General features: G+C 68.2%; 51 protein-coding genes (1 of these 51 running past the window's edge). 31 read left to right on the top strand and 20 right to left on the bottom strand.

The window, feature by feature from the left end; all coding sequences use genetic code 11:
- From VMT65_RS21645 to VMT65_RS21635, 3 genes are all read left to right on the top strand, one after another.
- Window positions 1–386: the final stretch of a 3-hydroxyacyl-CoA dehydrogenase NAD-binding domain-containing protein gene (locus VMT65_RS21645; protein ID WP_326310121.1), read on the top strand. It extends 1,777 nt beyond the left edge of the window; the window shows 386 of its 2,163 coding nt (coding positions 1,778–2,163); the start codon falls outside the window, past its left edge; the stop codon is at window positions 384–386.
- A 328-nt stretch (window positions 387–714) separates the two neighbouring features.
- Window positions 715–4,254 (top strand): protein kinase domain-containing protein, encoded by a 3,540-nt coding sequence (locus VMT65_RS21640; RefSeq protein ID WP_326310120.1) that lies wholly within the window; start codon window positions 715–717, stop codon window positions 4,252–4,254.
- A gap of 93 nt (window positions 4,255–4,347) precedes the next feature.
- Entirely contained in the window at window positions 4,348–5,823 is a 1,476-nt protein-coding gene (locus VMT65_RS21635; RefSeq protein ID WP_326310119.1) for an alpha/beta hydrolase, read from the top strand.
- A gap of 54 nt (window positions 5,824–5,877) precedes the next feature.
- Here the strand turns inward: VMT65_RS21635 and VMT65_RS21630 are convergent, their stop codons facing one another.
- Window positions 5,878–7,194, bottom strand: a complete 1,317-nt coding sequence (locus tag VMT65_RS21630; protein WP_326310118.1) for a class I SAM-dependent methyltransferase — start codon at window positions 7,192–7,194, stop codon at window positions 5,878–5,880.
- Window positions 7,191–8,621, bottom strand: coding sequence for an FAD-binding oxidoreductase (locus VMT65_RS21625; protein WP_326310332.1), 1,431 nt, complete (start codon window positions 8,619–8,621; stop codon window positions 7,191–7,193). Before VMT65_RS21625 ends, VMT65_RS21630 begins: the two co-directional genes overlap by 4 nt.
- Before the next feature lie 203 nt (window positions 8,622–8,824).
- Here VMT65_RS21625 and VMT65_RS21620 point away from each other — a divergent pair, with 203 nt between their 5' ends.
- Entirely contained in the window at window positions 8,825–10,045 is a 1,221-nt protein-coding gene (locus VMT65_RS21620) for an SLC13 family permease (RefSeq protein ID WP_326310117.1), read from the top strand.
- 149 nt (window positions 10,046–10,194) lie between these two features.
- Window positions 10,195–10,632: an SRPBCC family protein gene (locus tag VMT65_RS21615; RefSeq protein ID WP_326310116.1), complete on the top strand. Its 438-nt coding sequence runs from the start codon at window positions 10,195–10,197 to the stop codon at window positions 10,630–10,632.
- Here VMT65_RS21615 and VMT65_RS21610 read toward each other — a convergent pair.
- Together VMT65_RS21610 and VMT65_RS21605 are read right to left on the bottom strand one after the other, a co-directional pair.
- Complete coding sequence (locus VMT65_RS21610; RefSeq protein WP_326310115.1) at window positions 10,629–10,979, bottom strand: VOC family protein; 351 nt, start codon at window positions 10,977–10,979, stop codon at window positions 10,629–10,631. The genes VMT65_RS21615 and VMT65_RS21610 overlap by 4 nt on opposite strands.
- A 30-nt stretch (window positions 10,980–11,009) precedes the next feature.
- On the bottom strand, window positions 11,010–11,819 hold the full coding sequence (locus VMT65_RS21605) for a MerR family transcriptional regulator (protein ID WP_326310114.1): 810 nt from the start codon (window positions 11,817–11,819) through the stop codon (window positions 11,010–11,012).
- A 101-nt stretch (window positions 11,820–11,920) separates the two neighbouring features.
- Here VMT65_RS21605 and VMT65_RS21600 point away from each other — a divergent pair, with 101 nt between their 5' ends.
- Together VMT65_RS21600 and recR are read left to right on the top strand one after the other, a co-directional pair.
- A complete protein-coding gene (locus tag VMT65_RS21600) occupies window positions 11,921–12,253 on the top strand; it encodes a YbaB/EbfC family nucleoid-associated protein (RefSeq protein ID WP_326310113.1) in 333 nt (110 codons plus the stop codon).
- 18 nt (window positions 12,254–12,271) lie between these two features.
- Window positions 12,272–12,880, top strand: a complete 609-nt coding sequence (recR, locus tag VMT65_RS21595; protein WP_326310112.1) for a recombination mediator RecR — start codon at window positions 12,272–12,274, stop codon at window positions 12,878–12,880.
- 50 nt (window positions 12,881–12,930) lie between these two features.
- On the opposite strand, the gene VMT65_RS21590 is transcribed toward recR, so the two are convergent.
- The 3 genes from VMT65_RS21590 to VMT65_RS21580 all read right to left on the bottom strand — a co-directional run bounded on the left by VMT65_RS21590 (window position 12,931) and on the right by VMT65_RS21580 (window position 14,172).
- Window positions 12,931–13,134, bottom strand: coding sequence for a hypothetical protein (locus tag VMT65_RS21590; RefSeq protein WP_143161508.1), 204 nt, complete (start codon window positions 13,132–13,134; stop codon window positions 12,931–12,933).
- Between the two features lie 146 nt (window positions 13,135–13,280).
- Window positions 13,281–13,922 (bottom strand): hypothetical protein, encoded by a 642-nt coding sequence (locus tag VMT65_RS21585; protein WP_326310111.1) that lies wholly within the window; start codon window positions 13,920–13,922, stop codon window positions 13,281–13,283.
- Window positions 13,923–13,938: 16 nt separating this feature from the next.
- On the bottom strand, window positions 13,939–14,172 hold the full coding sequence (locus VMT65_RS21580; protein ID WP_326310110.1) for a hypothetical protein: 234 nt from the start codon (window positions 14,170–14,172) through the stop codon (window positions 13,939–13,941).
- A gap of 114 nt (window positions 14,173–14,286) precedes the next feature.
- Here VMT65_RS21580 and VMT65_RS21575 point away from each other — a divergent pair, with 114 nt between their 5' ends.
- The 6 genes from VMT65_RS21575 to VMT65_RS21550 all read left to right on the top strand — a co-directional run bounded on the left by VMT65_RS21575 (window position 14,287) and on the right by VMT65_RS21550 (window position 26,456).
- A complete protein-coding gene (locus VMT65_RS21575; protein ID WP_326310109.1) occupies window positions 14,287–17,916 on the top strand; it encodes a transglutaminase family protein in 3,630 nt (1,209 codons plus the stop codon).
- Window positions 17,917–17,937: 21 nt separating this feature from the next.
- Window positions 17,938–20,661 (top strand): circularly permuted type 2 ATP-grasp protein, encoded by a 2,724-nt coding sequence (locus VMT65_RS21570; RefSeq protein ID WP_326310108.1) that lies wholly within the window; start codon window positions 17,938–17,940, stop codon window positions 20,659–20,661.
- A gap of 3 nt (window positions 20,662–20,664) precedes the next feature.
- Entirely contained in the window at window positions 20,665–21,558 is an 894-nt protein-coding gene (locus VMT65_RS21565; protein ID WP_326310107.1) for a transglutaminase family protein, read from the top strand.
- 3 nt (window positions 21,559–21,561) lie between these two features.
- Entirely contained in the window at window positions 21,562–22,560 is a 999-nt protein-coding gene (locus VMT65_RS21560; RefSeq protein WP_326310106.1) for a zinc-binding metallopeptidase family protein, read from the top strand.
- A 223-nt stretch (window positions 22,561–22,783) separates the two neighbouring features.
- A complete protein-coding gene (gene leuA, locus VMT65_RS21555; protein WP_326310105.1) occupies window positions 22,784–24,586 on the top strand; it encodes a 2-isopropylmalate synthase in 1,803 nt (600 codons plus the stop codon).
- A 136-nt stretch (window positions 24,587–24,722) separates the two neighbouring features.
- On the top strand, window positions 24,723–26,456 hold the full coding sequence (locus VMT65_RS21550; protein ID WP_442790273.1) for a MinD/ParA family ATP-binding protein: 1,734 nt from the start codon (window positions 24,723–24,725) through the stop codon (window positions 26,454–26,456).
- Between the two features lie 53 nt (window positions 26,457–26,509).
- Here VMT65_RS21550 and VMT65_RS21545 read toward each other — a convergent pair whose 3' ends face one another.
- Both VMT65_RS21545 and VMT65_RS21540 read right to left on the bottom strand, forming a co-directional pair.
- The gene (locus VMT65_RS21545) at window positions 26,510–27,499 is read right to left on the bottom strand and encodes an LLM class F420-dependent oxidoreductase (protein WP_326310104.1); all 990 of its coding nucleotides are present in this window, start codon (window positions 27,497–27,499) and stop codon (window positions 26,510–26,512) included.
- A gap of 47 nt (window positions 27,500–27,546) precedes the next feature.
- Window positions 27,547–28,443 (bottom strand): LysR family transcriptional regulator, encoded by an 897-nt coding sequence (locus VMT65_RS21540; protein ID WP_326310330.1) that lies wholly within the window; start codon window positions 28,441–28,443, stop codon window positions 27,547–27,549.
- A gap of 231 nt (window positions 28,444–28,674) precedes the next feature.
- Here VMT65_RS21540 and VMT65_RS21535 point away from each other — a divergent pair, with 231 nt between their 5' ends.
- The 7 genes from VMT65_RS21535 (at window position 28,675) to VMT65_RS21505 (ending at window position 36,903) form a co-directional block, all read left to right on the top strand.
- On the top strand, window positions 28,675–29,634 hold the full coding sequence (locus VMT65_RS21535) for an EamA family transporter (protein ID WP_326310103.1): 960 nt from the start codon (window positions 28,675–28,677) through the stop codon (window positions 29,632–29,634).
- Window positions 29,635–29,760: 126 nt separating this feature from the next.
- Window positions 29,761–31,527: a hydroxysqualene dehydroxylase gene (locus VMT65_RS21530; protein WP_326310102.1), complete on the top strand. Its 1,767-nt coding sequence runs from the start codon at window positions 29,761–29,763 to the stop codon at window positions 31,525–31,527.
- A gap of 64 nt (window positions 31,528–31,591) precedes the next feature.
- Complete coding sequence (locus tag VMT65_RS21525) at window positions 31,592–32,215, top strand: pyridoxamine 5'-phosphate oxidase family protein (RefSeq protein ID WP_326310101.1); 624 nt, start codon at window positions 31,592–31,594, stop codon at window positions 32,213–32,215.
- 88 nt (window positions 32,216–32,303) lie between these two features.
- A complete protein-coding gene (locus tag VMT65_RS21520) occupies window positions 32,304–33,536 on the top strand; it encodes a Mur ligase family protein (protein WP_326310329.1) in 1,233 nt (410 codons plus the stop codon).
- Window positions 33,533–34,243, top strand: a complete 711-nt coding sequence (locus VMT65_RS21515) for a type 1 glutamine amidotransferase (protein WP_326310100.1) — start codon at window positions 33,533–33,535, stop codon at window positions 34,241–34,243. The genes VMT65_RS21520 and VMT65_RS21515 overlap by 4 nt, the downstream gene beginning before the upstream one ends.
- Window positions 34,244–34,342: 99 nt before the next feature.
- On the top strand, window positions 34,343–35,995 hold the full coding sequence (locus VMT65_RS21510; protein ID WP_326310099.1) for a GMC oxidoreductase: 1,653 nt from the start codon (window positions 34,343–34,345) through the stop codon (window positions 35,993–35,995).
- 53 nt (window positions 35,996–36,048) lie between these two features.
- The gene (locus tag VMT65_RS21505) at window positions 36,049–36,903 is read left to right on the top strand and encodes an ion transporter (protein WP_326310098.1); all 855 of its coding nucleotides are present in this window, start codon (window positions 36,049–36,051) and stop codon (window positions 36,901–36,903) included.
- Here the strand turns inward: VMT65_RS21505 and VMT65_RS21500 are convergent.
- The 4 genes from VMT65_RS21500 to VMT65_RS21485 form a co-directional block, all read right to left on the bottom strand.
- The gene (locus tag VMT65_RS21500; RefSeq protein ID WP_326310097.1) at window positions 36,842–38,053 is read right to left on the bottom strand and encodes a low temperature requirement protein A; all 1,212 of its coding nucleotides are present in this window, start codon (window positions 38,051–38,053) and stop codon (window positions 36,842–36,844) included. The two genes, VMT65_RS21505 and VMT65_RS21500, sit on opposite strands and share 62 nt — an antisense overlap.
- 65 nt (window positions 38,054–38,118) lie before the next feature.
- A complete protein-coding gene (locus VMT65_RS21495) occupies window positions 38,119–38,718 on the bottom strand; it encodes an SRPBCC family protein (protein WP_326310096.1) in 600 nt (199 codons plus the stop codon).
- 193 nt (window positions 38,719–38,911) lie between these two features.
- Window positions 38,912–39,094, bottom strand: coding sequence for a DUF1918 domain-containing protein (locus VMT65_RS21490; protein WP_326310095.1), 183 nt, complete (start codon window positions 39,092–39,094; stop codon window positions 38,912–38,914).
- Window positions 39,095–39,124: 30 nt separating this feature from the next.
- Window positions 39,125–39,703 carry a TetR/AcrR family transcriptional regulator gene (locus tag VMT65_RS21485; RefSeq protein ID WP_326310094.1) on the bottom strand — a complete coding sequence of 193 codons (579 nt, stop codon included), beginning with the start codon at window positions 39,701–39,703 and terminating at the stop codon, window positions 39,125–39,127.
- Window positions 39,704–39,774: 71 nt separating this feature from the next.
- On the opposite strand from VMT65_RS21485, the gene VMT65_RS21480 reads away from it, so the two are divergent.
- Window positions 39,775–40,350, top strand: coding sequence for a dihydrofolate reductase family protein (locus VMT65_RS21480; protein WP_326310093.1), 576 nt, complete (start codon window positions 39,775–39,777; stop codon window positions 40,348–40,350).
- Between the two features lie 12 nt (window positions 40,351–40,362).
- Here VMT65_RS21480 and VMT65_RS21475 read toward each other — a convergent pair whose 3' ends face one another.
- A complete protein-coding gene (locus VMT65_RS21475) occupies window positions 40,363–40,827 on the bottom strand; it encodes a MarR family winged helix-turn-helix transcriptional regulator (RefSeq protein WP_326310092.1) in 465 nt (154 codons plus the stop codon).
- 98 nt (window positions 40,828–40,925) lie between these two features.
- Here VMT65_RS21475 and VMT65_RS21470 point away from each other — a divergent pair, with 98 nt between their 5' ends.
- The 3 genes from VMT65_RS21470 to VMT65_RS21460 all read left to right on the top strand — a co-directional run bounded on the left by VMT65_RS21470 (window position 40,926) and on the right by VMT65_RS21460 (window position 43,761).
- Complete coding sequence (locus VMT65_RS21470; RefSeq protein WP_326310091.1) at window positions 40,926–41,354, top strand: SgcJ/EcaC family oxidoreductase; 429 nt, start codon at window positions 40,926–40,928, stop codon at window positions 41,352–41,354.
- Between the two features lie 105 nt (window positions 41,355–41,459).
- Entirely contained in the window at window positions 41,460–42,725 is a 1,266-nt protein-coding gene (locus VMT65_RS21465; protein WP_326310090.1) for an aspartate kinase, read from the top strand.
- Window positions 42,726–42,729: 4 nt separating this feature from the next.
- Complete coding sequence (locus VMT65_RS21460; RefSeq protein ID WP_326310089.1) at window positions 42,730–43,761, top strand: aspartate-semialdehyde dehydrogenase; 1,032 nt, start codon at window positions 42,730–42,732, stop codon at window positions 43,759–43,761.
- 49 nt (window positions 43,762–43,810) lie between these two features.
- Here VMT65_RS21460 and VMT65_RS21455 read toward each other — a convergent pair whose 3' ends face one another.
- Window positions 43,811–44,011, bottom strand: coding sequence for a hypothetical protein (locus VMT65_RS21455; RefSeq protein ID WP_326310088.1), 201 nt, complete (start codon window positions 44,009–44,011; stop codon window positions 43,811–43,813).
- Between the two features lie 454 nt (window positions 44,012–44,465).
- On the opposite strand from VMT65_RS21455, the gene VMT65_RS21450 reads away from it, so the two are divergent.
- Window positions 44,466–45,698 carry a helix-turn-helix domain-containing protein gene (locus tag VMT65_RS21450; protein ID WP_326310087.1) on the top strand — a complete coding sequence of 411 codons (1,233 nt, stop codon included), beginning with the start codon at window positions 44,466–44,468 and terminating at the stop codon, window positions 45,696–45,698.
- A 16-nt stretch (window positions 45,699–45,714) separates the two neighbouring features.
- Here the strand turns inward: VMT65_RS21450 and VMT65_RS21445 are convergent, their stop codons facing one another.
- Entirely contained in the window at window positions 45,715–47,067 is a 1,353-nt protein-coding gene (locus tag VMT65_RS21445; protein WP_326310086.1) for a serine hydrolase domain-containing protein, read from the bottom strand.
- A 260-nt stretch (window positions 47,068–47,327) separates the two neighbouring features.
- Here VMT65_RS21445 and VMT65_RS21440 point away from each other — a divergent pair, with 260 nt between their 5' ends.
- Window positions 47,328–48,788 carry a catalase gene (locus VMT65_RS21440; RefSeq protein ID WP_326310085.1) on the top strand — a complete coding sequence of 487 codons (1,461 nt, stop codon included), beginning with the start codon at window positions 47,328–47,330 and terminating at the stop codon, window positions 48,786–48,788.
- A 108-nt stretch (window positions 48,789–48,896) separates the two neighbouring features.
- Entirely contained in the window at window positions 48,897–49,559 is a 663-nt protein-coding gene (locus tag VMT65_RS21435) for a MerR family transcriptional regulator (protein ID WP_326310084.1), read from the top strand.
- Here the strand turns inward: VMT65_RS21435 and VMT65_RS21430 are convergent.
- Window positions 49,531–50,109 (bottom strand): TetR/AcrR family transcriptional regulator, encoded by a 579-nt coding sequence (locus tag VMT65_RS21430; protein WP_326310083.1) that lies wholly within the window; start codon window positions 50,107–50,109, stop codon window positions 49,531–49,533. The genes VMT65_RS21435 and VMT65_RS21430 overlap by 29 nt on opposite strands.
- Before the next feature lie 97 nt (window positions 50,110–50,206).
- Here VMT65_RS21430 and VMT65_RS21425 point away from each other — a divergent pair, with 97 nt between their 5' ends.
- Window positions 50,207–50,932, top strand: coding sequence for an SDR family oxidoreductase (locus VMT65_RS21425; RefSeq protein ID WP_326310082.1), 726 nt, complete (start codon window positions 50,207–50,209; stop codon window positions 50,930–50,932).
- 21 nt (window positions 50,933–50,953) lie between these two features.
- Complete coding sequence (locus VMT65_RS21420) at window positions 50,954–52,114, top strand: low temperature requirement protein A (RefSeq protein ID WP_326310081.1); 1,161 nt, start codon at window positions 50,954–50,956, stop codon at window positions 52,112–52,114.
- Between the two features lie 18 nt (window positions 52,115–52,132).
- Here VMT65_RS21420 and VMT65_RS21415 read toward each other — a convergent pair whose 3' ends face one another.
- Window positions 52,133–52,876 carry a TetR/AcrR family transcriptional regulator gene (locus VMT65_RS21415; protein ID WP_326310080.1) on the bottom strand — a complete coding sequence of 248 codons (744 nt, stop codon included), beginning with the start codon at window positions 52,874–52,876 and terminating at the stop codon, window positions 52,133–52,135.
- Between the two features lie 156 nt (window positions 52,877–53,032).
- On the opposite strand from VMT65_RS21415, the gene VMT65_RS21410 reads away from it, so the two are divergent.
- Entirely contained in the window at window positions 53,033–54,565 is a 1,533-nt protein-coding gene (locus VMT65_RS21410; protein ID WP_326310079.1) for an MFS transporter, read from the top strand.
- Window positions 54,566–54,569: 4 nt separating this feature from the next.
- On the opposite strand, the gene VMT65_RS21405 is transcribed toward VMT65_RS21410, so the two are convergent.
- Entirely contained in the window at window positions 54,570–55,595 is a 1,026-nt protein-coding gene (locus tag VMT65_RS21405) for a phosphotransferase family protein (protein ID WP_326310078.1), read from the bottom strand.
- A gap of 2 nt (window positions 55,596–55,597) precedes the next feature.
- Window positions 55,598–56,713 (bottom strand): hypothetical protein, encoded by a 1,116-nt coding sequence (locus VMT65_RS21400; RefSeq protein ID WP_326310077.1) that lies wholly within the window; start codon window positions 56,711–56,713, stop codon window positions 55,598–55,600.
- 106 nt (window positions 56,714–56,819) lie between these two features.
- Here VMT65_RS21400 and VMT65_RS21395 point away from each other — a divergent pair, with 106 nt between their 5' ends.
- Window positions 56,820–57,422 carry a TetR/AcrR family transcriptional regulator gene (locus VMT65_RS21395; RefSeq protein WP_326310076.1) on the top strand — a complete coding sequence of 201 codons (603 nt, stop codon included), beginning with the start codon at window positions 56,820–56,822 and terminating at the stop codon, window positions 57,420–57,422.
- Window positions 57,423–57,671 lie beyond the last annotated feature (249 nt).

The following is a 57,671-nucleotide window of genomic DNA, read 5'->3' as shown; positions in this document are numbered from 1 at the left end:
AGTTCGACCGTAAGGGCAAGGCCGGCGGCGCGGGCTTCTACGACTACGACAACGGCAAGGCCACCAGCCTGTGGCCGGAGCTGCGGTCGCTGTTCAAGACCTCGACCGAGCTGCCCGAGGGCGTCACCTTCCAGGATCTCGAGGACCGCATGCTGTTCGCGGAGGCCATCGAGACCCAGAAGTGCTTCGACGAGAACGTGCTGACCTCGACCGCCGACGCCAATATCGGCTCGATCTTCGGCATCGGCTTCCCGGCCTGGACCGGTGGCACCCACCAGTTCATCGTGGGCTACCCGGGCGGCCAGGAGGCCTTCGTGGCCCGCGCCGACGAGCTGGCCGCCAAGTTCGGCAGCCGCTTCGAGGTTCCGGCCTCGCTGCGCAAGTAAGCCGACGGCGGTCGCACCGCTGACGCTGTAGAAACCGAGACCCGGGTCGCGAAATACGCGGCCCGGGTCTCGGCGATTAATGAGGTATGAAGGGGACGGGCCGGTGTACCGGCACGGGGGCCGATTCGCGGACAGGGTGCCCGGGTCCGCGCTACGTTGGACTATGCGCGGGTAGAACACCGGAAACAGCCCGTACGTTCGGTACGCGCTCGTTCCAGTTCGACGGTGGCAGTTGTTCGAGGTGGTCCTTATGAACCCATTGGCGCGCCCAGAGGGCTCGCGGAGTGAAAAGACCCCTCCCGAAAACTCCACGCAGGCATACCTTCCCATGAGCATCACCGACGAGCTCGAGGCCATGGGCCTGTTCGACGCGGAGGAGATCGGGCGGGGCGGATTCGGGGTGGTGTACCGCTGTGCGCAGCGGTCCCTGGATCGGGTGGTGGCGGTGAAGGTGCTGTCCACCGAGATAGACGACGACGGTCGAGAGCGGTTCCTGCGCGAGGAACATGCCATGGGCCGGTTGTCCGGACATCCCAACATCGTCGACATCCTGCAGGTGGACGTGACGCCCAGCGGCCGCCCCTACATCGTGATGCCCTATGCCACAAGGGGATCGCTGGAGCAGGTGGTGCGCGACAGTGGCCCGCTGACCTGGGCCGACTCCCTGCGGGTCGGGGTGAAGCTGGCCGGGGCCATCGAGACCGCGCACCGCGCGCAGGTGCTGCACCGGGACGTGAAGCCCGCGAACGTGCTGCTGAGCCGCTACGGCGAGCCGCAGCTCACCGATTTCGGAATCGCCCGTATCCCAGGGGGTTTCCGCACCTCCACGAGCATGATCACCGGCTCGCCCGCGTTCACCGCCCCCGAGGTGCTCAAGGGCGACGAGCCCACCGTGCGCTCGGACGTCTACGGTCTGGGTTCTACCCTGTTCGCGTTGCTGACCGGTCACGCCGCCTTCGAACGGCAGGCGGGGGAGAAGGTCATCGCGCAGTTCCTGCGCATCACCAGCCAGCCGGTACCGGACCTACGCGAGTTGCAGATTCCGGCGGGGGTGGCCACGGCCATCGAGGCGGCCATGGCGCCGGACCCGCGGGATCGGCCGGGCAGCGCGGTGGAATTCGGTGAGTTGCTGCGCACCGTGCAGGACGAGCAGGGGCAGGTGCCCGACGAGATGGCGCTGCTCGCCGGTGACGAGACGACCGGGGAGGGCGCGGATTCCGAAGCGACACAGGCCTATACGCGGGGGCGCACGCACACGGTGGTGACCGCGCCGCGCAGTCCGTCGCTGACGCTGCGTCCCTCGGGCTCCCCGAGCATTCGCTTCCCGGCCACCGGAAATACCGTGCCGCCCACGGCCGCAACGAAATTCCTGCCGCCGACCCCGGCCCGCGAACCGATTCCGCGGCCCCGGCTGCTGGAACCGCTGCGCGCGGGCGGGCGGCGACGTCTGGCGATGATCCACGGCCCGGCGGGCTTCGGCAAGAGCACGGTGGCCCTGCAGTGGTGCGGTGAGCTCACCGATCGCGGGGTGACGGTGGCCTGGATCGGCATCGACAGCGACGCCGACAACAACGAGGTCTGGTTGCTGTCGCATATCATCGCCGCGATTCGCAAGGTGCGCCCGGAGATCGGCGCGGGGCTCGAGCAGCTGTTGGAGGAGCGGCCCGCCGAGGCGGTGCCGTACGCGGTGTCGGCGCTCATCGACGAGCTCGCGGCCAGCGACGCCCTGGTGGTCGTGGTGGTCGACGACTGGCATCGCATCACCGATTCCGGGGCGCAGCGGGCCATGGAGTCGCTGCTCGACAATTGTTCGCACCACCTGCGTTTCGTGATCACCAGCCGGGAGCGGGCCGGGCTGCCGCTGAGTCGGCTGCAGGTGGCCGACGAACTGGTGGAGATCGGGGCCCAGGAGCTGCGGCTGACCGCGGACGAGACCCGCCAGATCCTGGTCGAGCGCATGGGGCTGGCATTGAGCGACCGCCAGGTCGAGCAGATCCACGCCGCCACCGACGGCTGGCCCGCGGCGATCCAGCTCGCGGGTCTGTCGCTGCGCCCCGGACACGGGCGAGAAGGCTCGGCGGACCATGACGTGGACCGGCTCATTGCCGGACTCTCCGGTGACAACAAGGCGATTCGCGAATACCTCGCGGAGAACGTGTTCGACACCATCGAGCCGCGCCTGCTCGAATTCCTCAGCGCCATCGCGGTTCCCGAGCGGGTGAACGCGTCCCTGGCCGAGGCGCTCACCGGCGCGTCCGACGCCGCCGAGCTGCTGGAGCAGGCCGAGCAGCGAGAATTGTTCCTGCACCGGCTCGCCGGGGATTCCAGCTGGTACCGCATGCAGCCGATGGTGGCCGAGCATCTGCGCGCCCGCCTCGACCGCGCCCAGCCCGGCCAGCTGAAGAAGTTGCACGGCAAGGCTTCCCGCTGGTTCGCCGAGCACAATCTGATCCGCCAGTCGGTGGATCACGCGCTGGCCGCCACCGACCTGAAGTACGCGCTGGATCTGGTCGAGAAGGGCGGCATGGACCTGATCGACAGCTCGCGGCTGGCCACGCTGTTCGGGACGGTGTCGAAACTGCCCGTGCAGCAGGTGGCTTCGCGATCCAAGCTGTTGATGGCGCTGGCGCGGGCGAATGTGAACCTGCAGCAGTCGGGCGCGGCCCGCACCGCGCTGGGGCGGCTGTCGAACATGCTGGCCCGCAGCTCGACCGATGACACCGAGGCGGTGCATCAGCGCTGCCAGGCCGCGGTGCTGGCCGCGGCCGACCAGGTGGCCCGCGATCGCACCGACGGGGTGCTGGACAAGATCGCCGAAAGCCTGAAGCTGGCCGACGAACTCCCGCCGTGGACGGTGTCCACGGCCGCGAATCTGGCCTCGTACGTGCGCCTGTGCGAGTTCGACTTCGAGGGCGCGCGGCGCACGCAGGAGTGGGCCGCCGCCTACCACGCCCGATCCGCGGATCCGCTGGGCGAGGTGTTCGGACTGTGCGGCCAGGGCGCGGCCGCCTACGAGGAACTCGATATCGACGTCGCCACACAGTGTTTCGAGCAGGCCTGGCAGACCGCGCGGGACCGGGCGGGTTCGCGCTCGAATCCGGCGCGGGTGGCGGCCGCGCTGCTGGGCGAGCTGGCCTACCGGCGCGGGGATCTGGACATGGCCGAGCGACTGCTGGACCAGAGCCACGAATTGACCGCCCGGGTCGGGCCGGTCGACTTCCTGGTGACCATCTTCGTGAGCGGGGCCCGGGTGAAGGCGGTGCGCGGCGACCTGGAGACCGCCACGGCCCGCCTCGACGAGGGCGCGCGAATCGCGGCCGAGCGCAAGCTCACCCGGCTGGCCGCCCAGGTGCGCGCCGAGCGCATGCGGCTGGGTCTGCCCGCCGATCCGCTCACCGCCGGGCTGGTCACCGATCCCCTGGTGCGCTCGCTGCGCCACGCCACGGGCGCGGCCGCGCTGGCCGCCGAGGCCGAGGAGATCGCGACCATTCGCGCGCTGCTGGCCCGGCACTATCGCGGGGAGGACCGCGGCAGCGACGATCTCGCGCCATTGGGCACCGATGACACCGCGGTCAAACGCGCCCGCGCCCTGCACGCGCGGATTCGCGATCAGCACCGCCCGCGCGCGGAATTGGATGCCGCGCTGCTGCTGGCCGAATGCCTGTCCGCCTCGGGTTGGCTCGGTGAATCCATCGCGGTATTGAGCCCGGTAGTGATACGGTGCGCCGAATTGGGTTGGTCGCGACCGCTGTTGGACGCGGGGCCCGGTGTCCTCAATATCCTGCGCACCCTGCGGCACGAGATGCCGTTGGGCACCGGTCCGGACGGGCCGGAGGTGCCGCGACGGTTCCTCGATTCGCTGCTGTAGGAGGCTTCCCCGCCGTAGGAGACCGAGTGGTGTCCAGCCTTCATTGAGGGTGTTCACAGCGTTTCTCGAGGAAGCTCGTCGACAATCGCCGTCGTGTCATCGACCCGTGCGCCGCTGCAGTCCCCGCCCCTCGGCCCGCCGCCCGCACCGCAGGCGCCGGCCGCGCGCACCGGATACCCGGGCTTCCACCATGGACTTTCGCTGCTGCACGGCTGGGTGCCGCAGGTCGTGCTGTTCGTCGCGGTGCTGCTGCTGGTGCTGGCGTTCGCGCGGTTCACGCGGCGCTGGTGGCTGCTGTGGATGCCGGTGTGCGCGGTGGTGGGTGCGGCCGCGGCCTGGGCGGCCTGGAGCTACACCAACGATCAGGGCCTGGCCTCGGATCCGGCTCCGGGATTGCTGTGGGCGTGTGTGGGACTGACCGGTGCCGGGCTCGCGGCCGCCATTGTCGGTCTGCGGACCGGATCCTGGTGGCAGCGGATCGCCGCGGTGCTGGCGGTGCCGGTGGCGCTGCTGTACACGGGCGTGGTGCTCAACCAGTGGGTCGGCTACTACCCGACCGTGCAGGCGGCGTGGGACGCGGTCAATGCCGATCCGCTGCCGCATCAGGTCGATCAGGACGAGCTGGCGTCGCTGCGCAATACGAATGTGGGGACGGGCCGGATCGTCGAGGTCGATATTCCGGAGGCGGGCAGCGACTTCCGGCATCGCAGCGAATACGTGTACCTGCCGCCCGCGTGGTTCGCCGGTGACAAGCCGCCCACACTGCCGACCGTCATGATGATCGGCGGGGAGTTCAATACGCCCGCGGACTGGGCCCGCAGCGGCCAGATCATGCCCGCCGTGGACGATTTCGCGGCCAAGAACAATGGCGTGACACCGGTGCTGGTGTTCGTGGACTCGGGCGGCAGCTTCAACAACGACACCGAATGCGTGAACGGCCCGCGCGGTAATGCCGCCGACCACCTGACCAAGGATGTGCCGGGCTATATGGAGTCGACCTTCGGGGTCTCACCCGATCCGGCACAGTGGGCGGTGGTGGGCTGGTCCATGGGCGGCACCTGCGCGGTGGATCTGGCCGTCATGCATCCGGAGCGGTTCGGCACCTTCGTGGACATCGCGGGGGATCTGGGGCCGACGGCGGGCACCAAGGAACAGACCATCAAGCGTCTCTACGGCGGAAATGCCGACGCCTACGCGGAATTCGATCCGCTGACGGTCATGGCGAAGCACGGGCCGTACACGAATGTCGTGGGCCTGTTCGACGACCTGACCGCGCCGAAGCGCAACGACTACGGCCAGGAGCCCAACGGTCAGCAAATGCATTACCCCGGCATGCCGAAGGTGAACGAGGAGCAGATCGGCAAGGGCGGCCGCGACGGCGTCCGGGACACCAATGAGGAGGGCGCCGCCGAGACGCTGTGCGACGAGGGCAAGAAGGTGGGCATCGACTGCACGGTGCACACCACCGTCGGCGGGCACACCTGGCAGTTCGCCGCCTCGGCCTTCACCTCGTCGTTCCCTTGGCTGACAGCACGATTGGGAGTTCCCGTGGCGGGCATATCGTCGTAGAACGTCAGAAGGAGTGCGCCAAAGGCGCACTCCTTCACAGACTTACGAGCGTTCCTACGCCTTCCACCAAGGCCGCAGCGGCACCGTCCAAGCCTGATCGTCGCCCAGCTTCACACCCAGAATCTGGTGCAGCTGCACGACATTCTTCTCGAAGCCCAGCTGACAGCCCGCCATGTAGAGTCCCCACACCTTGGCGGTGCCCTCGCCGACCTCGGCCACCGCGTCGTCCCAGTTCTTCACCAGGTTGTCGCACCATTCGGCGAGCGTGAGCGCGTAGTGCTGGCGCAGGTTCTCCTCGTGCAGCACTTCCAGACCCACGTTCTGGATCTCGGAGATGATGCGCCCGGAGCCCGCCAGCTCGCCGTCGGGGAAGACGTAGCGGTCGATGAAGTCGCCCGCCTTGGTGACGCGGGTGTTGTCCGGCCGCGTGATCGAGTGGTTGAGGAACAGGCCGCCGACCTTCAGCTTCGACTTGATGAACTCGAAGTAGGCCGGGTAGTTGTGCACGCCGATGTGTTCGGTGAGCCCGATGGAGGACACCGCGTCGAAGTCGCCCTCGCGCACATCGCGATAGTCGGAGTGGCGCACCTCGGCCAGGTCGGACAGGCCCTCCTCGGCGATCTTGGCCTGCGCCCACTCGGCCTGCTCGGCGGACAGGGTCGCGCCGATGACCTTGACCCCGCGCTTGGCGGCGTAGCGCACCATGCCGCCCCAGCCGCACCCGATATCGAGCAGCCGGTCCCCGGCCTTCAGGTTCAGCTTGTCGAAGACCAGGCGGTACTTGTTCTCCTGCGCCTGTTCGAGGGTCCAGGCCGGATCCTCGTAGGCGGCGCAGGTGTAGGTCATCGACGGTCCCAGCACGTACTCGTAGAAGGTGTTGGAGACGTCGTAGTGGTGGTGGATGGCCTCGGCGTCGCGAGCCTTGCTGTGCCGCAGGCCTTCCAGGGCGATGCGCCGCCAGCGCGGCAGCGTCTCCTGCGGCGGCGGGGCGATCGGCTTGAGCAGCTCCCAGCCCAGCGAGCGCGCGATGACCACCAGCTGCAGGGCGGTGGGGCGGCGGAACTTCAAGCCGCCCATGGCCTTCAGCAGTTCGTAGGGGTCGCCGGGATGCACGCCGTGGGCTTCCAGGTCACCCGCGATATAGGCGCGGGCCAGGCCCAGGTCGCCGGGCGCGGTGGCGATGTAGTTGACCCCGCGCGGGGTCTTGATCTCGAGGCCGAACTCGGAGTCCGCCGGACCGGCGCTGCTGCCGTCGTAGCAGGTCAGCCGAATGGGCACGGGGCCGTCGAGCAGCGTCTCGAAGATCTCGGCAATGCTGAGTTTGGTTCCGAGCTCGGCGAATACGTCGGAACGGTCCTTGAACGTGGTCACTTGCGTTGCACCGCCTTCGAATACAGATCCAGTAGACGAGAATCCGGGTCGTAGCGTTTCTTGAGGGAGGAGTAGGTGTCGCCCCCGTAGTAGAGGGCCGCGAACTCATCCTGGTCGTAGTAGGCGTCCGAATACAGAGATTTATGACCGTCCAGTTCGGAAACCTTGCGCTCGATGGCGCGGTTGGCCGCGCCCTCCTGCTGTCCCGGAGTGGTCGGCACCGCCGACCAGAAGCCCACATTGACGTAGGTGCGGTCGGGCTCGAGCGGATACAGCGGCCAGGGGCGCTCGCCCTCCGTGTCGCGCAACCGCAACGGGCACAACCAGATCGGCTCGATCGGGATCTCGCGCAGGAACCACTCCACGAAGTCCGCGGTGCGCTCGATGGGCACCTCGATGTCCTGCACCACCCGCTCGCGCGGCGGATTCCCGTGCCGCGCTTCGATCTTGTCGCCGATGGCGTACTTGTGGTCCAGCGCGATGAGCTTCCAGTAGAAGCTAGAGCGCCGGTACTGCTTGGGCCAGAACCGCCGGATGGTCGGGTTCTGGGCACCGAAAGCCCGTGAGCACCAGAACCAGTCGGTGTCCCAGCGCCACAGGTAGTCGTGAATGGTCAGCCGATCCCGCTTGGGCTGCGCGGCGTCGTGCTGGATGGACCGGTAGAAGATGTCCATGCCGGTGTAGTCGCTGACCGGTCCGGGCTCGTCGGTCTGGCGGCCCAGCACCAGGTAGCTCTCGTCGGCGGTGAACACCACGCCGTCGAGGTAGTCGACCCGTTCGCCGTCCCAGGCGCGCTCGGCGATGATCGCGACCATGGCGGCCTCGAGTTCACGCAGATCGTGAAACCTGATGTGCCGCAGCGCGACATAGGGCTCGACCTTTTCCAGCTCGATCTTCAGCCGCGTCGAATACCCCAGTGTGCCGTACGAATTCGGGAAGCCGCGGAACAGATCCGAGTGTTCGCCGTCGCGGGTGGCGGTGATGATCTCCCCGGCCCCGGTGAGCACGTCGATCTCCAGGACCGATTCGTGTGGCAGGCCGTTGCGGAAGGAGGTGGACTCGATGCCCAACCCGGTGACCGCGCCGCCCAGGGTGATGGTCTTGAGCTGCGGCACCACCAGCGGGGCGAGTCCGTAGCGCAGGGTGGTGGCGACCAGATCCTCATAGGTCGTCATGCCCGCCACATCGGCCGTGCGGGCCTCCGGGTCCACCGCGATGACCTGCGTCAATCCGGACACGTCCAGTCCCGGCGCGGTGGTGCGCGCCCGGGCCCGGAAGAGGTTGGACGTCTTCTTGGCCAGGCGCACGTTCGCATCGGGTGGGATCGCCCGGTAGGAGGCCAGCAGTCGATCGACTCCAGCCTGATGCGCGGTGAAACCTGATTCCTGTGCGACCGGTGCGCGTCCGGCCTTCCCCAACAGACTCACTGCCACCCTCGGAAACCTAGCGTGTACCGACCGGTGCGGCCAGCAGGGGAGCACCGGCGGGGCGGGTTTTCACGCATAGTTTGCATGCGTGTCGGCAGTCCTTACCTGCCTTCCTGTGAGTCTATTCCCCGTATTCTCGTGATGATTCTTACTCTCGCTAACGATTGAATCGCGATGTGCGCCGGGCCGTTCATACTTTTCCAATGCAGGATCTAGATCAGCCGGAGACCTCGCGATGGCGGCCCAACCTGCTGGACACGGTCCGAATCGGGCTGCTGGCGGCCGGGTTGCTGTGTGTGGCAACCGGACTGCTGCCCCGGCACGAGGCGGCCGTGAACATGCGGCGGATCGCGCCGCTGCTGTTGTTCCTGGGCAGCGTGATCGTGCTGGCGCAGCTGGCGCGGCGAGCCAAGGTGTTCGACGTGATCGCGCACCGGCTGGCGATCGTCGCGGGCGGGAACTATGTCGGATTGTTCCTGCTGTGCGTGCTGTTCGCCGCGACCACCACGATGGTGCTCAACCTCGACACCACCGCGGTACTGCTGACGCCGGTCATGCTCGCGCTGGCGGTGCCCGCCCGGATTCCCCCGCTGCCCCTGGCCATGACGACCCTGTGGCTGGCGAATACGGCGAGTCTGCTGCTGCCGGTATCGAATCTGACGAACCTGCTGGCCGCGGATCGGGTGGCGCTGACCGCGACCGGGTTCGGCGGCAGAATGTGGCTGCCGCAGCTGCTTTCGATCGCGGTGACCATGGTGTGCCTGTGGTGGTGGTACTGGCGGCGCGCGCAGCGCGGGTCCGACCGGTACGTGGTGCCCGAGCCGATCCGGCTGGAGAGCGCGCGCGAGCGGGTGCTGTTCTCCGTCTCCGGCGGCGCGTGCGTGCTGTTCGTGCTGGCGATTCCGGTGGTGGGGGATCGGATCGGGATCGCCGCCACGGTGGCGGCGGTCATCGCGGTGGCGGCCTTCGCGGTCTACGACCGCGCCGCGCTGCGCTGGTCGCTGTTCCCTTGGCGGCTGCTGGTTTTCGTGTCCGGACTGTTCCTGGTGGTGCCCACGCTGTCGCTGCACGGGCTCTCGCACGTCATGGCCGAGCTGATCGGCGGGGACGGCAGCGGCCTCGGCGTCTTCCGGGCGGCGGGGGCGGGCGCGGCCCTGTCCAATGTCGTCAACAACCTGCCCGCCTACACCGCCGGTGAGGCCGTCATCGCCGACGGCGAGCGAAACCAGTTGCTGGCCTTGCTGATCGGCGTGAACGTCGCCCCGGTGGTGACGCCGTGGGCCTCGTTGGCGACGCTGCTGTGCCTGGAGTTCTGCCGCACCCACGCGGTCGAGGTGCCGCTGCGCAAGTTCGTGCTGACCGGACTGGTGCTGGCCGTGGCGGCGACCGCCGCCGCGACGGCGGGTCTGCTGCTCACCCGCTAGCACCCCCGGGGTGGCGGAGCCCACGTGGCGCAGCGAACCGGCCCGTCGCGATCCGGCGTAGCATGACCCAGCGGTAACAGGGCACACCGCGGAGCAGCGGTGCAGGGTTGCAGTGCCGGTCGGCCCGCGTAATCACAAAGGAGCACATGGTGGGACAGGTCAGCGCCTCCAGTTCGATCGTCGTGTCGGCGGATCCCGCGCGCACCCTCGACGCGATCGCCGATTACGAGACAGTGCGGCCGAAGATCCTCTCCTCGCACTACCGCGACTACAAGGTGGTCGAGGGCGGCCGGGGCGCGGGCACCGTCGCCGAGTGGACGCTGCAGGCCACCGAGAAGCGGTCCCGCAATGTGCGCGCCGCCGTCTCGGTCTCCGATTCCATGGTGACGGAACGGGATTCGAACTCCTCCATGGTCACCGCCTGGACCGTGACGCCGTCGGGTTCGGGCTCGCTGGTCACCGTGCGCACCACCTGGAAGGGCGCGGGCGGCATCGGCGGCATCTTCGAGGGCATCTTCGCGCCGCTCGGCCTGAAGAAGATCCAGGCCGAGGTGCTCGAGAACCTGAAGCGGGAACTGGCCGCCTAGTTCGAGACGCCGATATCGAAGAGGTTGCCCTCCGGGTCGCTCAGCGTCGCCCACTTCGCGCCGTATTCGTCGAAGTCCGCGATGTGCTTGGCCCCGAGGGCGACCGCGCGCTCGATCTCGTCGGGCAGCGCGCCGCCGGTCAGATCCAGGTGCACCACGTTCTTGCCCGGATTCTTGTCCGGGACCGCGACGAACATGAACGTCGGTGTGGCGGCGGCGTTGTCGATGGTCGCGAAGTACTCGTTCGCGCCCTCGTCGACCGGCCGGTCCAGCAACTGCGCGTAGAAGCCCGCCAGGGCGGCGGCATTGTGGCAGTCGAAGACGATATTGCCGAGGGACAGTGCCATGGTTCTCTCCTTGTTTTCAGAGCCGATATTTCAGAGCCGACCGATCGGCCAGCAGACTTCGGTGCGGTAGTCGGCGGGCTCGGCGTCACCGGGCCCGACCAGGTAGATCTCGCGTACGGGCTCGGCCAATGACGAGTCGTGTTCGGCCACATGGCTGCCCAGGGCCCCGTAGGTGCGGTCGAAATCGTCGAACGGGCCCGCGTGCACCGCGACGGCGAAGCGGCGGGCGGGCAGGTCCAGCACCGATCCGGGGTCGAAGCGGTCGCGCTGGCGCGGATCGATCGGCACGTAGGTGACGACCTCGCCCTTGTCGTATTCGAAGAACTCCAGCGCGTAGGTCGCACCGCCCGGTCCGGCCGGTGCGAGATCGGCCGCGGCCAGACTGCCGTACATCGCGCCGAAACTGTGCTCGCACCACGGGCCGCACTCGTCGCGGGTGACGGTCGCGGTCATGGCCAGCACGGGAAGGCTTGCGATGGAACGGTATTCGACCGTCAGCCCCGCCGACGGCAGCAGTAGCGCCTTCAACGACGCGACCACGTCGCGGGTGCGCACCAGTTCGGCCTCCATGCGCTCGAGATGCGCTCGAATGGCCGCGTCCCGCGCCGCCTGATCCGGGGCCGCCATGACCGCCTTGATCTCCGGCAGCGGCATGTTCAGCTCGCGCAGCCGTTTGATCAGATGCGCCTGGTCCACCTGCTCGGTCGAATAGAACCGATAGCCCGAGCTCGGGTCGATGGCGACCGGCTCCAGCAGCTCGATCTCGTGGTAGTAGCGCAGCGTCTTGATGGTCAGGTAGGTGAGCCGGGAGAACTCGCCGATCGGAACCGTTGCCGTCATGCCCTAAGCGAACACCCTCCAGCGAGGGGAGAGTCAAGAAGATCACCGCGTGCCGCCGACTAGGCTGGGGTGCAATCACCATCCCCCAGGAAGGACGCGCCGTGCAGCCCGGTGAAGGATTCGACATCCAGCAGTTGATGGCCCAGGCCCAGCAGATGCAGCAGGCCGTCATGGCCGCGCAGCAGGAGATCGCGGAATCCGAGGTCGAGGGCGAGGCGGGCGGCGGCCTGGTGCGCGCCAAGATCAAGGCCACCGGTGAGGTGCTGGCGCTGACCATCGACCCGAAGGTGGTCGATCCCGAGGACATCGAGACCCTGCAGGATCTGGTGATCGGCGCGCTCAACAGCGCGATGGAGGCCGCGCAGAACCTGGCCGCCGAACGCCTGGGGCCGCTCGCGGGCGGCATGGGCGGCGGCGCCCTGCCCGGATTCTGACGGCGGAGGACGGCGCAGGTGTACGAGGGTCCGGTTCAGGATCTCATCGACGAGCTGGGCAAACTGCCCGGCGTCGGCCCGAAGAGCGCGCAGCGCATCGCGTTTCACCTGCTCGGGGTGGAGCCGCCGGAGATCGACCGCCTGCAGGCGGCGCTACAGAAGGTGCGCGACGGCGTGCGGTTCTGTGCCGTCTGCGGCACCGTCTCCGACGGTGAGCTCTGCCGCATCTGCGCCGACCCGCGCCGCGATCGCACCATGATCTGCGTGGTCGAGGAGCCCAAGGATGTGCAGGCCATCGAGCGCACCCGCGAATTCCGCGGCCGCTACCACGTTTTGGGCGGCGCGCTCGACCCGCTCTCGGGCGTGGGTCCCGACCAATTGCGCATTCGGGAACTGCTGACCCGCATCGGAAATCAGGACGACGGCGTGGACGTCACCGAGGTCATTATCGCCACCGACCCCAATACCGAGGGCGAGGCGACCGCGACGTATCTGGTCCGCATGCTGCGAGACTTCCCGGGCCTGAGCGTGACTCGCCTGGCCAGCGGCCTACCCATGGGCGGCGACTTGGAGTTCGCCGACGAATTGACCCTGGGCCGAGCGCTTTCGGGCCGCCGGGCGCTCTGACACGGGGCTTTGGGGTTTCAGGGGGAACCCCTGAGAGTTACGAGAGTTGTCTAAGTCCAGGTCGGCGGCGCGGGCAGGGGTGCCGGGAGCGCCGCCGGCTGCGGGCACGGAATGTGCTGAACATTGCGGGGGATATCCGCCCCCGCGCCGCTGGCGTGCAATGCCACCGCGATGGCGAAGGTAGCCGCTAATCCGGCCACGACGGCCAAGCCTTTACGCAAGGTCCCCGCGCTCATGGTCGGACGTAGCTTCATCTCTCTCGCTCCTCGCGTCGGTGAGTATTGCGAACTAGCATGAAAACACCGCGTGCAATTAGCGAAATGTTAGCTTTCCTTCGCGCGCGCATCCTTCATTGCCGAGGCGGGCGAGCCGAAATTGGAATCTCTCCGTTATTCAGCGGTCAGAATGTGAGTCGCTGCCAATCGAGGGCCGCGAATCCCGAACGATCTCTGGTGGCCCATCCCCAGATCAGATCCGCGACAATTCGCGGATCGTTTGCGGTAGCGGCGAAATGCTTATCCGCGGACCCTTCGCGGTATTCGAGATCGAAATGCCCATCCGGATGCCGATAGGTCTGGATGTAGACCTGATCACCGGTTTCCACGATCAGATACGGGCCGGGCTGGCCGAGGTCGGGCACCCACGCGTCCACGAGTTGCTTTGTCAGATAGGGGAATTCACCGGCACCGCCGTGGGTGACGGCGGCGGCCACGGAGCCGGCCGGGTCGATGAGCCAGGCCAGCTGCGGATCCCACACCGCGTAGCCGCGCGGGGTGCCCAGCTCGAACAGGAGGTTTCGGGTGTGTCCGATGGCGTCGTAGGGCGTGGACACGAACAGCGCGTCGCCCAGCACGCCGTCGACGGCCGGTGCGCCCAGGAAGGCGTCCGCCTCGGGCAGTTCGGCATTGCGTTTGTCCAGCTCGGCCGCGATCTCGGCGACGGCGTCGACCGCCGATCGACCGTCCTGCGCGGTCAGGTACGCGTCCACCTCGGCGGGGGACGCGGCGGCGCCGGAGGGCAGCAGAACGAGGTCGTAGCTCACCCGGCCAGGCTAGTGGCTAGCCCGCCTGAGCCTGCCGACCGGTCCGCACCTGCGGCGCGGCGCAGGCACAGCCGCCCGCCACATCCGCGCAGTCGGCCACGAACACATGCCGGGCCCGGGCGGTATCGAAACAGTCGGATTCGGTGCAGTCCACCGAGCCCGCGGCGTGCACGATCAATGTCCCGTGACAGTGATCGAGGGCCGATTCGCACAGTGCGCAGTCGATGCGTTCCACCGTCTCCTCCTTCACGCGTCGTTACGGTGATATCACCACGGTGCGACAACTGTGGGAGCTCACCGCGTGTCGCCCGAACTGTCGGAAAAACGCCAGCGTGGCAGGCGCTCCACGTGGTGAACTGGACGGATGGGGATCAAGGTTTCCCTCGAGCATCGCACCGTCTACACCTTCGACCGCGCCGTGCGGATTCATCCGCACGTGGTCCGGCTGCGCCCGGCGCCGCATACGCGCACCACCATCGAGGCCTATTCCATGCGGGTGACGCCCGCCGAGCACTTCGTGAACTGGCAGCAGGACGCCTTCGGCAATTACCTTGCGCGCCTGGTGTTCACCGAGCCCGCGCGGGAATTGTCGGTGGTGATCGGTCTGGTCGCCGATCTGGAGGCGATCAACCCGTTCGACTTCTTCGTCGAGGAGTACGCCGAACACTTCCCCTTCTCCTACACCCCCGAACTCGCCACCGACCTGGACGTGTACCTGCGTCCGGTGGACGAGGGCGAACCCGGCTCCGGCACCGGGGAATTGGTGCGCGAGTGGGTGGCGAGCCATCGGCCGGAACACCATCCGCGCACCATCGAATTCCTGATCTCGTTGAATCAGGCCCTGCGCCACGATGTCGGCTACACCATTCGCATGGAACCCGGGGTGCAGACACCGGACCACACGCTGCGCTCGGCGCTCGGCTCCTGCCGCGACTCGGCCTGGCTGTTGACCGCCATCCTGCGCGAATTCGGTTTGGCCGCACGGTTCGTCTCCGGCTATCTGATCCAGCTCGCCCAGGACATCCCGTCCCTCGACGGTCCCTCCGGCCCGCCCGCCGACTTCACCGATCTGCACGCCTGGACCGAGGTCTATCTCCCGGGCGCGGGCTGGGTGGGTCTGGACCCCACCTCCGGTCTGTTCACCGGTGAGGGCCACATCCCGCTGGCCGCCACGCCGCACCCGGTCTCCTCGGCCGCCATCACCGGCGCGACCGATCCCGTCAATGCCACGCTGGACTTCTCCAATACCGTGCGCCGCATTCACGAGGATCCGCGAACCACGCTGCCCTACAGCGACAGTCAGTGGGAGCGCATCGCGGCGGCCGGTGCCGCGGTGGACGCCCGCACCCGCGCGGCGGGCATCGGCCTGACCATCGGCGGCGAACCCACCTTCGTCTCCATCGACGACCAGACCAGCCCCGAATGGACCACCGAGGCCGACGGTCCGCACAAGCGCGAACGCGCCGCCGATCTCGCCCAACGCCTGCGCGCGCGGTACGCGCCGAACGGGCTGGTCCAGTACCGCCAGGGCAAGTGGTATCCCGGAGAACCCTTGCCGCGCTGGGACATCGCCCTGCTCTGGCGCACCGACAACGAGCCGCTGTGGCTGGATCCAGCGCTGCTGGACGATCCCTGGCTGCCGCCGGACCAGCGCCACATTCGCCAGGCCGCCGCCGACCCGCGACCGGACGAGCCGGACATCGTCGCCGAGTCGACTCCGGTCGGCACCGCCTACCTGGCACCGGATCTCGCGGCCGCGCGCACGCCGCTGGCCAATGGGAACGGAAGACGTTCCGTCGCAGCCGAATTCATGGACGAGAACCATGAGGCGTGGCGGGTCCAGGCCGCCCGCACCGAGTCGGCCACGGTGGGTCTGCGCACTCTCCGGGGCGGCTCCGGGGTCGGGTCGTCGCCGTCGGATGACGCGCCCGCGCCCGCACGCGCGCTGATCCGACACGTGGCGAACGGGTTGGGGCTGCCGCCCAGTCAGGTACGACCCGCCTACGAGGACGCCCTGCTGCGGCTCGCGGCGAAAACCCGTGTGCCGGAGGGCGAGCCGATCGACTCGGTCGAAGACCTGGAGCCGGGCGAGGATTCGGTGCAGGCGCGCAAGGCCCTGCTCGCCGCCCTCGACGCGGTCGTCACCGAACCGGCCGCCTATGTGCTGCCGCTGTATCGCCGCGCCGACGGCTCGGGCTGGGCGAGTGCGGACTGGCGACTCCGACGCGGTCGAATCGTCTTGACCGAAGGCGATTCTCCGGCCGGCCTGCGGCTGCCGCTCGGATCGATCTCCTGGCACGACGCGCCCGTACCGCCGGATCCGGACCCGTTGGCCGCGGCGACGACCCCGCGTCCGGACGAGCCCGCCGTGGTCGAACCGGCCGACGGCGCACCCACCACCGCGCTGGTGGCCCAGGTGCGCGACGGTCGACTGTTCGTATTCCTGCCCCCGCTGGAGGATTTCGACGCCTTCTGCGATCTGGTCGCCCGGATCGAGGCGGCGGCCGCCGAGGTCGGGCAGCCGGTCGTGCTGGAAGGCTATGCGCCGCCCGGTGATTCGCGCCTGCAGACCCTGTCGATCACGCCGGACCCCGGCGTGATCGAGGTCAATGTGCAGCCGACCGCCAGCTTCGCCGAACAGGCGCGACTGCTCGACGACCTGTACGAGCAGGCGCGGCTGGCCCGGCTGGGCACCGAATCGTTCGATGTGGACGGCACCCACAGCGGCACCGGCGGCGGCAATCACATCACCCTGGGCGGGCGCACACCCGCGCGCTCGCCCCTGCTGCGGCGACCGGACCTGCTGGTGTCGATGCTGACCTACTGGCAGCGGCATCCGTCGCTGTCCTACCTGTTCTCCGGGCGCTTCATCGGACCGACCTCGCAGGCCCCGCGGGTGGACGAGGGTCGCGCGGACGCGCTCTACGAGTTGGAGATCGCCTTCGCCGAGATCGCCCGCCTGAGCGCGGAGCGGGCGGGTGAGGACGGCGAGTCCACCTCGGCCCCCTGGGACGTCGACCGGGCGCTGCGGCATCTGCTCACCGATCTGACCGGCAATACCCACCGCGCCGAATTCTGCATCGACAAGCTCTACAGTCCCGAGACCGCCCGCGGGCGACTGGGATTGGTGGAATTGCGCGGCTTCGAGATGCCGCCGCATTTCCGCATGGCCATGGTGCAGTCGTTGCTGGTGCGGGCGCTGGTGCTGCGGTTCTGGGAGCGGCCCTACACCGCGCCGCTGCTGCGCCACGGCGAGAATCTGCACGGCCGCTATCTGCTGCCGCATTTCCTGCTGGCCGATATCGCCGATGTCGCGGCCGATCTGCGCTCGCACGGTATCGAATTCGATATCAGCTGGCTCGAACCGTTCGCGGAGTTTCGTTTTCCGCGGATCGGCACGGTGGTACTCGGGGATATGGAAGTCGAACTGCGCGGGGCCATCGAACCGTGGAACACCCTGGGCGAACAGACCACCGGCACCGGCACCGCCCGCTATGTGGACTCCTCGGTGGAGCGGCTGCAGGTGCGGGTGGTCGGCGCGGACCGGGGCCGATACACGCTGACCTGCAATGGATTCCCGGTGCCGCTCATCGCGGCGGGCAAGGCCGACGTGCAGGTGGCGGGCGTGCGCTACCGGGCCTGGCAGCCGCCCAACTCACTGCACCCCTCGCTGACGGTGGACGCCCCGCTGGTCTTCGATGTGGTCGATCTCGAGACCGGCGTCTCGCGCGGCGGCTGCCGCTACTACGTGTCCCATCCGGGCGGCATGTACTTCGATTCGCCGCCGGTGAACGCCGCGGTCGCGCAATCGCGGCGCAATCGACGTTTCGTACCCTTCGGGCATACCTCCGGTCAGGTCGACATCGCCGAGCTGCGTGCCAAAATGGCCATACAGGCCACCGATGTGGGAGCGCCCGGAATACTCGATCTGCGGCGAGCGCGGACCGTGTGGACCCGGCACGGTTCCACCGCGAGCGTGGCGGGCGACCGATAGGCACACCGGGGAGTGGTAGCGGTGGAATTCGCGAGTTACCGTGCCGCCGCGGCCGGTACCGGCGCGCTCGACGCCTGCGGCCTGCCGACCGGCGGCTTCTACGACGAGCTCGTCGACCGCGACGGCCGCCTGCGCGCCATGTGGGCCGACCTGTCCGCCGACTTCCTGGACCAGGGCCGGGAAGGGCTGCACCGCATCGACGGCCGGGTCCGGCGGCTCATCGAGGACGACGGCATCACCTACACCGAACTGAACCCCGCCGAAACGCCCGCCGCGCCCTCGCCGTGGCGGCTGGACCCGATCCCGCTGCTGCTCTCCGACACCGACTGGGCCGCGCTGGAATCCGGTGTGGTGCAACGCTCCCGGCTGCTCGACGCGGTGCTGGCCGATGTGTACGGCCCGCGCCGCACCATCCTCGAGGGCCTGCTGCCGCCGCAGGTGGTCTTCGCCCATCGCGGGTATGTGCGTGCGGCGCACGGCATCTCGCTGCCCGGACGGCATCAGCTGTTCCTGCACGCCTGCGATGTCAGCCGCTGGAGCGACGGCGGCTTCCGGGTGCTGGCCGACTGGGCGCAGGCCCCCTCGGGTGCGGGCTACGCGCTCGCCGATCGCCGGGTCGTGTCCGCGGCCATTCCGGAGGCCTTCGAACTGGCCAGCCCGCGCCCGCTCACCCCCTTCGTGCGCGCCATGCGGCTGATGCTCATCGAGGCCGCCCCGCAGGCCGCCGACGAGGACCCCACGGTGGTCGTGCTGAGCCCGGGCGTGCACTCCGAAACCGCCTTCGACCAGGCGTATTTGGCGTCGGTGCTGGGTTTTCCGCTGGTCGAGAGCGCGGATCTGGTGGTGCGGGACGGGCGGTTGTGGATGCGCTCGCTGGGCACCCTGAAACGGGTCGACGTGGTGCTGCGCCGGGTGGACGCCGAATTCTCCGATCCGCTGGACCTGCGGCCGGATTCGCAGTTGGGCGTGGTGGGTTTGGTGGAGGTGCTGCGGCGCGGCGCGGTCACCGTGGTCAACACCCTGGGCAGTGGGCTGTTGGAGAATCCGGCGCTGGCCGCGTTCCTGCCCGGCCTGTCGCGACGGCTGCTCGATGAGGAGCTGAAACTGCCGGGCGTCGAATCCTATTGGGGTGGTAGCGATTCCGAGCGCTCCCACCTGATCGCCAACCTGCACCGCCTGATCCTGCGCTCCGCCGTGGACGACACGACCGTCTTCGGCCCCATCCTCACCGCCGTCCAGCGCGCGGAATGGCGGGCCCGTATCGAGGCGGAGGGCTGGAAATGGGTCGGTCAGGAACCGGCCCGATTCTCGGTCGCCCCGGCCGTGGCCGGTGACGGCGGACTGGCCGCCGCACCCGTCGCGGTGCGCCTGTTCTCGCTGGCCGGTCGCGTCGGATACCGCATCATGCAGGGCGGATTGGGGCAACTGCATCAGCGCGGCGGACCCGAGGGCATGGTCGGGGAGGCCGCCGCCAAGGACGTATGGGTGCGCGCGGCACCCGCCGCCGTCCCGGCCGTTCCCGCCGTGGAGGTGCCCGAGGAGCGCGAGCGCCGGGTGGCCGCCGTCGCCTCGGTGGACGTGATCAGCTCGCCGCGCGTGCTCAACGACCTGTTCTGGCTGGGCCGCTACGGCGAGCGCGCCGAGGCCACCGTGCGCCTGCTCAGCGCCATTCACGACCGGCACCAGGACTACCGGTACCGGCCGTGGCTGGAGGGCGCGGAGGCCATGCCGGTGCTCATGTCCGCGCTCGGCCGGATGACCGGCACCGCCCAGCCGCCGAGAAAGACCGCCGCACAGCGGGATCCGGGCGAGCGGCGGCGCACTCGGCGTCGGCAGGTGCAGGAGCAGGCGGCACAGGGTCAGTCGCAATCGCAGTCGCAAACCCAGTCCACGCGTCGCCGGGAATACTCCGATGAGCCGACCATGCCGATCGCGCTGCCCGGCGCGTCCCGGCGCGACCACGACTACCTGGTGTCGCTCACCGTCGACCGCGAACTCTCCGGCTCGGTCGCGTTCTCGGTCGAGCGCTATGCGAAAGCCGCACGCGCCGTGCGCGATCAGCTCTCGCCCGACACCTGGATGGTCATCGGCTCCATCGATCGCGCCCTGGCCGAGTACACCGGTCGCGGCGATCGCGGAGCCGCGCTCGCGGCCGTCCACTCGAAGGTGTTGTCCGGCCTGCTCGCGCTCACCGGCATCGACGCCGAATCGACCGTGCGCGACACCGGTTGGCACGTCATGGATATCGGCCGCCGCATCGAACGCGCGCTGGCGCTGTCGGCCCTGCTGTCCGCCGCGCTCACCGACACCTACCCGGAGGAGGTGGGCCGGGTGGTGACCGACGCGGTGCTGTCGGCCACCGTCTCCGCGGTGAGTTACCGCCGCCGCCACCGGGATTCGGTCCGGATCGCCGCCGTCGCGGGCCTGCTGCTGTTCGACGAGCACAATCCGCGCTCGCTGGCCTATCAGCTGGAGCAGCTGGACGCCGACTTCCTGACCCTGCCCGGGGCCTCGGGAGCCTCACGCCCACAACGACTCCTGGCCGACACCCGGCGCATGCTGCGCCGCGTCGATCCCGCCGATCTCGAGGCCACCGACGCCGACGGCCACCGCGTCGACCTGGCCGAGCTGCTCGACGGCGTCCACCTGCGGCTGCGCAAACTCTCCGAATCCTTCGAGGCCACCCGGCTTTCCGTGCCCCGCGAGACCCAGCCGCTGTGGGGCTCCACGCGAGTGGTGGGGTGAGCCATGCGTCGTCTGCGCGTGCTGCACCGCACGATCTATGTGTACTCGGACGTGGTCAGCAGTTCCTACGGCCGCGCGTTCCTCACCCCGCGCGAATTCCCGGGCCAGCACCTGCTTTCGCACGATATTCGCGTGGACCCGGTGCCGTCGGATCGCTCGGTCGGCACCGACGTGTACGGCAACACCACCCTCTACTTCCACGTCACCGCCGAACACCGCCGCCTCGAGGTCACCGGTGAATCCGTCGTGGAGCTCGAATCGCCCACCGCGCCCGACGAGCAGCCCACCTGGGAGCAGGCCCGTCCGTCCGGTGAGAATGGGCCCCTCGCAGTCGAATTCGCCCTCGACCTGACACCGCCGGAGATCATTCCCGAGGTGGCCGCCTACGCCGCCGAATCCTTCCCGCCCGGGCGGCCCCTGCTGGAGGCGGTGAAGGAGCTGACCGCCCGCATCCACACCGATTTCGCCTACGAATCCGGGTCCACCACCGTGACCACCCGCGTCGCCGACGTCTTCGCCGACCGCCACGGCGTCTGCCAGGATTTCGCGCGCCTGGCCATCGCGTGCCTGCGGTCCCTGGGGTTGGCCGCCCGCTACGTCTCCGGCTATCTGGCCACCGACCCGCCCCCGGGCAAGGAGCGCATGGTCGGCGCGGACGCCACCCACGCCTGGGCCGCGGTGTGGCTGCCCGGTGATGGCGAAGGGCTTTTGGGTGACGGCGATGGCCACTGGATCGGCTTCGACCCCACCAACAATCAGTTCGCCGACGACCGCTACGTCACCGTCGCGTGGGGCCGCGACTACGCCGACGTCCCACCGCTGCGCGGCATCATCTACACCGATGCCAAGGAGTCCACCATCACCGTCTCCGTCGACGTCGCACCGCTCGAGGAGTAAGTCATGCGCGATTTCGTCTGTCCCCGCTGCGGCCAGCGACTGGCCTTCGAGAACACCGTCTGCCTCGGCTGCGGTAGCGATATCGGATTCGACCTCGAGGCTCGCGCGCTGCTCCCGCTCGAACCGGGCAAGTCCGCCATGTGCGCGAACCAGCTGGTGGCGCAATGCAATTGGCTGGTCCCGGCGCCGCCCGACGGTGCCGACCCGATCCTGTGCGAATCCTGCCGATTGACGCGCGTGCGCCCCGCGGACTCGGACGACGGCTGGCTCGAGGCCTTCGGGCAGGCCGAGGCCGCCAAGCGCCGCCTGGTCTTCGAACTGACCGAACTGGGGCTGCCGATCACCGACCGCACCGCCGACCCGGACCACGGCCTGGCCTTCGACCTGCTCGCCAGCGCCGACGAGTCCGTCACCACCGGCCACGAACGCGGCATCATCACCCTCGACCTGGCCGAAGGCGATGTGCTGCACCGCGAACGCGTGCGCCTGGAAATGGCCGAGCCCTACCGCACCCTGCTCGGCCACCTGCGCCACGAGATCGGCCACTACTACTTCGAGGTCCTGGTGACCGCCGACGGCGACCGGGAGCGCTGCCGCGAGCTGTTCGGTGACCCCGATATCGACTACCAGCGGGCCCTCGAGCGCCACTACGAGCAGGGCGCGCCGCCCGGCTGGGAAGACCGCTACGTCTCCGCCTACGCCACCATGCACCCCGCCGAGGACTGGGCCGAGACCTTCGCCCACTACCTGCACATCCGCGACACCCTCGACACCGCGGCCGCCTTCGGCTTCGCCCCCGCCGGCGCCACCCTCGAGCGCCCGCCGATCGGGGACGCCGCCTTGGACCGCATCATCGAGCTCTGGCTGCCCCTGGTCTGGGCCCTCAATATGATGAATCGCAGCATGGGCCACCGGGATCCGTATCCCTTCGTGCTGGCCGACCCGGTTCTCGACAAAATGCGCTTGATTCACGAACTCTGCGCGGCGGCCGGGCAGGGATGACACACTCGGACCGTGCAGGCGCAGACCTCCGGTGTGGCCCCCGCCTCCCCGACTTACGGGCGTCTATCGCCCGCATGTAAACTCGTGATCATCATGCAGCGGGCCCTTCTTCTCCTCGGCCGCCGCGACGGGTTCTGATACGGACCGGCTCCCGTCGCGGGGATTTGCCGTGCCGGTCTACCCCATACCTGGGATCCAGCCACACCCTCGGAGATAAATCGCCATGTCACCCGCTGACGCTTTCGTATCCGGTACGCGCATCATCACCCCGCCGTCCAAGCCCGCGCCCGCCGACCAGCCCGCCTGGAACACGCAGAAGAACTCCTCGATGCCGACCTTCCGGTATCGCCCGTTCGCCGAGGAGGTCGAGGCCATCGAGCTGCCCGACCGGACCTGGCCGAACAAGATCATCGACCGCGCGCCCGGCTGGTGTGCCGTGGACCTGCGCGACGGCAACCAGGCGCTCATCGATCCCATGAGCCCGGCCCGCAAGCGCCGCATGTTCGACCTGCTGGTGCGCATGGGCTACAAGGAGATCGAGGTCGGCTTCCCGTCCGCCTCGCAGACCGACTTCGACTTCGTCCGCGAGATCATCGAGGACGGCGCCATTCCGGCCGACGTCACCATTCAGGTGCTGACCCAGTGCCGCGCCGAGCTGATCGAGCGCACCTTCGAGGCCTGCAACGGCGCACCGAACGTGATCGTGCACTTCTACAATTCGACCTCGATCCTGCAGCGCCGCGTGGTCTTCCGCGCGGATCGCGACGCGGTCAAGAAGATCGCCACCGACGCCGCGAAGCTGTGCCTGGAGATCGAGAAGCGCTACCCGGACACCAACTGGCGCTACGAGTACAGCCCCGAGTCCTACACCGGCACCGAGCTGGACTACGCCCGCGAGGTCTGCGACGCGGTCTCCGAGATCATCGCGCCGACCCCGGCCAAGCCGCTGATCATCAACCTGCCCGCCACCGTCGAGATGGCGACCCCGAACGTCTACGCCGACTCCATCGAGTGGATGAGCCGCAATCTGGCCCGCCGCGACTCCATCGTGCTGTCGCTGCACCCGCACAACGACCGCGGAACCGCCGTCGCCGCCGCCGAATTGGGCTACCTGGCCGGTGCCGACCGCATCGAGGGCTGCCTGTTCGGCAATGGCGAGCGCACCGGCAATGTCTGCCTGGTGACGCTGGGCATGAACATGTTCTCCCGCGGTGTGGACCCGCAGATCGACTTCTCCAACATCGACGAGATCCGCCGCACGGTCGAGTACTGCAACCAGCTGCCGGTCGCCGAACGCCACCCCTACGGCGGCGACCTGGTCTACACCGCCTTCTCCGGCTCGCACCAGGACGCCATCAACAAGGGCCTGGACGCCATGAAGGCCGCCGCCGACGCGCAGGGCGCGGATGTCGACGACATCACCTGGGAGGTCCCGTACCTGCCCATCGACCCGAAGGACGTCGGCCGCACCTACGAGGCCGTGATCCGGGTGAACTCGCAGTCCGGCAAGGGCGGCGTCGCCTACATCATGAAGACCGATCACGGCCTGGTGCTGCCGCGCCGCCTGCAGATCGAGTTCTCGCAGGCCATCCAGCGCATTACCGACGGCGAGGGCGGCGAGGTCACCCCGAAGGAGATGTGGGACGTCTTCTCCGAGGAGTACCTGACCCCGATCCTGCCGCTGGAGCGCATCCGCCAGAAGGTCACCGCCTCCGAGGTCGACGGCGGCGTCGACCACATCGAGGCCGTGGTCAAGGTGGACGGTGTCGAGCACGCCATCTCCGGTGAGGGCAACGGCCCGCTGGCCGCCTTCGTCGACGCCCTGGCCACCATCGGCTACGACGTACGGGTGCTGGACTACAGCGAGCACGCCATGTCCTCCGGTGACGACGCCCAGGCCGCCGCCTACGTCGAGGTCGCCATCGGTGATCAGGTCACCTGGGGCGTCGGCATCGCCACCTCGATCACCACCGCCTCGCTGCGCGCGGTCGTCTCGGCGGTCAACCGCGCTGCCCGCAAGGGTTGAGCGAAACCGCAGGTTGTCGAGCCCGCCGCGATTATTTCGCGGCGGGCTCGAACTGTCCGGGCGGGCCGATAATGCTAGCGTTGGTTCGCAATAGCGCCGAGCTCTCTGTTCGAGCTGTCGAGCAGATGGGGGACACGTGACCACGAAAGATCAGAATTCGACCGCCAAGCCGGGTGATCCGGAGGGCCTCGACGACGCCCTCGAGGCGTCCGCGGGGAGAGACGAGCCCGACGAGGCGAAGGAATCCGGGGCCGACTCCGAGGAGCAGGCGGCGGGTTTCTTCCCGCCGGTACCGGATTCGATCGACCAGACCGTGCACATGGCCGGGCCGGGGGAGGGCTCGAACCCGTTCGCGGCACCCGCCGGAGCCAATCCCTTCGCGCCGGGCGGTCCCGGACCCTACGGCCCGCCAGGCTTCCCGCCCGCCGGCGGCTTCCCGCCGCCGGACGCCGGACAGTTCGCGCCGCCGCCGAATCCCGGTGCGCCGAACGGCTTTCCGCCGCCCGGTGCGCCATTGGGCGAGGTCGTGGACCACACGCCCTACGGCGACATCCGCCAGGAGATCGGCAGCGACGGCATGGTGCGGCGGGTGTTCCCCGAGAACGGCGGGCCCGGTCCCGTCGAAATGAACGGGGAGCCGGGCCATTTCGGCGGTCCGGGGCAGCCGGGCCAGTTCGCGCCGTCCAATGATCAGCCCGACGGGCCGATCTACAGCTGGTCGCCGCCCCCGGCCGCGCCGCCGCAGCAGCCCCAGCCGCCGGTCGGCTTCCAGCCGGGTTGGAATCCGCAGCCGCAGCAGGGTTTTCCGCAGCAACAGCAGCAGCCACCGGGCAGCTTCGGGCAGCAGTACGGCCAGCAGCCGATGCCGCCGGGCCATTCGGTCAATGACCTGAACCTGTTGAAGCGGGCCAAGCGCGCGCCGCGCAGCGGTTGGCGTCGCGCCGTGCACAAGGCCTCCGGCGGTGCCATCAATCCGGGCGAGTCGGCCGCGGACGTGGTGTACCGGCAGTTGGTGGACCGGGTGAATCAGCCGGTGCGCGGGGACTACCGGATCGCCATCCTCTCGCTCAAGGGCGGTGTCGGAAAGACCACCACCACGGTCGGTCTCGGCTCCACCTTCGCCTCGCTGCGCGGCGACCGCGTGATCGCCATCGACGCCAACCCGGACCTCGGGACGCTGGCGCACCGCGTGCCCCGCCAGACCCGCTCCACGGTGCGAAACCTGTTGGAGGACGGGCACATCAGCCGGTACTCGGATGTGCGCGCGCACACCTCGCAGGCCCCGAGCCGCCTGGAAGTGCTTGCCTCCGAACAGGATCCGGCCGTGTCGGAGGCGTTCTCGGAGGCGGACTACCGCAAGGCCATCGGCATCCTGCAGCAGTTCTACAACATCATCCTCACCGACTGCGGCACCGGTCTGATGCACTCGGCCATGTCGGGCGTGCTGGACATGGCCAGCTCGCTGGTGCTGGTCACCTCCCCGGCCATCGACGGCGCGCGCAGCGCCTCGGCGACCCTGGACTGGCTCGACCACCACGGCTACCACAAGCTGGTGGAGCGAACCGTGGTGGTGGTCAACGCCTCTCGTAAGGGCTCCTCGACGGTGGACCTGGACCAGCTGCGCAAGCTGTTCCTGGATCGCACCCGCGCGGTGCAGGTGGTGCCGTTCGACGATCACCTGGCCGAGGGCGCGGAGATCGATCTGGAGCTGGTCGGCAAGCCCACCCGCCGGGCGCTGCTGGAGCTGGCCGCCATGGTGGCCGACGACTTCGGCTACCACGCGGCGGCGCAGGGGTTCCCGCCGCAGCAGGGCGGATATCCGCAGCAGCAGCCCGGATTCCAGCCGCCGGGCGGCTACCCGCAGCAGTGACGGAAATGCCCCGCGGCTCGAAAACAGCCGCGGGGCATTCTTTTTCGCTGGGGTCAGCCGCGGACCAGCGGAGCCAGCGCCCGCCCGGCCAGCTCGACGTTGCCCTCCTCGTGCCCATTGGTGACCATATTGACGATGATCCCGTCGATGCCGTGATCGAGCACCCGGGTCTGGATCTGCTCGGCGACTTCGTCCGGGGTGCCGACGAATTGGCGGTCGGCCGGGGACTGGCGCAGCGCCTCCACCGGCAGCGCGCCCAGATCCGTGATGCCGAGGCGGGCCAGGATCTCGGCCTGGGTCTTGCGGGCGCGGTCGCCGTCCTCGTCGACGATGACGAAGGCCAGGAAGCTGGTCTCCAGGGTCTTCGGATCGCGACCGGCCTCGTCCAGGCGGGCGTGCAGCGCCTCGAGCTTGCGCGGGATCTCCGAGGCATTGCAGATGATGTTCAGGTGGTCGGCGAAGCGGGCGGCCAGGCCGAAGGTCTTCTTCTCGCCGCCACCGCCGAGCAGGATCGGCAGATCATCGCGCACCCGCGGCTCGTTCATGGCGTCCCGGGTGCGGTACCACTTGCCCTCGAAGGTGGAGTGCTGGCCGCGCAGCATCGGCGTGATGATCTCGAGGGCCTCCTCGAGCTTCTCGAAGCGTTCGGTGAACGTCCCGAAGTCGAATCCATAGGCCTGGTGCTCGAGTTCGAACCAGCCCGCGCCGATGCCCAGCACGGCCCGGCCCCGGCTCACCACGTCCAGGGTGGTGACGGTCTTGGCGGTGAGCGCCGGATTGCGGTAGGTGTTGCCGGTCACCAAGGCGGACAACTGGATTCGCTCGGTGGACGCCGCCAGGCCGGACAGCGCCGTGTACGCCTCGAGCATGGGCTCGCTGGGCGCGCCCATGAGCGGCAGCTGGTAGAAGTGGTCCATGACGAAGGCCGCGTCGAAGCCCGCCGCCTCGGCCTCGCGCGCCTGCGCCACCACCGCCGGGAAGAGATCCCGCGGCGCGACCCCGTAGCTGAAGTTCGGCATCTGATACCCGAGTCGAATGCTCATGCGGGCCACCGTAGGACTTGGAGTGCACTCCAAGTCAACCGTTGATTTCAGGCCCCCGTCGCCTGGCGTGCCGCGGCCTTGAAGGCGGCGATGACCATGGCCACGGCCGGGCGCTTGTCGGCGTGCGGGCGGGTGGCCAGATCGTAGACGCGCGCGGCGCGGACCCCCGCCAGGCGCAGCATGATCAGGTCCGGATGGCGGACCGCGTAGCGGGGCATCAGGGCCACCCCGTAGCCGGTGGCGACCAGGGCCTCGATCACGCTGAACTCGTTGAGGCGCTGTGCGATTCGCGGCTGGACGCCGGTGACCGTGGCGATGGAGCGCAGCACGTCGTCGACCGGGAAGCCGGTGCGCACGCTGATCCAGGTCTCGTCGGCGAGCTCGGCCGGGACCACCGCGCCCTGCCGGGCCAGCCGATGGTCGGGGGCCACCACCACATCGATCGGTTCGCGCATGAGCACCCGCGAGGACACCCGCGGACCAGCGAGCGCGGGCGCCCGCTCATCACGGTGGGTGAGGACCACGTCGTAATCGGCCAGCAAACGCGGCACCTCACCCGGCGGCACATCCTCGTCGGCGGCGACCATCTCCACGCCGCTGCCGTCCAATTCGGCGAGCACGTGGGGGAGGAGCAGGGTCGCGCCCGAGGGGAACAGGGCCACCCGCACCCGCCCCCGTGGCGATCCCCGATACTCGGCCATCTCGGTGACGGCGCGTTCCATCGCCTCGAGCACCTCGTCGGCCCGCACCACCAGCGCGCGGCCCGCGTCGGTGAGCCGAACCCGCCGCCCATCCGGTTCGAGCAGGGAGACCCCGGCCTCCCGGGCCAGCACCTTGAGTTGCTGCGACACCGCCGATGGTGTCATCGAAAGTGCCTCGGCCACTGCGGCAACCGTCCCGCGATCAGCCAATTCCCGCAGGACGCGCAGTCGCTCGATGGACATGAGCGGCCCGGGGATGCTGTTCGCGCTCCCCTCCGCATTCGCCGCGCTCGGTGGGGTGGTCGTCTCGGCGGGCGTGCGGGGTGCCGCCGGAGAGTGGGTGTCGCGGGTGACGCGGCGTGGGGGCGGGACCGCGCGGGGTGGGTCGGGGTGAGGCACGGTTAAGTTCTACTACATCGTTGGTGCAGAATTATTCGATTGTTCTTACCTATTAGCCAACGCAAGATTTTCGGCATGACCAATCGCGATCGACTGCTCGGGCTCACCGTCGTGGTGCTGTGGGGCCTGAACTTCCTGGCCATTCACGTCGGCCTGGAGCACTTCCCGCCGTTCTTCTTCGCGGGGCTGCGCTTTGCCGTCATCGCGATTCCGGTACTGATCTTCGTGCCGCGGCCGCAGGTGCCGTGGAAGTGGCTGCTGCTCTACGGAACCGGGTTCGGGATCCTGCAGTTCGCCTTCCTGTTCACGGCCATGCGGGCCGGCATGCCGACCGGGCTGTCCTCGCTGGTGCTGCAGTCGTCCGCGCCGTTCACGGTGCTGCTGGGGGCGATCTTCCTGCGGGAACGGCTGCGCGGGATTCAGCTGGCGGGCATCGCGGTGGCCATGCTGGGGATGGGTGTGATCGGCTGGGATCGGTCGCATCACGCCGCGCTGCTGCCGGTGCTGCTCACCCTGGCGGGCGGTCTGGGCTGGGCCTTCGGCAATATCGGATCCCGTTTGGCCACAGCGGAATCCGAGAATGTGAACCCGCTGCACCTGACGCTGTGGATGGCCGTGGTGCCGCCCATCCCGATGTTCGCGCTCTCCGTCCTGACCGAGGGACCGACCACCGGCTGGAACGCGCTGATCGGATCCTTCTCCGTGAGCGGCTGGCCCGCCTTCGCGGCCCTGGCCTACATCGTGGCGCTGGGCACCATCGCCGGTTCGGGGCTGTGGACCTATCTCATGAGCCGCTATCCGGCGAGCACGGTCGCTCCCCTGTCGCTGGCGGTGCCGGTGGTGGGCATCGCGGCCTCGTGGGCCTTCCTGGGCGAGACCCCGTCGGCGCTGGCTCTGGTGGGTGCGGCGATTGTCATCGCGGGGGCGTTCACGGCCACGTCGGCGGGCCGCAGGCGGGTGGCCGAGCCCGCGCCGGTTCGACCCGCCGAGCCGACTCGCCGCCTGGAATTGAACCCGAATCTCGTCGAAGCGTAGATCAACAGTCCTGTTTGCTGGGGTTCGCAATATTTGCGGGGACTCGGCATGAAAATTTCCACCCCAACCGACCATCTGTCTGCGACAGCTCCCTAGGATGCGGACCAGGCGTGGGAGGTAACGGGTATGGCAGGACAACGTTTGTCCGTCACGCGACGGACGGTGCTGCGTGGAGCGGTCGCGGCCGGGGCGATGGCGGGGGCGGTGGCGGCGGGGGCCGCCACCCCGACCGCGGCCCGGGCCGAGACCGGACGTCGGGTGGCGGTGCTGGGCGGCGGTGTCGCGGGTCTGACCGCCGCCCACGAACTGGCCGAACGCGGCTTCGAGGTGACGGTCTACGAACGCCGGGCCCTGGGCGGCAAGGCCCGCAGCATCGCGGTGCCGGGCACCGGCAAGGATGGGCGACCGGAACTGTGGGGTGAGCACGGCTTCCGGTTCTTTCCCGGCTTCTACCGCCATATTCCGGACACCATGCGGCGAATCCCGTTCGCGGGCAATGCGAATGGTGTGTGGGACAACCTGGTGGCCGCGCCCGAGGCGCGCTTCTCCCGCCAGGGCGCGGACGACACCCTGATTCCCATGGGCAAATTCGGGAAGGTCTGGTCCACCCCGGCCGACTTCCGGGAGACAGTGGGCTCGGCCATCGCCACCTCCACCTCCATGGGCACCGCGGACGCGCTCTACTTCGCCAATCGGCTGCTGGTCTTCAACACCAGCTGCGACGCCCGCCGCTACGGGCAGTGGGACCAGATGTCCTGGCGCGACTACGTCGGTGCGGGCAAGCGCTCCAACGAATTTCGCATGCTGCTCTCGCGCACGCTGACCACGCTGCTGGTCGCCGCGAAGGAGGACAAGGCCAGCACCCTCACCATCGGCACCATGGGCGAGCAGTTCCTGGGCAATCCGCTCGAGGTCGCCAATGACGGCGCGCTGGACCGTCTGCTGAACGGGGCCACCAACGAGGCCTGGATCGATCCCTGGGTGAATCGGCTGCGGGATCTCGGCGTCACCTTCGTCAACGCCGAGGTCAAGGGTCTGGAGCTGGAGGGGTCGCGGATCTCCGGTGCGCGCGTGGTGGATTCGGCGGGATCGGCCCAGACGGTCGCGGCGGACTATTTCGTGAGCGCGCTGCCGGTGGAGGTGGCCCGGACCCTGTGGACGCCCGAAATCCTGTCGCTGCGACCGGAATTGGCGGGCATGAACCAGCTCACGGTGGATTGGATGACCGGCATCCAGTTCTTCCTGCGCCGCCCCACCGATATCGCGCGCGGCCACGTCGCCTACGTGGACTCCCCGTGGTCGCTGACCTCCATCTCGCAGGGCCAGTTCTGGAATCGCACCCCGGTCACCGGTCTGGGTGACGGCACGGTGCAGGACTGCCTGTCGGTCGACATCTCCGACTGGAACACCCCCGGCATGCTGTACGGCAAGACGGCCAAGGAGTGCACGCACGAGGAGATCGCCCGCGAGGTGTGGGCGCAGCTCCAGGCGCATCTCAACGACCGCGCCGACCTGCTGCGCGACGAGGACCTGCACTCCTGGTTCCTCGACACCGGCGTGGCCTGGGACGCCGCTCAGCAGCGCAACACCAATGCCGATCCGCTGCTGATCAATACCGCGGGCTCCTGGGTCCTGCGTCCGGAATCGCACCACGCCGCCCTCGAAAACCTGTTCCTGGCAGGTGATTACGTGCGCACCAACGTGGACCTCGCCACCATGGAGGGTGCGTCGGAGGCGGCCCGCACCGCGGTCAACAAGATCCTCGACGTGTCCGGTTCGGATGCCGCGCGCTGCAAGCTGTTCACGCTCTACCGCGCGGTGGAGCTGGAACCGTTCCGGCAGCTGGACGTCCAACGCTTCGCTGCCGGGCAGCCGAATATGTTCGACGCCTAGCGGAATTCCTCACACCGGCGAAAAAGGCTGGTGCGCGGACCCGTGTCCCGCGTTGAATCGAGTCATGAACGAGATCACGGACCCTGTCGAACTGCGCGAACTGCTGGGCGAGGTCGCCTGGCGGCCGAAGAACAAGGTCCGTGACTCCCTGCACGAGCACGATCGCGAGTGGATCGCCCGGACACCCTTCATCGTGCTGGCGACCAGTGACGCGGAGGGGAATTGCGACGCCTCGCCGAAGGGCGACCCGGCCGGATTCGTGAAGGTGCTCGACGACAAGACCATCGCTATCCCGGAGCGGCCCGGAAACCGGCGCGCCGACGGGTATTTCAATATCCTCGGCAACCCGCACGTCGGCGTGCTCTTCGTCATCCCGCGCCGCCGCGACACCCTGCGCATCAACGGACGCGCCCGGCTGGTCCGCGACGCACCGTATTTCGACGACATGATCGTCAAGGGCAATCGCCCGATCATGGCCCTAGAGGTCGAGATCGATCAGATCTTCTTCCACTGCGCCAAGGCCTTCATGCGCAGCGCGCTGTGGGAGCCGGAGAAGTGGCCCGAGGACACCCTGCCCAGTGCCGCCGTGATGGCGAAGGACGTGGTGCCCGCCATCGCCGAGACCGTGGAACAACTGGAGGAGTACTACTCGCCCGCGAACTACGAGAAGATGCTCTACAACGGCTGACCCCGGTGTAGTTCACATCACCGGCCCCGATACCGCCCGAGCGTCCGGCCGCCCGTCCCCATAAACTCGCGTCGTGGCAGACATCTCGATGCGCGGACAGCTGGCGTTGCGGGCCGCGACGGCGGCGTCGTGGGCCTCCCGGCGGGCCGGGCGTGGCAACGGCTCGATGATCGGCGGGTTGATCGCGCTCAAGATCGACCCCTCGCTCATGGCGCAGCTGGGTCGCGGCAAGCGCACGGTGCTGGTGACCGGCACCAATGGCAAGTCGACCACCACGCGCATGACCACCGCCGCGCTACAGACGCTCGGCCGGGTCGCCACCCAGGCCGACGGCGCGAACATGGACGCCGGAATCGTGGCGGCGCTCACCGCGCACCGCACCGCGCCGCTGGCGGCCATCGAGGTGGACGAACTGCACCTGCCGCATGTGGCCGACGCGCTGAACCCGTCGGTCGTGGTGCTGCTGAACCTTTCCCGCGACCAGCTCGACCGGGTCGGCGAGATCAATATGATCGAGCGCCGCCTGCGCGAGGGCATGGCCCGGCACCCCGCGGCCGTTCTGGTCGCCAACTGCGATGACGTGCTGGTGACCTCGATCGCCTACGACCACCCGAATGTGGTGTGGGTGTCGGCCGGGAGCGGCTGGTCGGTGGACGCCACCAGCTGCCCGCGCAGCGGCGAGCCCATCGTGTGGGAGGGCGAGCACTGGTACAGCACCGGCGCGGACTTCAAGCGTCCCGAGCCGCAGTGGCGGGTCGACGAGCAGGGCCTGCACGGCCCCGACGGGCTGGAAATCCCGCTCTCCCTTGCCCTTCCGGGCCGCGCGAATCGCGGCAACGCGGCCCAGGCCGTGGCCGCCGCGGTTGCCCTGGGCGCGGATCCCGTCAAGGCCGCTGCGGCCACCGGCACGGTGCGCGAGATCGCGGGCCGCTACCGCAGCATCGACGTGGACGGCCGCAGCACCCGCATGCTGCTGGCCAAGAACCCGGCGGGCTGGCAGGAGGCCCTGTCCATGATCGACCCGGCCGCAACGGGTCTGGTGATCGCGGTCAACGGCCAGGTGCCCGACGGCGAGGACCTGTCCTGGCTCTGGGACGTGCGCTTCGAACACTTCGAGGGCACCCAGGTGGTGGCCGCCGGTGAGCGCGCCACCGACCTCGCGGTGCGCTTGACCTACGCGGGCGTCGAGCACATCACCGTCGCGGATCCCTTGCGCGCCATCGCCTCCTGCCCGCCGGGCCGCGTCGAGGTGCTCGCCAACTACACCGCGTTCCGCGACCTGAACCGCGATCTCGCCGAGAAGACGGGTGCGAAGGCATGACCGAATCGACTGTCCGCATCGGCCTCGTGCTGCCGGATGTGATGGGCACCTACGGTGACGGCGGCAATGCCGTCGTGCTGCGCCAGCGCGCCCGCATGCGCGGCTACGCCGCCGAGATCGTCGAAATCCCGCTCACCGAGCCGGTTCCCAACTCGCTGGACCTCTACACCCTGGGCGGCGCGGAGGATTCGGCGCAGCGCCTGGCCACCCGCCACCTGCAGCGCTACCCGGGGCTGCAGGAGGCCGCCGGGCGCGGCGCGCCGGTGCTGGCCATCTGCGCGGCCATCCAGGTGCTCGGCCACTGGTACGAGACCTCCTCGGGCGAACGGGTCGACGGCGTCGGCCTTTTCGACGTCACCACCTCCCCCCAGGACAAGCGCGCCATCGGCGAGGTCGCGACCCAGCCGTTGATTCCGGGCCTCCGCGCGCCCCTCACGGGCTTCGAAAACCACCGGGGCGGAACCAAGCTCGGCGGTGATGCCAAACCGCTGGGGCGGGTCACCAAGGGCGTCGGCAACGGGGTGGGCGACGGTCTCGAGGGCGTGGTGCAGGGTTCGGTGCTCGGCACCTACATGCACGGCCCGGCCCTGGCCCGCAATCCGGAACTCGCGGACTACCTGCTGTGCCGGGCGCTCGGCGTGGATTCGCTGCCGCCCTTGGATCTCCCGGAGGTCGACCAGCTGCGCCGGGAGCGCCTGCGGGCCTGAGGGGATTGCCCATATCGGTCAGAGTCTGCCCTCGATCATTGTGATAGTCGACGAACCTGTTGAGGGGATACAGGCCGACCGGTAATCTCGCGCGCGGCCATGCGTGATGAGGGAGGTGGCCGGTTGCGTAGACGCGCCGTGCTCAAGGCTGCCGGGATGGCGGCTCTGCTGGCGGGCGTCGGGACGGGTGCCGCCAGTCGCGGTGCCGGTACGGCGTCGGCCAATCCGTTGTGGAACGCGCTGTTCCAGGCCTGGGTGCCGGAAATCTTTGCGCCGCTACCGGATCCGCCGGAACACTCCGAGGCCATTGTCATCGGCTCCGGGTTCGGTGCGGCGGTGACCGCGCTGCGCCTGGCCGAGGCGGGTGTGCAGAACACGGTGCTGGAGCGCGGCTCGCGCTGGCCCAACGACCCGTGGCGCGAGATCTTCACCGGCGACGACCTGCCCGACGGCCGCGGTTTCTGGCATCGCACCAGCTTCACCGGCGTCACCAAGGTGCCCATGCCGTGCGCGTCCTTCGGCGGCGTCCTGGACGTCACCGAGTACCCGGGCATCGACGTCTGGCGGGCCGCGGCGGTGGGCGGCGGGTCCATCGTGTTCACCGGGGCCATGGTCGCGCCGCCGAAGCACCTGTTCGATCAGGTCTTCGCGGGTGTGGTGAACTACGACGAGCTGGATTCGGTCTACTACCCGCGAGTCCGGCAGATGCTGCGGCTCTCCACCATGCCCGGCGATGTGTACAACTCCGCGCCCTTCACCCATTCGCGGGTGTGGGATCAGCAGGTGCGGGCCGCGGGATACGAACCGCAGCCCAATGATTCGATCTTCAACTGGGATGTCATCCGCTCGGAGCTGGCGGGCACCAGTCGCGCGTCCGCGACCGCCTCACGCAGCAATCTCGGAAACTCCAACGGCGCCAAGTTCGATCTGAACCAGAACTACCTGCGCTACGCCGAGGGCACCGGCCGCTCCACCATCTACCCGGGCCACCAGGTGGATTCGATCGGCCAGGACGGCAACGGCAAGTACGTGGTCTCGGTGACCAAACTGGCCCCGACCGGTCAGGTGCTGGGCACCCGCACCCTCACCTGCGATCGCCTGTTCCTGGGCGCGGGCTCGGTCGGCACCTCCGAACTGCTGGTGCGCGCGCAGGCCACCGGCACCCTGCCCAATCTCAACGAGCACGTCGGCGACGGCTGGGGCACCAATGGCGATGTGGTGCTGGCCCGCAGCATCAGCTCGCCGTCCATGACCGGCGGCGGTGTGCCCAGCGCCAGCCGCATCCTCGACGAGTCCGGCATGCCGCTGCATCTCGAAAGCTGGTATGTCCCGGGCATTCCCGTGGACACCGGTGCCATCGCCTCGCTGGGCATCGTGCTGGATCCGACCCGGGCCCGCTTCGGCTACGACCGCGGCAGCAACGCGGTCGGCCTGCGCTGGCCCACCGCCGCCCAGGACGCGGTGGTCGCGGCGTGCCGCGCGGTCGACCACAAGGTGGCGCGGGCGGGCGGCTCGATGATGGACTACACGCCGATCGGCTATGACGCCCAAGGCTTCTTCACCGCGCATCCGCTCGGCGGCGCGGTGCTGGGCCGGGCCACCGACGGCTACGGCCGCGTCATCGGACATCCGGGCCTCTACGTCATGGACGGCGCGGGCATTCCGGGCAGCACCGCGACGGTGAACCCGTCGCTCACCATCACCGCCGTGGCCGAACGCAATATCGAGGCGATCATCCGCGCCGGACGGTAGCCGCCCGTACGCCGACTACGCTGGCGGGACCGTTCGATGAGGAAGGGGACGTCGTGGGCGCGGTGGACGAGATCGGTGGAGTGCCCGGCGCACCGGAGGCGGACGAGTTTCCGCACAAGCCCCCGGCCCTGTGGGGCGAGTTCGTCATGCTCGCCCTCGCGGTGGTCTCGGTGGTGCTGGTCGCCTGGGTGACCTTCTTTCCGGTCGCGGGTCAGACCTATCGGATCATCCGGGTCGTCGACTACAGCATCTGCGGCGTGTTCCTCGTCGAATTCCTGTGGCGCTGGCGGCATGAAGGCTGGAGCTGGACCTTCCCGTTCATCTACTGGTACGAGGTCCTGGGCATGGTTCCGGTGACCAGCCCGTTCTTCCGTGGATTCCGGCTACTGCGCATCGTGGTGATCGCGGTGCGGCTGGGCCGGGTCGCCGACCGCGCCTTCGGCGATCGGATCACCGCCATCCTCGTCAACCGGTCGGTGGGCGCGATCGTCGACGCCATCAAGCGGCCGGTGACCGTGGCGGTCCTCGAGGAGGTCGCCGAGGTGTTGCGCACCGGCCGCTACACCCGCAATATCGCCAGTGCGCTCGAGGAGAACCGCTCCGAGATCGACCAGATGATCCTCGAGATCATCCGGCAGGACCCGCAATTGGGTCGGGTGCGCTATGTCCCGTTCCACGAGGAGATGATTCGCGGCATCGCCGACGCCAGCTTCCGGGTCGTCTTCCAGGTGCTGGCCGATCCGCGCACCGACGAACTGGTGGCGGATGCCCTGCGCGAGAACATCAATCAGATTCGCGCGGCCGTGCACGCGGGGGAGCGGGTGCCGGAGTCGATCGACAACCGGCTCACTCCAGCCCGTGTCGAATCAGATCCCGCGGCTGGGCGAAGCGCACCACCTCGAAGGTGATCAGCGCGAACAGCACCGCGCACAGCAGGCCCAGGGCGGCCAGGGCGGGCAGCGTCGACGCGACCGGGATCAGGAGCACCAGCAGCGCCGCCGCGACGATCCGCGCCGTGAGCACCTTCCCGGTCGCGTAGTGCCGGAAGCCGACCAGCGCGATCAGATACGCCACCACACCGCCGTACAGCGCGAACAGGGGTATGCCGTGCAGCTCGTCGCTGAGCGAATGGCCTTGCGCCCCACCCACGTAGCCCAGCACCTTCTTCAAACCCAGTGCCATGGCCACGATTCCGGCGATCATCGGGAAGTGCCAGAAGGTGTAGCAGTTGCGGGCGATCTGAATGCGGCGCTCGCCCCCGGCCCGGTGCATGGCGTGCTCCACGACCAGGGCGGCCACATCGAAGTAGGCCCACCACAGCAGCCCCGCCACCGCGAGACCCAGCATCGAGCCCACGGTGATCGACCACGAGATCGGCAGCCCGGCCACCCCGACGCCGATCGACACGATGGATTCGCCCAGCGCGATGATGACGATCAACCCGTACCGCTCGGCGAAGTGCGAGGCCGAGTAGAGCCGCCACTCGTTGCCCGCGAAGAACGTCCACCCCATGTCCCAGACCAGCGCCGCCAGCCACAGCACCAGCTGCGCGGTGCCGTGGGTGGCGACCGCGCCGACCACCAGCAGCACGCTGGCCACGCTGAGTGAGCCCCCCGCCCAACGGATCACCTGGCGGCGCAGCTGGGCGTCGTGGGTGCTGGCCAGCCAGAAGACGGTCAGGTGAATCAGGCGCACGGCCAGATACGAGATGACGAAGACCAGCGGCCCGTACCAGCCGCCGGGCAGATCGTGGAAGGACTCGGGAATGGTCAGCGCGATCATGAAGGCCGCGCCCATGGCCACGAACATGGCCACCCGGGCGACGCCCTCGTCGGCCTTGACCACATTGCCGAGCCAGGAGTAACCGATCCAGGCCCACCACAGCATGGCCAGGATCAGCAGGGCGCGCAGCAGATTGACCGCGGTGGTCTCGTGCGCGGCGAAATCGGTGACCATGGTGAACGCGAACACGATCACCAGATCGAAGAACAGTTCCAGCTGCGTCACCGAGGCGTTCTCGGCGACCGGCATCATGCGGGCTCGCTGCAGACCGGGCATGGCAGACATACTGCCTGGTATGAGCCGCGAAAGGCAGTGTCAGCGGCGAGTGTTCGCCCTCGGCGTCACGCGGTGCCGAATCCGGGCTCGAAATTGCGGCCGTAATCGATGCGCTGCGCGTAGCCGGGCTGGGCGTAGCCGGGTTGTACGAAGCCGCCGCCGGACTGCTCGTACTCGGTGGCCGGTTCGGCGTAGGACGCCTCGTCCACCTCGGCGAGTCCCTCGATGCCGGTGACGGATTCGACGAAGGCGATGAAGTTGGTGATCATCGTTTCGCCCTCGCGCTTGGCGCTGCGCTTGAGGATCATGCCGGGCGCGGGAATCGGCAGGTAGATCTCGGAGTGGTACCAGACCTCGGTGGCACCGTCCTCGGTCTCGCCGAGATCGAACCAGCCCTTGCCGCCGGCCCCGGCGCTGGATTCGGAGACCCGCCATTCGATGCGGTTCTCGGTGCAGGTGTACTCGACGACCTGCCGGTCCGGGCGGCCCATCAGGTTGGCCGACACGTAGACGCGCTTGGGGCGGCCGAACTTGTCACGGGTGGCGACCCGGACATCCTGGTGGGAGGGCGACCAGTCGGGCATCTGCTCGACCATGAGCAACGCGTCCATCACCTGTTCGGGATCGATGTCGATGACGAACCGGTGATCAGTTTTCGTTCTCATATCTACCCTCCACTCGGGGACCGATTGTGACCAGCGTCGCTTCGAGAGTCAACCTCGTATCCCGAGGCTTCTGACCGACTGGTCGGTCTGATTGGTCCCAATTTCCCTGTTCAGCAGGGTGATTCGCCCGTGTCGGAACGTGTACGTAAAAGTTCTCGATACGGGCGCGGTGAAGGGTCGCGCGCGGCCGGGCTCAGCCCGGCCTCACCACCGAGTCCGGACCCGGGAACACCAGGCTGCGCCGCCCGTCGGCGAACTCCACCACATACGGCGGTTCGCCGTCCGCGCCGCGCACTTCGACGATTTCCGCGGTGTGATCGGGGAGTCCGACATTGCGCCCATGGATGACCAGATGGTCACCGACACTTGCTCGCATGCCTCGAGATTATTCGTGAGGTGATGCTCGTCACAAGGCCGGAATCGCGCGTTCGACCGCCATCGAGACCAGATGCGCGGCCTGTTCGTCGGTGAAAATGCCGGGCAGCGTGAGCCTTTCGACGATCAGCCAGTTCAGCGCCAGATACAGCAGTAATACCGAGTCCGCGTCGCCGGGCAACCCGGAGTCCAGATGGTTGCGCACATTGAGGTCGATATCGGCGCGCACCCGCTCGGTGAGGATCGCCTGCAGCTCCGGGCGGCGGGTGGCCTCCAGGCGCAGTTCCAGCAGGGCCAGGTAGCCGGTGCGGAAATCGGTGATGCGCCCGACGGTTTCGTTCATCAGCTCCGCGATGGTCTCGCGGGTGCGCGGTCCGGTGAACAGGTGGTCCATGGTCTCGGCGCTGGGCTGCAGCCGCTCGTAGAAGCGATGCCCGGTCTGCACCAGCAGCTCGTCTCGGTTGGGGAAGTAGTTGGAGGCCGTCCCGGCGGGCACCCCGGCCTCCTTGTCGACCGCGCGAAAGGTCAGCCCGCGCGCGCCGTCGCGCGCCAGGACCTCGATGCCCGCGTCGATCAACGCATTTCGGCGCTCGGGATTCGTGCGAACCATTGACACCACTCCATCTGTAGTACTACGTTCATAACCACTACGGTCATAGTACAACGAATGAGGCGGTAAACATGCGAAAGCTCGTCTACTACGTCGGTGTCTCCCTCGACGGCGTCATCGCCGGTCCGCAGGGGCAGGCCGACTTCTTCGGGATGTCCGACGAGATCGTGGCCTGGATCGCCGAGCGCTACCCGGACACGCTGCCGACCCATCTGCGCGAGCACTTCGGCCTGCCGCTCGATGGCCCGAACGTGGAATTCGACGCCGTCGTCATGGGTCGCGGCACCTACGAGCCCGGCCTCGCCATCGGCGTCGAGAGCCCCTACAACCACCTGAAGCAGTACGTCTTCTCGAACACCCTCGCCCCGGTCGACAACCCGCAGGTGGACATCGTCTCGGGTGACCCGGTCGAACTGGTCCGGCGCTTGAAAAAGGAAGAGGGCAAGGACATCTGGCTCTGCGGCGGTGGCAGTCTCGCCGGACAGTTGGTCGACGAGATCGACCAACTCGTGCTCAAGTCCTACCCGGTGATCGCGGGCGCGGGAATTCCGCTGTTCTCCGGCGAGTTCAGCCCGGCCCGGTTCACCGTGACCGAACGCCGGGAATTCGCCAGCGGGGAGCGGGTCACCTGGCTCGACCGGGCCTGATCGTCCTCGGGCTCAGTCGCTTTCGCGGAGCAGCGTGGTGACGTGCACCGACGTCTCGTGCAGCCGGTTGAAGATCTCGAGCAGCAGTTCCAGCTGCTCATCGCTGTAATCCTGGGCGATCTTGCCGAATTCGCGGGCCAGCACCTCGTAGTGCGGCGCGATCTCGTCGATGCGTTCGGGGACCGCGGTGACGATCACCCGCCGCCGGTCCTTCGAATCGTGTTCGCGCCGAACGAATCCGCCCTTCAGCAGGCGGTCGATCATGCGGGTGATGGCCCCCGTGGTCAGGCCGGTGCTCTGCGCCAACTCTCCGGCGGTGGCGGGTCCGTTCGCCCGCAGCATGGTCAGGCATCGCAGGTCGGTGACGTGCAGGCCGAGCTTGTCGGCCATGGCCCCGTGCAGCATGACCGCGTCGGTGGCGCTGCGCTGGGCGGCGAAGGTGAGCGCGGCTCCCAGCTCGTCGTGTTTTTTCGTCATCGCCTTGACAGCCTAGCTTTACTCGGACAATATCTGAATCAGTCAACTACTTACAGATTCAGTTGATGATTCATGCAGATAGTTTCGGGAGGAATGCCATGACCACGCAGCAGCGCACCGATGAGGAAGCCGTTCGCGACCTGCTCGCCCGGGCCGATCGAGCCTGGGAAGCCGGAGACGCCACGGCCTTCGCCGCCGTCTTCGCTCCGGACGCGGACTACACCACCTGGTTCGGTCAGCGACTGAAGGGCCGCGAGGCGATCGAGGCCTCGCACGTTCCGCTGTTCGCGAAGTACCTGAAGGGCACCCGCACGATTGGCGAGATCACCTCGGTGCGCTTCCTCGCCCCGGACGTGGCGCTCGTGCACGGGATGGGCGCGGTGGTGAAGGGCGACAAGAAGCGCACGCGCTTCAACACCAAGATGGTTCAGTACGTGGTCGTGCGCAGCGGGGGCGAGTGGTCCATCGCCGCCTTCCAGAACACCAAGTACCACTGGCTTTTCAACGCTCTCTTCGCCCGGCAGTAGCTCGGTTTCGCGCAGGTAGTCGGAGGTAGCGAAAATCCGCAGGACCTCGGCCGGTACTCTTGTGGGTCGGTAGCAGCAGTTTGTCGATCTTGGAGGATTTCCGCCGTGGCTCTAGTCGTCCAGAAGTACGGAGGATCCTCGGTCGCCACCGCCGAGCGCATCCGTCGGGTCGCTGAGCGGATTGTCGAGACCAAGAAGCAGGGCCACGATGTGGTCGTCGTGTGCTCCGCCATGGGCGACACCACCGACGAACTCCTCGATCTGGCCCAGCAGGTCGCGCCCGCCGCCCCGGCCCGCGAGATGGACATGCTCCTCACCTCCGGTGAGCGCATCTCCAATGCGTTGGTCGCCATGGCGATTCACTCGCTCGGCGCGGAGGCCCGCTCGTTCACCGGATCGCAGGCCGGTGTCATCACGACCGGCACCCACGGCAACGCCAAGATCATCGACGTGGCCCCGGGCCGGGTGCAGCAGGCGCTCGGCGAGGGCACCATCGTGCTGGTCGCGGGCTTCCAGGGCGTGAGCCAGGACAGCAAGGACGTGACCACGCTGGGCCGCGGCGGTTCCGACACCACCGCCGTCGCGCTGGCTGCCGCGCTCAATGCCGATGTCTGCGAGATCTACACCGATGTGGACGGCGTCTTCTCCGCCGACCCGCGCATCGTCTCCGACGCCCAGAAGCTGGACACCGTCTCCTACGAGGAAATGCTGGAGATGGCCGCCTGCGGCTCGAAAGTTCTCATGCTGCGTTGCGTCGAGTACGCGCGCCGCTACAACGTGCCCGTCCACGTGCGGTCCTCGTACACCGACAAAACGGGCACCATGATTACCGGATCGATGGAGGACATCCCCTTGGAGCAAGCAATCCTCACGGGCGTCGCGCACGACCGCAGCGAGGCCAAGGTGACCGTGGTCGGCATTCCGGACAAGCCGGGCTACGCCGCCAAGGTGTTCCGTGCGGTCGCCGATGCCGAGATCAATATCGACATGGTGCTGCAGAACATCTCCAAGGTGGAGACCGGTAAGACCGACATCACCTTCACCCTGCCCAAGCTCGAGGGCCCGCGCGCGGTCGAGCTGCTCACCAAGCAGCAGGGCGACATCGGCTTCTCCCAGGTCGTGTACGACGACCACATCGGCAAGGTGTCGCTGGTCGGCGCGGGCATGAAGTCGCACCCGGGCGTGACCGCCACCTTCTGCGAGTCCCTCGCCGACGCGGGCATCAATATCGACCTCATCTCCACCTCGGAGATCCGGATCTCGGTGCTGGTCAAGGACACCGACCTGGACGAGGCGGTCAAGGTGCTGCACTCGGCGTTCGATCTGGGCGGCGACGAAGTGGCCGTGGTGCACGGCGGAACGGGGCGGTAGAGCCATGGGTGTGCGTGTAGGCGTCGTCGGCGCGACCGGACAGGTCGGTGCCGTCATGCGAAAGCTGCTGGAGGAGCGCGACTTCCCGGCCGACGAGGTGCGGTTCTTCGCGTCCGCGCGCTCGGCGGGCAAGACGCTGCCGTTCCGCGGCAAGGACATCGTGGTCGAGGACACCGAGACCGCGGACCCGAGCGGACTGGACATCGCGCTGTTCTCGGCCGGTGCCACCATGTCCCGGGTGCAGGCCCCGCGCTTCGCGGCCGCCGGTGTCACCGTCATCGACAACTCCTCGGCCTGGCGCAAGGATCCCGAGGTGCCGCTGGTGGTCTCCGAGGTGAACCCGGAAGCCACCCGCAACCTGGTCAAGGGCATTATCGCCAACCCGAACTGCACCACCATGGCCGCCATGCCGGTGCTCAAGGTGCTGCACGACGAGGCCGGACTGCAGCGCCTGATCGTGTCCAGCTACCAGGCGGTTTCCGGTTCCGGGCTGGCCGGTGTCGAGGAGCTCGCGAGCCAGGTGCGCGCGGTCATCGGCGATGCCGAGAAGCTGGTGCACGATGGTTCGGCCGTGCAATTCCCGGCCCCGAACAAGTACGTGGCCCCCATCGCCTTCGACGTCATTCCGCTGGCGGGCGCGCTGGTGGACGACGGCAGCGGCGAGACCGACGAGGATCAGAAGCTGCGCAACGAATCCCGCAAGATCCTGGGCATCCCGGATCTGCTGGTGAGCGGTACCTGCGTGCGCGTCCCGGTCTTCACCGGCCACTCGCTGTCCATCAATGCCGAGTTCGCGCAGCCGCTTTCGGTGGAGCGCGCCGAGGAACTGCTGGCCAAGGCGCCGGGCGTGAAGCTGACCGACGTCCCGACCCCGCTGGCCGCCGCCGGTATCGACGAGTCGCTGGTCGGGCGCATCCGCCAGGATCCGGGTGTGCCGGACGGTCGCGGTCTGGCGCTGTTCATCTCCGGTGACAACTTGCGAAAGGGCGCGGCGCTCAACACCATTCAGATCGCCGAAGTTCTTTTGAACAACTGATCAGATATATGCGTAACGGGCCGTGCACGACAAAGTGCACGGCCCGTTTCTAATCCGTCCACAGTTCCGCGCACGGCAGGGGTGGCAGCCGGTCGGTTCGGAACCCGTCGATGGTCACTTCTATCCGGTGTGGACGCAAATGCGCCGCCAGCCGTTCGGCAATTGCGCGCTCGGTGCGGTAATCCAAGATCATTCCGCCGGGAAAGCGCAGCCGCACATGCACTTCCTCGGTTTCGGGCAGGGCCGTCATCTCGAGGGGGCCCGATGCGCCGCTGGTTGACCTTTCATTGACCGCGAGTTCCGGATACCCTCGCGTTCGAGGCGTGCGGTGATGGATTGCACCGTCGCCCCGTCGGCAGTGGAGGAATACTTGGTGGCCGCAAGGGCGCACGCCGCGAACCACATTGCCGCGCCGCCGATTCCGGCTCCGAGTAGGAAGAAGAGAAGTTCGCCGGGCATGACCACCTCTTGTCGTCCGTTTGGTTCGACGGGTCCTCTTCAAACGTTAAACACAGAAAAATTGCGGTGCAATAAGAAAAATCCATGTTCCATACTGTGCGCCGTAAGCTCGCCCGGTCTGGAATCCTTGTCGGCAGATCCCGTCTGGACAGAAAGGGCGGAAGGAGAAGGGCATGGTAGACATCGGCGAAACAAGCGGGCGGTGACGGCCGGGAAAGCCGATCAGGCAGAAGGAGTTTGACCCGGTGGCCGAAAGTACCCTTGGGGCACGGGTAGCGGAGTTGCGCCGGAGGCGGGGGCTATCGCAGAAAGAGTTGGGAGCGGCCATACGTCGCTCGGAGAGTTGGGTTTCGCAGGTCGAGCGAGACGTCCTGCCTGTTGAGCGACTGTCCGTTCTGCAAAGACTGGCGGATGTGCTCGGCGTGGCGGTACGCGACCTGAGACCCGAGGCGGCCGAACCCATGGCCGCCGATCGCGGTGACGGGCAGCGGCCCGGCTCGGCGGTTTTCGAACAACTGCGGCTGCTGCTGACCGGACATCCCGCACTGGACCAGCTATTCGGAGACGACGCCGATCGCGAGTCGGCCAAACTCTCGGAGCTGGAAGAACGAGTGGACCTGGCCTGGCAACTGGCCAATGAATCCCGACTGGTCGAGGTGGGCAGCAGTCTGCTGGAACTGATTCCGGACCTCGAGCACGCCGCGCGGGCGACCACCGCGCAGCGATCCGAAGTGTTGACCCTGCTCTCGCGCGCCTACCAGGTGGCCGCGACCGCGTTCACCCGGCAGGAAGAAGTCGACGCGGCCTGGGTCGCGGCCGACCGCGCGCTGTCCGCGGCCGAGGAATCCGGTGACGCGCTCAGCGTGGTGGCCGGAACCTATCGCATGGCACAGGCCTTCCTGCGCCTGCAGCGACTCGAGCAGGCCGAGCAGGCGGCACGGGTGTCGGTGGCGGCGCTCACCGCGCAGGTGGCCTCGGAGTCACCGCGGCCGGAAGTGTTGTCACTCTACGGATCTCTGCAGCTCATGCTGGCGGTGATCGCGGCGACGGACGGCAATCGCACGGCGGCGCGCACCGGGTTGGCGGCGGCTCGCGCCGCGGCCGACCGATTGGGCGAGGGCCGCAACGATTTCGACACCGAGTTCGGGCCGACCGGCGTCGCCGTGCACGCGGTGGCGGTGGCGGTCGAATTGGGCGATGCCGGTGAGGCACTCGATACCGCGCGCACCGTCGACGCCTCGATCCTCTCGCCGGAGCGGCAGGCCCGCTTCCTGGTCGACGTCGCCCGCGCGCACGCGCAGCGGCGACAGGCGGCCGAGGCGTTGGACGCGCTGCTCACCGCCGAGCGACTAACCCCCGAACTGGTGCACACCGACCATCGCGCCCGCGAGGTGGTGCGAGATCTGCTGCAGTTCGCCGGTCGTCGACCGGCCGACGAACTGCGGGAGCTAGCGGGCCGCGCCGTGATCACACCCTGAGTGGGGTCGCGGTCCGTCAGTGAATACCCGGTGTGCGCGGGTCGGGTCCGACGCATGCCACGAGTACGCACCCCGGTGGCGCGTCGCTGAAGGGTGCGCGCAGGGGGAGATTCAGGCAGGAGAGCAGATCGCAGCCCGGATACGCGTCCGCGCCGACACCGAACACGGCGAGCGTGATGTCGGGATCGAAATAGCCGCGATAGTCGACCGACAGCGGAGCCTCCACATAGGGCCCCGGATCCGGAATCACGTTGTCGTCCAACGCCGCCAGCAACCGCCGGAAGAACTCGTGCGGCGGCTCGTCCCCGTATTGCAGGATGCCGCTCGGTCCCTGCGAGCTGTGGACGCCGAAGACTCCGGTCCACACCACCATGAGATCCAGACTGGGCACGATGTAGACGTGCTGGAGCCCCAGGCCGGACATGGAATACATGTCGTCGGGCAGGAATTCGGGATTCTCCGCGCAACCCGGACCGGTCCAGAACAGGTAGCCGTAGCAGTGGTTGGTGGCCGAGGGCGTGGTGGCGCGCGTCAGGTAGGCGGGCGAAACAATGGTGCGGCCGTTCCAGTTTCCGTGCTCGGCGACCAGCATACCGAGCCGGGCCAGATCATCGGGCGGGATGAACAGATGCGCGTAGCCGTAGGTGTGGCCGGACCGGTCCCGCGCCCAGTAGTAATCGGTGCGCGCAATCCCCAGGGGGTCGAACAGCTCTCGCTGCGCGAACTGCTGGAGCGGTTCGCCCACCGCCAATTCGACGACATACGACAGCAGATCCACATTGCGCTGGCTGTATTGAAAGGTGGTGCCCGGCGGATCGTCGAACGGCACACCCAGCGCCTGCACCGCGCTGAACGGGTCGATGGGCACGATGCCGGTGATCCCCTCGGTCACCGCGCCCACGCGGAGCCCGGAGGACTCCTGGAGCAGATTCGCCACGGTGATCGCGCGATGATCCGGTGCGCCGATGCCCGGCGGCAGATAGCGGTCCAGGGGTGCGTCGATATCGAGTTTGCCCTGGTCCCAGGCGATTCCGGCCAGCAGCGAGACAATGCTCTTGGTGACGCTCCAGACATTCCACGGCACGCCACCGGTTTCGGCATTGAGCGGGCCCGATCCGATCAGGCAGTTGTGCCGGAATACCTGGACATTCAATCGGTTTCGGGAGGCCGCGAAGTCGAGCGCCGAGGCGAGCCCGGCCGGGTCCACGCCGGTATCCTCCGGCGCGGCCCGCTGGAATTCCCGTCCGGTCGGTGCCGCGCAATGCGCGGAAGGCGGTGCCGCCGCCGCGACACCGCCTCCGGTGATCATGCTGCCCGCCGCCAGTACCGCCGCGAATCCGGCGGCCAACCCCCTGCGCTTGCGCACCATGGTTTCGAGGGTAGGGCCAGCCCCCGGGTTTCCCAGGGAAGTAGACGCCGACGCCCAACAAGCGCCTCTCGGCGAGTGGTCGCTCGTAGCGACAAAGGGTGCGGCCCGGGGCTGTTCCGACGCCGGCAGGTCTGGTCAACCGGTGGTCGCGCGGATCTATTCCCCCGGTCGGAGCGGCCCGGACTGTATACACCTTTGTTTACTCACCACCCTGCTCGCTTTTCTTGACTAGTTCCAGAAAACTCGGCAGGCTCGGTCACATGACCAAGGCGACCACCACCAATTCCGGCGCCCCTGTGCCCAGCGACAACGAGTCGCTCACCGCGGGTACCCAGGGCCCGATCCTGCTCCACGACCACTACCTGATCGAGAAGCTCGCGCAGTTCAACCGCGAGCGGGTGCCGGAGCGTGTGGTGCACGCCAAGGGCGCGGGTGCGTTCGGCGAACTCGTGGTCACCGGCGATGTGAGCCGCTACACCAAGGCCGCGGTGTTCCAGCCGGGCACCCGCACCGAATCGCTGGTGCGCTTCTCCACCGTCGCCGGTGAGCAGGGCTCCCCCGACACCTGGCGCGACCCGCGCGGTTTCGCGGTGAAGTTCTACACCACCGAGGGCAACCTCGACATCGTCGGCAACAACACCCCGGTGTTCTTCATCAAGGACCCGATCAAGTTCCCCGACTTCATCCACTCGCAGAAGCGCCTGCCGGGCAGCGGTCTTCGCGACGCCAACATGCAGTGGGACTTCTGGACCCTGCGTCCGGAGACCGCCCACCAGGTCACCTGGCTCATGGGCGACCGCGGCATCCCGGCCACCCTGCGCCACATGGACGGATTCGGCTCGCACACCTACCAGTGGATCAACGCCGCGGGTGAGCGCTTCTGGGTGAAGTACCACTTCAAGACCGACCAGGGCATCAAGAACCTGACCCAGGCCGAGGCCGACGAGATCGCCGGTAAGGACGCCGACTACCACCGTCGCGACCTGTACGAGGCCATCGAGCGCGGCGACTTCCCGAGCTGGACCCTCAAGGTGCAGATCATGCCGGTCGCCGAGGCGGACAACTACCGCTTCAACCCGTTCGACCTGACCAAGGTCTGGTCGCAGCAGGACTACCCGCTCATCGAGGTCGGCCGCTGGACCCTGAACCGCAACCCCGCGAACTACTTCGTGGACATCGAGCAGGCCGCCTTCGAGCCCTCGAACACCGTTCCCGGCGTTGCCTTCTCGCCCGACAAGATGCTGCTGGGCCGCGTGTTCGCCTACGCCGACGCGCACCGCTACCGCATCGGCGCCAACTACGCGCAGCTGCCGCCGAACCGGCCCAAGGCCGCCCAGGTGAACTCGTACTCCCAGGACGGCGCGATGCGGTTCTCGCACAACGCCTCCAGCGTTCCGGTGTACGCGCCCAACTCCTTCGGCGGCGCGCACGCCGACCCGGAGCGCGCCATCGACGACGGCGCGTGGGCCTTCGATCCGACGTTCGTGCGGGCCGGATACATTCAGCACCGCGAGGACAACGACTTCGTGCAGGCCGGCACCCTGGTCCGCGAGGTCATGGACGACGCCCAGCGTGACCGCTTGGTCTCCAACGTGGTCGGCCACATCCTCGGCGGCGTCCGCGAGCCGATCCTGAGCCGCGTGTTCGACTACTGGAAGAGCATCGATGCCGATCTCGGCAAGCGCATCGAGGTGGGCGTTCGCGAGCAGCTGGGCAACTAGCCCGGCCGCGTGAGCCGAATTCCGAAAGGCCCGTACCGCATCCCGCGGTGCGGGCCTTTTCGGTGCTCGTAAGGTGGATAGTCGCGCTACCCGTCAGGAGGAGGTTCGATGCGAATCGGTGAGCTGAGCAAGGCCAGCGGTGTGTCCACCCCGTCGATCAAGTACTACCTGCGGGAGGGTCTGCTGCCGAAAGGCGAAGCGACCGGCCAGAATCAGGCGCAGTACGGGGACGAGCACCTGCGGCGGCTGCGCCTGATTCGCGCGCTCATCGATGTGGGCGGGCTGTCCATCGCCGCGGCCCGCGATGTCATCACCGCGCTGGACAGCCCGGACCTGGGCACCCACAAGATCCTCGGCGTCGCCCAGCACACCGCCGCGCGCAGCATCGCGTTCTGTGATGAGCAGTCGAAACAGGATGCGCTCGCGGAGGTGCGGGCCATGCTCGACCGCCTGGGCTGGCGGGTCGGTCGCGACAATCCGGCCGTGCACGCCGCCGCCGAGGTGATCGGCGCGCTGCGCCAACTCGGTCACGACGAGATCGCCGAGCGCCTCGACGATTACGCTCGCGCGCTCGAGCCCGTGGCGGAACTGGACATGTCCGTGCTGTCCGCGCACACCGACATCGACGGCATGGCCGAGACCGTCGTGGTCGGAAACGTGCTCGGCGACGAGCTGATCGCCGCGCTGCGGCATCTCGCCCAGACCGACCGCTCGGCCGAATTCTTCAGTGCCGAGCCAGATTTCAGTGCCGAGCCAGAATCGAATCGGTGAGCCGAGCGGCGACGCCGTCGTCGAGTGGCGCGTGGCCCAGGATGAAGCGGTACCAGAACACGCCGTAGAACTCGTCGACCATGAGATTCAGGTCGGCGTCGGCGGCGATTTCGCCGCGCTCCCGACCGCGGGCCAGGACCGCGTGGATGGCGTCCCGCCGCCGCGCGGTGAAGGTCCGCAGCAGATCGGCGAGATGCGGATCGTGTGCCGACTCGCGCACCAGGGTGCGCAGCGCGGGCGCGGTGAGCGGATCCTGCGCGCTGCGAAAGGTCGCCTCGACGATGGTCAGCAGATCGGTGCGCACCGACCCGCTGTCCGGCGTCGGCACCTGCAGTGCCGATCGCTCGGTGAGCGTGTCGAGCAGCACCGCGCCCTTGGACGGCCACCACCGGTAGACCGTCTGCTTCCCGACCCCGGCCGCGCGCGCGATGGCGTCCACGGTGACCGACGCGCCCTCGGATTCGCCGAGCAAGCGCAGTGCCGCGTCCAGGATGGCCTGTCGCGTCGCCTCGTTGCGACGCCGCCCGGTGTGGGGTCGCTCGTGATGCACATCACTCCTTTGTCGAGACTAAAAGTCTCGTCAACCGTGTTGTCGAGACTGTCAGTTCCGTAAGAATAGACGGACAGCGACAGAGAGGTTTTCGACAATGACCACAACACCGCGCGTCGTCGTCATGGGTGGCAGCTCCGGCATCGGCGAGGCCACCGCCGCCGCCTTCGCCGGCGACGGCGCCGAGGTCGTCATCACCGGCCGCAGCCGCGACAAGCTGGACGCGGCCATCGCTCGAATCGGCGGCAAGACCACGGGTTTCGCGCTCGACGCCACCAGCCAGGCCGATATCGACGCCTTCTTCGCCCAGTCCGGGACCATCGACCACCTGGTCATCTCGGTCAGCGGCTCGGCGGGCAGCGGACCGTTCGCCGAGCTCGACCTGGATCAACTGGCCGCGGGCTTCGACGGCAAGTTCTGGCCGCAGGTGCGCATCCTGAAAGCCGCACTCGGCCACCTGAATCGGGAGGGCTCGGTCACCTTGGTCACCGCGGGCTCGTCCCGCTCGGCCTTCCCGGGCACCGCGGGCCTGGCCGCCATCAATGGCGCGCTCGACGCCATGGTCCCGCCGCTGGCGGTGGAACTGGCCCCGCTGCGCGTCAATGCCGTCTCCCCGGGCGTCATCGACACCCCGTGGTGGGATCGGGTTCCCGAGGAGCAGCGCCGCACCCTCTTCGACGGCCTGGTCGCCACCACCCCGGTGGGTCGCGTCGGTCGCCCGGAGGACATCGCCCGCGCCATCCACATGCTGGCCACCAATGGCTTCATCACCGGCGTGGTGCTGGACGCCAATGGCGGCACCAGCCTGGCGACGGGGCGCTGACCAGGCAGTAGTTTGGGCGGCATGCACGAAAGCTCCGCCGTCCCAGTGGAATCCACCGCGCCGCGCCGGGCCACCTGGTTCGAGTGTTTCAGCGATCTGGTGTTCGCCGCGGCGGTCGGTCAGATCACCCACCGGGTCGGGTCCCATCCGGATGTCGGCTCGGTGGCCGCGGCGGCCGGACTGTTCGTGCCGCTGTGGTGGGCGTGGGTGCTCTACGCGGTGCACGCCAATCGGGCCGATCGGGACACCGCGGCGCACCGGGTGCTGACCAGCTGCGGTCTGGCCGGAATCGTCGGCATGGCGGTCTTCGCGGGCGCGGTGGGCCAAAGTCGCGCCGTGGACGCGGGATTCGTGATCGCCTACCTCGGCGCGCGGGCGGGCGTCGCGGCGCTGTACGGCTGGGACTCCCGCAGCAATCCGACCCTGCGTCCCGTATTCCGGTCGTTCACAACGGGTTCGGCCGCGAGCGCCGTCGTCTGGCTCGGCGGTCTGGCCTTCGAATCCCCGGTCTTGCGCTACACCGCGTGGGCCATTGCCATGGCCATGGAGTTGGCGCTCCCGCTGGTGGTGAACCGCCGCCTCGCACGGGTCGAGCAGGAGACCGACCACCTGCGAGAACGGTTCGGGCTGTTCACCATTGTGATCCTCGGCGAATCCGTGCTGGGCTTCACCAACGGCCTGGCGACCGCGCGAACCGCGGGCTGGGCGGCGGTGACCGCGGCGGCGGCCTTCGCGCTCACCGTGGGCCTGTGGTGGTCATACTTCAACGGCAGCGGCATCCGTCCGGGCTCACACACCGAGCTGGCGCGGACCGGAAAACTCTTGCACGTCTTCACCTTCGGGCACCTACCCATGTTGCTCGCGTTGGCTTCGACGGGCGCGTCGATGGGTATGGCGGTGACCGGAGGCGGCTCGCATCTCAACGCCACCGCCGCGGATTGCATCGTCGGTGGCGTAATCGTCTATCTGGTCTCGGTATCCCTGGTCCGGGCCGCCTTCACCGGGCTTCGCGAGAGCGTGGTGGTGATTCGGCTGGTCACCGCGGTATTGGCGGCGGCGCTGCTGCCGATCGCGACGCACGTCCCGGTGGCCGGGTTGCTCACGGTGCTGGCCGCGCTGGTCATCGGCTCGGTGATCGTGGAGACTCCGGCCCAGCGCCGGAGACTGGCCCAGCTGGGCTGAATCGAGGTCTGCCGCAGGCTATTTCCCGGTACCACCGATGCGTCGCGGCTCCAGCCCGTCCACGATGAGCCGGAGCTCGTCCTCGAAGAAATCTTCCCGCGACTGCGTGGGGTCGAGGCTCCGGTACACGTCATAGCGCCTGGCGATGTGCGGATAGGGCTGTGTCGCCTGCTCGGCCGTCGCCATGAACTGGGCGAACCACTCCTTCTCGTCCATGCCACTGCGGGCGATGGTGGTGAGCATGGCGGTTTCGCCGCTGGTGGCACCAAGGACGTAGGACCAGAACACGTTTGCGCCGCGATCCGCCGCCCGGTCGTCGAAGCCCGCCGCTGCGAGCAGCCCGAGCAGGGCGTTCGAGATGCGCAGGAGATTGGGCCCGAGGTAGGCCAATCCGGCTCCGGTCATGGCGATACTGATCCACGGGTGCGACAGGATGGCCGCGCGCACCGCGCTGCCCAGTCGGACCATCTCGTCGCGCCAGTTCTCCGGCGCGTCGGAGTCGGGTGTCCGGACGTCGCGGAATGCCTCATCGATGGCCAGCTCGAGGATCTCGTCCTTGTTGGTGACGTGCGTGTACAGCGAGGTGGCACCGGCATTGAGGCGGGTGCCGAGCTTGCGCATGCTGAGCGCGTCGTAACCCTCGGTGTCGAGCAGGGCGAGCGCCTCGGCCACGATCTGTTCCCGGCTCAGCGCGGGCTGTTCCCGCCGTGGCCTTTCCGGGCGGGTCCACACCGATGAGAACTCTTGCGTCTTGGCCGCCATGGCTCTTCCTCCTTCGTCCGTGGAACAGCATAACCCCAGCTAGAACACTGTGCGTTCAGCAGTACACTGTTCTCTATTGCGAACACTGTACGGAGACCGTACAGTGTTCGACAACGCCGCACAGTGTGCGGCCGAGCTTCTCGAAGGGGAACCGAAATGACTACGAAAGACCTGGCCGAGGCGTCGACATCGCCTGCGGCCGAGCGCAACCCGAAGCGCTGGCTGATTCTCGTCGTACTCTGCCTGTCCACGCTGGTGCTGGTGATCGACAACATGGTCCTCACCGTCGCCCTGCCGCAGATCGCGATCGACCTGCACGCCGGGTCCCAGGCCCTGCAGTGGGTGATCGACTCCTACATCCTGGTCTTCGCGGGCCTGCTGCTCACCACCGGCAGCCTGTCCGATCGCTTCGGCCGTCGCTTGGTCATGGTGCTCGGCCTGGTGCTCTTCGGCGCGGCTTCACTGATCGCCGCCTACGCGACCAGCGCGGGCATGCTGATCTCGGGTCGCGTGATCATGGGCATCGGCGGCGCGCTCATCATGCCGAGCACGCTGTCGATTCTGATCAATGTGTTCGACGAGCAGGAGCGGCCCAAGGCGATCGCGGCCTGGACCGGTGTGTCGGTGTTGGGCATGGTCGGCGGTCCCGTGCTGGGCGGTGTGCTGCTCAACCACTTCTGGTGGGGCTCGGTGTTCCTGCTGAACGTGCCGATCGCGGCCCTGGCCGTGGCCGCCGCCTTCGCCCTGATGCCGGAGTCCAAGGGGCCGGCCCGCCCGATCGATCTGCCCGGTATGGCACTGTCGATCGTCGGGATGGTTTCGCTGGTGTGGTCCATCATCGAGTTCCCGAGCAAGGGGCTCGACGGCACCTGGCCGACCATGATCCTGGCTGCGGTTGTGCTGGTGGCCTTCGTGATTCGGGAACTGAAGGCCGAGCACCCGATGGTTCCGCTGCACCTGTTCCGCAACCGTGTCTTCACCGGTTCCAGCTTCTCGCTGGTGCTGGCCACCTTCGCCAATGCCGGCCTGACCCTGGTGCTGACCCAGTACCTGCAGTTCGTGCTCGGCTACTCGCCCATCAAGACCGCGCTGGCCTTCACCCCGTTCGCGCTGACCGCCCTGGTGTTCAACGGTATGGGTGCCGGTCTGGTGCAGAAGCTGGGCGTGCGTCCGGTCGCCCTGGTCGGAATGCTCGTGCTGGCCGGTGGTTTCGGCGCGCTGGCCGCACTGACCGCCGACTCCGGCTTCTGGCTGCCCGCCGCGGCGATGTCGCTGGTCGGTGCGGGTGCGGGTCTGGCGATGCCGGCCGCCATCGGTGCGCTGATGGGTGCGATTCCGCCGGAGCAGGCCGGTGTCGGTTCGGCGCTGAACGACACCATCCAGCAGACCGGTGGCGCACTGGGTGTCGCGGTGCTCGGTGCGGTGCTGGCCGGCACCTACACCGACCGCATGCCGGCTTCGGCTCCGGCCGCGGCCCGCGAGGGCATCGCCGGCGCCTTCGCGAGCGGCCGGAGCGAGCTGATCGGCTCTGCCCGTGACGCTTTCACCCACGCCATGTCGAACACCTTCATGGCCGGTGGCGCGGCCGTGCTGGCGGCCACGGTGGTTGCCTTCTTCCTGATGAAGGGCGCGAAGGCGGCGGCCGGCGAGGCGATGCCCACCGAACCCGAGCTGGTCGAGGTCGGATAACCGATCAGCCGAGCAGCTGTTCGATTCGCGCGGTACAGAACCCGGTGATGTTCATCTCGGGCGGCAACTGCACCCGATGCGTCATACGCAGCAACGGAATCGACAACAACGCCGCCGAGAAGATCTCCTGATACTCGAGATTGCGCACCGCCGAGGCGGTGCGCTTCTCGTAGTAGGCGATCGTCTCCTCCCGCGAGGGCGTGCCGGGCAGCGGGGGATGGCCCTCGTACTCGCTACACGCCCAATCCAGGAACAGCATCCAGGCCAGATCCGACTCGGGCGCACCGAGATGCGCGATCTCCCAGTCGAGCACCCCGCGCACCTGGAAGTCCGTGTCGTACAGGATGTTCGACATACGAGCGTCACCCCAGCACAGACATACCCGTTCCGGCTCGTACAGATTCTCCCGCAGGTACGCCACGGCCCGCCGATAGACGTCCGGCGGATTCCCCTCGCAGGCCCAGTCCAACGCGGCCGCCAGATAATTCACCCCCTGCTCGATGACACCCGCGCCGAATCGCGGAAAGGCGAGAAAATCCAATCGCAGGGCCCGCCAGTCCAATTGGCCGACATCGGCGATGGTGTCCACGCACCCCCACCACATGCGCGCCCGCTGCTCCGGCGTGGCCTCGAAGTAGTTTCCGGCCGTGTGATACGACGGATAGTCGCTCGGCGCTTGCCCTTCCAGCCGATTCATGACGAAATACGGACTGCCGAGCGGATTGTCGCCGCGTTCGAGCCAGGCGACCGTCGGCACCGGCAGCGGCGTCTCGGCCAGCCGTTGCATGACCAACACCTGTCGCAGCAGGTCATAGTCCGGAAACAACGACAGATCCGGCGGCCGTCGCAGCACCAGCGGCACCGATCCGTAGTCGTCCTCGACCTCGAAAAGATAGGTCTCGGTGGCGAACCCGCGCTCGGTCCGGACCAGATTCCGCACCCGCCCGTCACCTGATCCCGGAAGGTGCTGGCGCACCGCTGGTTCCAGTGCCGTCGCCAGGTGCTCGACGGGAATTCGGCTGTAACTCACTGTCAGTACCCCGCGTACCCGTACCGCGCGTTGCGGCCCATGAACACCATCTCGACCAGCCCGTACCCGACCTTGCCGTCGGTCTCGATCCGGCAGAAGGTCTCACTGAGCATGCTGACCTGCTTCAGATCCGCGGTGTCGGTGAGGTCGGCGGTGAAGCCGTCGCTCCAGTCCGGACCCTTCCACAGGCCCGAGGCATAACCCCGGTAGTGGTCGTATCCCGCTATCCCGGGCCAGAAGTCGGAGACCGGCGTAATGGTGAACTCGCGCTCCCGCCCATCGGCGGACCGCACGGTAAAGCTGCCTCCACTCACGATCCGAAACTCGTCGCGGAAGGTCAGCGCGTGATCGGTGGTGAGGATCGGGACCGGCGGCCGACCCGAGTCGATGGGCCCGAGCACGGTGCCTTCGAAATGCCACCGCTGCCCGTCGGCCGTCTCGCGCTGCGCGAAATGCACCAGCTCATCCTCGAATTGGAAGATGCCCATGTAGTACAGGACGCCGTCCGGGATCTCGCTCGGCTGTAGACCCTCACCCTCGCCGAGGCTGCCGCCACCCCCGCCGTGCCGGGTCCCCCACGAGTGATCGCGGCCGAACCACCAAGTCTCCGGGTCGATTTCGAAGCGTTTGCCCTCGACTTCGAGCCAGCCGGTAATGCGCCCGTTCTGGTAGTAGCGCCGGGCATCCTCGCGGACCCGCCCGCGGCTGCGGAAGAACGCGGGTTCCTGTTCGTAGGCGGGGAACTGCCCTTCGAACTCCAACTCCAGCCGTACGCCTTGCTCATTGTCGCCGAGGGTGGCACGCACCTTGCGCAGCGGTTCGACGACCTCGTACCGGTACGGCCCGACGGTCCAATCCGCGATGCCGTCGTAGCGCCCGCCGATCTCGCGCGAGAGCCGGACCACGTGCGCGGTCTTCCCGCCGATGGTGACCATGGCGTAGGCGTCGAGCACATTGCGATTGGGGTAGCGCGCCATGCCGGTCATGACGCTGACCTCGCCGGTGGTGTCGAAGCCGTAGAGCACGACGCGTTCGGTCCAGCGCAGATCGCTCTGCTGCACATGGTCGAAGGTGGTGGGGAGTTGGTGGGCGAGCAGCTCGTCCTGCGGCGTCAGCATGAAGGTGCCTCCTGAATTAGAATACGAGGCGCAGCGTATTTCAAATGTGGCCACCATGTAACCTGTTTCAGAAATTGACATGACCCACAGTCAGAGAGGGGGATCGGTGACCGCAGCAGCCGCCCGCACCGGCCCCGGCCGCCCCCGCGATCCACAGTTGGACGCCCAGGTGCTCAAGGCCGCTCAGGAACTCCTGGTCCGCGACGGCTACCAGGCCACCACCATTGCCGCGGTGGCCCGGCGCGCGGGCGTCGTGACCACCTCGATCTACCGCCGTTGGCCCGGCAAGCGCGCGCTGGTCGAGGATGCCGTCTTCGCGCTGGACACCGCGAACCATCCGCCGCGCACCGGCGATCTACGGGCCGATCTGCTGGCCTGGACGCGCCTGTTCCTCGATGCCGCCGCGCATCCCGCGGCCCGCTCGGCCATTCCCGGGCTGCTCTCGGAGTATCACGACGACCGGGAGAGCTACCGTCGCCTGCTCGACGGCGGCGAGCGTCCGACCATTGCCGCGCTGCGGGAATTGCTCGCCTCCGCCGCCGATTCCGGTCAGGCGGCCCCCGATTGCGATGTCGAGGCCATCTTCGAATTCCTGCGCGGTGCGACCCTGATGCGCGCCCTCACGCATGGCACCGAGGAGGCCGACCACTTCAGTCGTCGGATCGCCGACGCGCTGTACGCGGTCGCGCAGACTCCGACGTCAGAGTAGGCCCCACCAATAGATCAGGCAGGCCAGTACGAAGACGACCACGGTTTCCATCGTCAATCCCAATCTTCTTGGCGCTCTTGCCTTCCATGATGCCGTGCGCCGGGCGGCGGAGACCACAAATCGGACGAACAAGATCGCTGATCGTTAGCCTTGGACGCGAAGAACCCGCTGTATCCAACACCCCTCGTGGATGAATACAGCGGGTTCGGCGCTGGCCTACCACCCCCTTCGCGGCAGGCCAGGTCTCCC

Source organism: Nocardia sp. CDC153 (genome assembly GCF_035818515.1).
Classification (GTDB): Bacteria; Actinomycetota; Actinomycetes; order Mycobacteriales; family Mycobacteriaceae; genus Nocardia.
This window is presented reverse-complemented; position numbering and strand designations above follow the sequence as displayed.

What these genes read in the sequence shown, in the direction of transcription:
- VMT65_RS21460 (WP_326310089.1), top strand. Translation starts at nt 42,730, where the DNA reads ATGGGTGTGCGTGTAGGCGTCGTCGGCGCGACCGGACAGGTCGGTGCC.
- VMT65_RS21490 (WP_326310095.1), bottom strand. Translation starts at nt 39,094, where the DNA reads ATGCGAGCAAGTGTCGGTGACCATCTGGTCATCCATGGGCGCAATGTC.
- VMT65_RS21500 (WP_326310097.1), bottom strand. Translation starts at nt 38,053, where the DNA reads ATGCCCGGTCTGCAGCGAGCCCGCATGATGCCGGTCGCCGAGAACGCC.
- VMT65_RS21590 (WP_143161508.1), bottom strand. Translation starts at nt 13,134, where the DNA reads ATGAAGCTACGTCCGACCATGAGCGCGGGGACCTTGCGTAAAGGCTTG.
- VMT65_RS21605 (WP_326310114.1), bottom strand. Translation starts at nt 11,819, where the DNA reads ATGACGGCAACGGTTCCGATCGGCGAGTTCTCCCGGCTCACCTACCTG.
- VMT65_RS21425 (WP_326310082.1), top strand. Translation starts at nt 50,207, where the DNA reads ATGACCACAACACCGCGCGTCGTCGTCATGGGTGGCAGCTCCGGCATC.
- VMT65_RS21530 (WP_326310102.1), top strand. Translation starts at nt 29,761, where the DNA reads ATGGCAGGACAACGTTTGTCCGTCACGCGACGGACGGTGCTGCGTGGA.
- VMT65_RS21525 (WP_326310101.1), top strand. Translation starts at nt 31,592, where the DNA reads ATGAACGAGATCACGGACCCTGTCGAACTGCGCGAACTGCTGGGCGAG.
- VMT65_RS21565 (WP_326310107.1), top strand. Translation starts at nt 20,665, where the DNA reads ATGCGTCGTCTGCGCGTGCTGCACCGCACGATCTATGTGTACTCGGAC.
- VMT65_RS21495 (WP_326310096.1), bottom strand. Translation starts at nt 38,718, where the DNA reads ATGAGAACGAAAACTGATCACCGGTTCGTCATCGACATCGATCCCGAA.
- VMT65_RS21415 (WP_326310080.1), bottom strand. Translation starts at nt 52,876, where the DNA reads ATGGCGGCCAAGACGCAAGAGTTCTCATCGGTGTGGACCCGCCCGGAA.
- VMT65_RS21485 (WP_326310094.1), bottom strand. Translation starts at nt 39,703, where the DNA reads ATGGTTCGCACGAATCCCGAGCGCCGAAATGCGTTGATCGACGCGGGC.
- VMT65_RS21610 (WP_326310115.1), bottom strand. Translation starts at nt 10,979, where the DNA reads ATGGCACTGTCCCTCGGCAATATCGTCTTCGACTGCCACAATGCCGCC.
- VMT65_RS21400 (WP_326310077.1), bottom strand. Translation starts at nt 56,713, where the DNA reads ATGCTGACGCCGCAGGACGAGCTGCTCGCCCACCAACTCCCCACCACC.
- VMT65_RS21535 (WP_326310103.1), top strand. Translation starts at nt 28,675, where the DNA reads ATGACCAATCGCGATCGACTGCTCGGGCTCACCGTCGTGGTGCTGTGG.
- VMT65_RS21475 (WP_326310092.1), bottom strand. Translation starts at nt 40,827, where the DNA reads ATGACGAAAAAACACGACGAGCTGGGAGCCGCGCTCACCTTCGCCGCC.
- VMT65_RS21575 (WP_326310109.1), top strand. Translation starts at nt 14,287, where the DNA reads ATGGGGATCAAGGTTTCCCTCGAGCATCGCACCGTCTACACCTTCGAC.
- VMT65_RS21480 (WP_326310093.1), top strand. Translation starts at nt 39,775, where the DNA reads ATGCGAAAGCTCGTCTACTACGTCGGTGTCTCCCTCGACGGCGTCATC.
- leuA (WP_326310105.1), top strand. Translation starts at nt 22,784, where the DNA reads ATGTCACCCGCTGACGCTTTCGTATCCGGTACGCGCATCATCACCCCG.
- VMT65_RS21520 (WP_326310329.1), top strand. Translation starts at nt 32,304, where the DNA reads ATGCGCGGACAGCTGGCGTTGCGGGCCGCGACGGCGGCGTCGTGGGCC.
- VMT65_RS21560 (WP_326310106.1), top strand. Translation starts at nt 21,562, where the DNA reads ATGCGCGATTTCGTCTGTCCCCGCTGCGGCCAGCGACTGGCCTTCGAG.
- VMT65_RS21410 (WP_326310079.1), top strand. Translation starts at nt 53,033, where the DNA reads ATGACTACGAAAGACCTGGCCGAGGCGTCGACATCGCCTGCGGCCGAG.
- VMT65_RS21435 (WP_326310084.1), top strand. Translation starts at nt 48,897, where the DNA reads ATGCGAATCGGTGAGCTGAGCAAGGCCAGCGGTGTGTCCACCCCGTCG.
- VMT65_RS21440 (WP_326310085.1), top strand. Translation starts at nt 47,328, where the DNA reads ATGACCAAGGCGACCACCACCAATTCCGGCGCCCCTGTGCCCAGCGAC.
- VMT65_RS21510 (WP_326310099.1), top strand. Translation starts at nt 34,343, where the DNA reads ATGCGTGATGAGGGAGGTGGCCGGTTGCGTAGACGCGCCGTGCTCAAG.
- VMT65_RS21470 (WP_326310091.1), top strand. Translation starts at nt 40,926, where the DNA reads ATGACCACGCAGCAGCGCACCGATGAGGAAGCCGTTCGCGACCTGCTC.
- VMT65_RS21545 (WP_326310104.1), bottom strand. Translation starts at nt 27,499, where the DNA reads ATGAGCATTCGACTCGGGTATCAGATGCCGAACTTCAGCTACGGGGTC.
- VMT65_RS21515 (WP_326310100.1), top strand. Translation starts at nt 33,533, where the DNA reads ATGACCGAATCGACTGTCCGCATCGGCCTCGTGCTGCCGGATGTGATG.
- VMT65_RS21640 (WP_326310120.1), top strand. Translation starts at nt 715, where the DNA reads ATGAGCATCACCGACGAGCTCGAGGCCATGGGCCTGTTCGACGCGGAG.
- VMT65_RS21540 (WP_326310330.1), bottom strand. Translation starts at nt 28,443, where the DNA reads ATGTCCATCGAGCGACTGCGCGTCCTGCGGGAATTGGCTGATCGCGGG.
- VMT65_RS21455 (WP_326310088.1), bottom strand. Translation starts at nt 44,011, where the DNA reads ATGACGGCCCTGCCCGAAACCGAGGAAGTGCATGTGCGGCTGCGCTTT.
- VMT65_RS21445 (WP_326310086.1), bottom strand. Translation starts at nt 47,067, where the DNA reads ATGGTGCGCAAGCGCAGGGGGTTGGCCGCCGGATTCGCGGCGGTACTG.
- VMT65_RS21420 (WP_326310081.1), top strand. Translation starts at nt 50,954, where the DNA reads ATGCACGAAAGCTCCGCCGTCCCAGTGGAATCCACCGCGCCGCGCCGG.
- VMT65_RS21620 (WP_326310117.1), top strand. Translation starts at nt 8,825, where the DNA reads ATGCAGGATCTAGATCAGCCGGAGACCTCGCGATGGCGGCCCAACCTG.